The organism is Calothrix sp. NIES-2098, assembly GCF_963875125.1.
GTDB lineage: Bacteria > Cyanobacteriota > Cyanobacteriia > Cyanobacteriales > Nostocaceae > Aulosira.
Genome location: NZ_CAWNKJ010000001.1, coordinates 435,001 through 492,671, shown reverse-complemented (window position 1 = coordinate 492,671; position 57,671 = coordinate 435,001). Strand labels below are relative to the sequence as shown.

48 protein-coding genes (2 of these 48 only partly in view) are annotated in these 57,671 nt (G+C 38.3%); 11 read left to right on the top strand and 37 right to left on the bottom strand.

Annotated features, from left to right (window positions below; genetic code table 11):
* The 29 genes from AACU33_RS01890 to AACU33_RS01755 all read right to left on the bottom strand — a co-directional run.
* On the bottom strand, nucleotides 1-392 hold the 5' portion of the coding sequence (locus AACU33_RS01890; protein WP_096586782.1) for a WcaF family extracellular polysaccharide biosynthesis acetyltransferase. It extends 235 nt beyond the left edge of the window; only the first 392 of its 627 coding nucleotides appear in the window; the start codon lies at nucleotides 390-392; the stop codon falls past the left edge of the window.
* 9 nt (nucleotides 393-401) lie between these two features.
* Nucleotides 402-977, bottom strand: a complete 576-nt coding sequence (locus tag AACU33_RS01885; protein WP_096586781.1) for an ElyC/SanA/YdcF family protein — start codon at nucleotides 975-977, stop codon at nucleotides 402-404.
* 122 nt (nucleotides 978-1,099) lie between these two features.
* On the bottom strand, nucleotides 1,100-1,867 hold the full coding sequence (locus tag AACU33_RS01880) for a glycosyltransferase family 2 protein (RefSeq protein ID WP_339376487.1): 768 nt from the start codon (nucleotides 1,865-1,867) through the stop codon (nucleotides 1,100-1,102).
* Nucleotides 1,868-1,887: 20 nt separating this feature from the next.
* Nucleotides 1,888-2,544: a class I SAM-dependent methyltransferase gene (locus AACU33_RS01875; RefSeq protein WP_096586780.1), complete on the bottom strand. Its 657-nt coding sequence runs from the start codon at nucleotides 2,542-2,544 to the stop codon at nucleotides 1,888-1,890.
* A 35-nt stretch (nucleotides 2,545-2,579) separates the two neighbouring features.
* Nucleotides 2,580-3,761: a glycosyltransferase gene (locus tag AACU33_RS01870; protein ID WP_096586779.1), complete on the bottom strand. Its 1,182-nt coding sequence runs from the start codon at nucleotides 3,759-3,761 to the stop codon at nucleotides 2,580-2,582.
* Nucleotides 3,762-3,820: 59 nt separating this feature from the next.
* Nucleotides 3,821-4,951 carry a glycosyltransferase family 4 protein gene (locus AACU33_RS01865; protein WP_096586778.1) on the bottom strand — a complete coding sequence of 377 codons (1,131 nt, stop codon included), beginning with the start codon at nucleotides 4,949-4,951 and terminating at the stop codon, nucleotides 3,821-3,823.
* Nucleotides 4,952-5,249: 298 nt separating this feature from the next.
* Nucleotides 5,250-6,638 (bottom strand): hypothetical protein, encoded by a 1,389-nt coding sequence (locus AACU33_RS01860; protein WP_096586777.1) that lies wholly within the window; start codon nucleotides 6,636-6,638, stop codon nucleotides 5,250-5,252.
* 73 nt (nucleotides 6,639-6,711) lie between these two features.
* The gene (locus tag AACU33_RS01855; RefSeq protein ID WP_096586776.1) at nucleotides 6,712-7,857 is read right to left on the bottom strand and encodes an acyltransferase family protein; all 1,146 of its coding nucleotides are present in this window, start codon (nucleotides 7,855-7,857) and stop codon (nucleotides 6,712-6,714) included.
* Nucleotides 7,858-7,904: 47 nt separating this feature from the next.
* Nucleotides 7,905-9,134, bottom strand: coding sequence for a glycosyltransferase family 4 protein (locus tag AACU33_RS01850; RefSeq protein WP_096586775.1), 1,230 nt, complete (start codon nucleotides 9,132-9,134; stop codon nucleotides 7,905-7,907).
* A 76-nt stretch (nucleotides 9,135-9,210) separates the two neighbouring features.
* Nucleotides 9,211-10,308, bottom strand: coding sequence for an acyltransferase family protein (locus AACU33_RS01845; protein WP_096586774.1), 1,098 nt, complete (start codon nucleotides 10,306-10,308; stop codon nucleotides 9,211-9,213).
* A 255-nt stretch (nucleotides 10,309-10,563) separates the two neighbouring features.
* Nucleotides 10,564-12,186, bottom strand: coding sequence for a calcium-binding protein (locus AACU33_RS01840; protein ID WP_096586773.1), 1,623 nt, complete (start codon nucleotides 12,184-12,186; stop codon nucleotides 10,564-10,566).
* 227 nt (nucleotides 12,187-12,413) lie between these two features.
* Entirely contained in the window at nucleotides 12,414-13,322 is a 909-nt protein-coding gene (locus AACU33_RS01835; RefSeq protein WP_096586772.1) for a glycosyltransferase family 2 protein, read from the bottom strand.
* A gap of 9 nt (nucleotides 13,323-13,331) precedes the next feature.
* Nucleotides 13,332-13,634, bottom strand: coding sequence for an acyltransferase (locus tag AACU33_RS37525; RefSeq protein ID WP_096586771.1), 303 nt, complete (start codon nucleotides 13,632-13,634; stop codon nucleotides 13,332-13,334).
* Between the two features lie 86 nt (nucleotides 13,635-13,720).
* Nucleotides 13,721-14,653, bottom strand: coding sequence for a glycosyltransferase family 2 protein (locus tag AACU33_RS01830; RefSeq protein ID WP_096586770.1), 933 nt, complete (start codon nucleotides 14,651-14,653; stop codon nucleotides 13,721-13,723).
* A 17-nt stretch (nucleotides 14,654-14,670) separates the two neighbouring features.
* Nucleotides 14,671-15,531 (bottom strand): polysaccharide pyruvyl transferase family protein, encoded by an 861-nt coding sequence (locus AACU33_RS01825; RefSeq protein ID WP_096586769.1) that lies wholly within the window; start codon nucleotides 15,529-15,531, stop codon nucleotides 14,671-14,673.
* A gap of 28 nt (nucleotides 15,532-15,559) precedes the next feature.
* A complete protein-coding gene (locus AACU33_RS01820; protein ID WP_096586768.1) occupies nucleotides 15,560-16,378 on the bottom strand; it encodes a glycosyltransferase family 2 protein in 819 nt (272 codons plus the stop codon).
* Between the two features lie 93 nt (nucleotides 16,379-16,471).
* Nucleotides 16,472-17,197, bottom strand: coding sequence for a class I SAM-dependent methyltransferase (locus AACU33_RS01815; RefSeq protein ID WP_096586767.1), 726 nt, complete (start codon nucleotides 17,195-17,197; stop codon nucleotides 16,472-16,474).
* Between the two features lie 128 nt (nucleotides 17,198-17,325).
* Nucleotides 17,326-18,273, bottom strand: coding sequence for a glycosyltransferase family 2 protein (locus AACU33_RS01810; RefSeq protein WP_096586766.1), 948 nt, complete (start codon nucleotides 18,271-18,273; stop codon nucleotides 17,326-17,328).
* 46 nt (nucleotides 18,274-18,319) lie between these two features.
* Nucleotides 18,320-19,408 carry a glycosyltransferase gene (locus AACU33_RS01805; RefSeq protein ID WP_096586765.1) on the bottom strand — a complete coding sequence of 363 codons (1,089 nt, stop codon included), beginning with the start codon at nucleotides 19,406-19,408 and terminating at the stop codon, nucleotides 18,320-18,322.
* On the bottom strand, nucleotides 19,405-20,307 hold the full coding sequence (locus AACU33_RS01800; RefSeq protein ID WP_096586764.1) for a hypothetical protein: 903 nt from the start codon (nucleotides 20,305-20,307) through the stop codon (nucleotides 19,405-19,407). Before AACU33_RS01800 ends, AACU33_RS01805 begins: the two co-directional genes overlap by 4 nt.
* Nucleotides 20,308-20,314: 7 nt before the next feature.
* Entirely contained in the window at nucleotides 20,315-21,307 is a 993-nt protein-coding gene (locus AACU33_RS01795) for a polysaccharide pyruvyl transferase family protein (RefSeq protein WP_096586763.1), read from the bottom strand.
* A gap of 17 nt (nucleotides 21,308-21,324) precedes the next feature.
* Complete coding sequence (locus AACU33_RS01790; protein ID WP_096586762.1) at nucleotides 21,325-22,314, bottom strand: glycosyltransferase family 10 domain-containing protein; 990 nt, start codon at nucleotides 22,312-22,314, stop codon at nucleotides 21,325-21,327.
* Between the two features lie 88 nt (nucleotides 22,315-22,402).
* On the bottom strand, nucleotides 22,403-23,056 hold the full coding sequence (locus AACU33_RS01785; RefSeq protein WP_096586761.1) for a class I SAM-dependent methyltransferase: 654 nt from the start codon (nucleotides 23,054-23,056) through the stop codon (nucleotides 22,403-22,405).
* 93 nt (nucleotides 23,057-23,149) lie between these two features.
* Nucleotides 23,150-24,163 (bottom strand): glycosyltransferase family 2 protein, encoded by a 1,014-nt coding sequence (locus AACU33_RS01780; RefSeq protein WP_096586760.1) that lies wholly within the window; start codon nucleotides 24,161-24,163, stop codon nucleotides 23,150-23,152.
* Nucleotides 24,154-24,672, bottom strand: a complete 519-nt coding sequence (locus AACU33_RS01775; protein ID WP_096586759.1) for an acyltransferase — start codon at nucleotides 24,670-24,672, stop codon at nucleotides 24,154-24,156. The genes AACU33_RS01780 and AACU33_RS01775 overlap by 10 nt, the downstream gene beginning before the upstream one ends.
* The gene (locus AACU33_RS01770; RefSeq protein WP_096586758.1) at nucleotides 24,662-25,918 is read right to left on the bottom strand and encodes an ABC transporter ATP-binding protein; all 1,257 of its coding nucleotides are present in this window, start codon (nucleotides 25,916-25,918) and stop codon (nucleotides 24,662-24,664) included. The genes AACU33_RS01775 and AACU33_RS01770 overlap by 11 nt, the downstream gene beginning before the upstream one ends.
* A 74-nt stretch (nucleotides 25,919-25,992) precedes the next feature.
* Entirely contained in the window at nucleotides 25,993-26,829 is an 837-nt protein-coding gene (locus tag AACU33_RS01765) for an ABC transporter permease (RefSeq protein ID WP_096586757.1), read from the bottom strand.
* A gap of 412 nt (nucleotides 26,830-27,241) precedes the next feature.
* Entirely contained in the window at nucleotides 27,242-27,667 is a 426-nt protein-coding gene (locus AACU33_RS01760) for a hypothetical protein (protein ID WP_096586756.1), read from the bottom strand.
* Between the two features lie 366 nt (nucleotides 27,668-28,033).
* Nucleotides 28,034-29,473 (bottom strand): glycosyltransferase family 4 protein, encoded by a 1,440-nt coding sequence (locus tag AACU33_RS01755; protein WP_339375704.1) that lies wholly within the window; start codon nucleotides 29,471-29,473, stop codon nucleotides 28,034-28,036.
* Between the two features lie 2,040 nt (nucleotides 29,474-31,513).
* On the opposite strand from AACU33_RS01755, the gene AACU33_RS01750 reads away from it, so the two are divergent.
* Together AACU33_RS01750 and AACU33_RS01745 are read left to right on the top strand one after the other, a co-directional pair.
* Nucleotides 31,514-33,715, top strand: coding sequence for a GumC family protein (locus AACU33_RS01750; RefSeq protein ID WP_339375703.1), 2,202 nt, complete (start codon nucleotides 31,514-31,516; stop codon nucleotides 33,713-33,715).
* Nucleotides 33,716-33,853: 138 nt separating this feature from the next.
* Nucleotides 33,854-34,429, top strand: a complete 576-nt coding sequence (locus tag AACU33_RS01745; RefSeq protein WP_096595087.1) for a DUF2808 domain-containing protein — start codon at nucleotides 33,854-33,856, stop codon at nucleotides 34,427-34,429.
* A 67-nt stretch (nucleotides 34,430-34,496) separates the two neighbouring features.
* Here AACU33_RS01745 and AACU33_RS01740 read toward each other — a convergent pair whose 3' ends face one another.
* Complete coding sequence (locus AACU33_RS01740; RefSeq protein ID WP_096586755.1) at nucleotides 34,497-37,082, bottom strand: adenylate/guanylate cyclase domain-containing protein; 2,586 nt, start codon at nucleotides 37,080-37,082, stop codon at nucleotides 34,497-34,499.
* A gap of 928 nt (nucleotides 37,083-38,010) precedes the next feature.
* On the opposite strand from AACU33_RS01740, the gene AACU33_RS01735 reads away from it, so the two are divergent.
* The 3 genes from AACU33_RS01735 to AACU33_RS01725 all read left to right on the top strand — a co-directional run bounded on the left by AACU33_RS01735 (nucleotide 38,011) and on the right by AACU33_RS01725 (nucleotide 41,544).
* Nucleotides 38,011-38,196, top strand: a complete 186-nt coding sequence (locus AACU33_RS01735; RefSeq protein ID WP_096586754.1) for a hypothetical protein — start codon at nucleotides 38,011-38,013, stop codon at nucleotides 38,194-38,196.
* Nucleotides 38,197-38,384: 188 nt separating this feature from the next.
* Nucleotides 38,385-40,835: a two-partner secretion domain-containing protein gene (locus AACU33_RS01730; RefSeq protein WP_096586753.1), complete on the top strand. Its 2,451-nt coding sequence runs from the start codon at nucleotides 38,385-38,387 to the stop codon at nucleotides 40,833-40,835.
* A gap of 355 nt (nucleotides 40,836-41,190) precedes the next feature.
* Entirely contained in the window at nucleotides 41,191-41,544 is a 354-nt protein-coding gene (locus AACU33_RS01725; RefSeq protein WP_096586752.1) for a Rieske (2Fe-2S) protein, read from the top strand.
* 113 nt (nucleotides 41,545-41,657) lie between these two features.
* Here AACU33_RS01725 and AACU33_RS01720 read toward each other — a convergent pair whose 3' ends face one another.
* Complete coding sequence (locus AACU33_RS01720) at nucleotides 41,658-43,946, bottom strand: hybrid sensor histidine kinase/response regulator (RefSeq protein WP_096586751.1); 2,289 nt, start codon at nucleotides 43,944-43,946, stop codon at nucleotides 41,658-41,660.
* Between the two features lie 855 nt (nucleotides 43,947-44,801).
* On the opposite strand from AACU33_RS01720, the gene AACU33_RS01715 reads away from it, so the two are divergent.
* Nucleotides 44,802-46,112: a family 10 glycosylhydrolase gene (locus AACU33_RS01715; RefSeq protein WP_096586750.1), complete on the top strand. Its 1,311-nt coding sequence runs from the start codon at nucleotides 44,802-44,804 to the stop codon at nucleotides 46,110-46,112.
* 86 nt (nucleotides 46,113-46,198) lie between these two features.
* On the opposite strand, the gene AACU33_RS01710 is transcribed toward AACU33_RS01715, so the two are convergent.
* Together AACU33_RS01710 and AACU33_RS01705 are read right to left on the bottom strand one after the other, a co-directional pair.
* Entirely contained in the window at nucleotides 46,199-47,233 is a 1,035-nt protein-coding gene (locus AACU33_RS01710) for a hypothetical protein (protein ID WP_096586749.1), read from the bottom strand.
* A 10-nt stretch (nucleotides 47,234-47,243) separates the two neighbouring features.
* Nucleotides 47,244-47,489, bottom strand: a complete 246-nt coding sequence (locus AACU33_RS01705) for a hypothetical protein (RefSeq protein ID WP_096586748.1) — start codon at nucleotides 47,487-47,489, stop codon at nucleotides 47,244-47,246.
* A 705-nt stretch (nucleotides 47,490-48,194) separates the two neighbouring features.
* Between AACU33_RS01705 and AACU33_RS01700 the strand changes: the two genes are divergently transcribed.
* Together AACU33_RS01700 and AACU33_RS01695 are read left to right on the top strand one after the other, a co-directional pair.
* Nucleotides 48,195-48,446: a hypothetical protein gene (locus AACU33_RS01700; RefSeq protein WP_339375702.1), complete on the top strand. Its 252-nt coding sequence runs from the start codon at nucleotides 48,195-48,197 to the stop codon at nucleotides 48,444-48,446.
* A 74-nt stretch (nucleotides 48,447-48,520) separates the two neighbouring features.
* Nucleotides 48,521-52,279 carry a PAS domain S-box protein gene (locus tag AACU33_RS01695; protein ID WP_096586746.1) on the top strand — a complete coding sequence of 1,253 codons (3,759 nt, stop codon included), beginning with the start codon at nucleotides 48,521-48,523 and terminating at the stop codon, nucleotides 52,277-52,279.
* A gap of 6 nt (nucleotides 52,280-52,285) precedes the next feature.
* Here AACU33_RS01695 and trpB read toward each other — a convergent pair whose 3' ends face one another.
* Nucleotides 52,286-53,527 carry a tryptophan synthase subunit beta gene (gene trpB / locus AACU33_RS01690; protein ID WP_096586745.1) on the bottom strand — a complete coding sequence of 414 codons (1,242 nt, stop codon included), beginning with the start codon at nucleotides 53,525-53,527 and terminating at the stop codon, nucleotides 52,286-52,288.
* Nucleotides 53,528-53,685: 158 nt separating this feature from the next.
* Between trpB and AACU33_RS01685 the strand changes: the two genes are divergently transcribed.
* The 3 genes from AACU33_RS01685 to AACU33_RS01675 all read left to right on the top strand — a co-directional run bounded on the left by AACU33_RS01685 (nucleotide 53,686) and on the right by AACU33_RS01675 (nucleotide 54,528).
* Nucleotides 53,686-54,027: a translation initiation factor gene (locus tag AACU33_RS01685; protein ID WP_096586744.1), complete on the top strand. Its 342-nt coding sequence runs from the start codon at nucleotides 53,686-53,688 to the stop codon at nucleotides 54,025-54,027.
* Nucleotides 54,028-54,107: 80 nt separating this feature from the next.
* Entirely contained in the window at nucleotides 54,108-54,269 is a 162-nt protein-coding gene (locus AACU33_RS01680) for a YqaE/Pmp3 family membrane protein (RefSeq protein ID WP_096586743.1), read from the top strand.
* Between the two features lie 124 nt (nucleotides 54,270-54,393).
* The gene (locus tag AACU33_RS01675; RefSeq protein WP_339375701.1) at nucleotides 54,394-54,528 is read left to right on the top strand and encodes a hypothetical protein; all 135 of its coding nucleotides are present in this window, start codon (nucleotides 54,394-54,396) and stop codon (nucleotides 54,526-54,528) included.
* 210 nt (nucleotides 54,529-54,738) lie between these two features.
* Here the strand turns inward: AACU33_RS01675 and AACU33_RS01670 are convergent, their stop codons facing one another.
* From AACU33_RS01670 to AACU33_RS01660, 3 genes are all read right to left on the bottom strand, one after another.
* On the bottom strand, nucleotides 54,739-55,524 hold the full coding sequence (locus AACU33_RS01670) for an SAM hydrolase/SAM-dependent halogenase family protein (RefSeq protein ID WP_096586742.1): 786 nt from the start codon (nucleotides 55,522-55,524) through the stop codon (nucleotides 54,739-54,741).
* 13 nt (nucleotides 55,525-55,537) lie between these two features.
* Nucleotides 55,538-56,659: a carboxylate-amine ligase gene (locus AACU33_RS01665; protein ID WP_096586741.1), complete on the bottom strand. Its 1,122-nt coding sequence runs from the start codon at nucleotides 56,657-56,659 to the stop codon at nucleotides 55,538-55,540.
* A gap of 68 nt (nucleotides 56,660-56,727) precedes the next feature.
* Nucleotides 56,728-57,671, bottom strand: partial view of a glycosyltransferase gene (locus AACU33_RS01660; protein ID WP_096586740.1) — the 3' portion only. It continues 586 nt past the right edge of the window; only the last 944 of its 1,530 coding nucleotides appear in the window; its start codon lies beyond the right edge, outside the window; its stop codon occupies nucleotides 56,728-56,730.

Below are 57,671 nucleotides of genomic sequence, written 5' to 3'. Positions count from 1 at the left end.
CAACTACTCTCGTGAATGTGAATTGGTGCAGGAATCAGTTTAAAATCAGGATGATACCAGTCATGATTACCAGTGCAGAGATAAACTCCTTGCGATAAACATACATGACTTTCAATTACCACAGGCGCAAGGTTATCAATCCAAGCATTTTCCCCAATCCAAACACAATCGCCTACAGTTAAACGCCACGGAAACTTTACCCGCACTCCTGGTTTCATACGAACTTTGTGGCCAATGCTAGCGCCAAATCTGCGAAGTACCCAAACCTTTAAAGTTGAAATGGGTAGCCAATAACTCTCAACTATAGGCGATCCGAGGAAATACCACAAAAGCTGTTTCCAGTAGGGTGCGCCGGGAGTATAACCGTCAAGAGAGTAGTTATTTAGATGCATACTAATGATTTACTTAAGATTAGGGTTAAGGCTAGCTCCACTACGCCCTGAAATAATCCAGAAAAGCGATCGCCCAATATCCCGCAGAATGTGAGCCATCGATTCTCTAGGCCTATTAGAGGGGATAGAGACAGAAGTAAAGATAATACCTTGACTGCCCAGAACGAGGATTGCTATGAATTTTGCTCTAGGCAGGTGAAAATCTGAGGTAACTAAGTAGACATGCTGAATATGGCTTTGCTTAAAGTCGGCAACGAGGCTAGTGAAGTTGGTAACTGTGTCAACAGCACGGTAATCAAGATGAAGACGGCTGTTGGGGATGCCTGCATTGTGGAAAATAGTACGGGCTGTATCTGGAGGTGAGCCACTGGAAACCCAGATATCTAGAGTGGGATGTATTTGAGCAAATTGAGCAGTGAATTCTTCTCGATCTGGACCACCACCAAGGGTAAAGATAGCTTGAGGATAGGGAGCTTGGTAAGAAGCGATCGCTATGCGGATCGGAATAACACTTAGCCACATAAGGATAATACTTGCCAAGGTAAATATCCCATATTTTTTGATTTTTCGATGCCATCGATTCATGAGGCAGAATTATTACTGATTCATTGCGATTGACCTTGTAGGTATGTCAGTGTCAATTTTATCTATTATATAAACTCCAATTTGTAAATATTGTGACTTAGCGATCGCATTTACAAGAATAATCAAGTTTTTAATTTTTCTGCTTCAATTAGATGAATTGCCAAGAGAATTTCTGCCAAGACTCGCTGAAATGCATAATAAAAACCACGCCATCCATCAAGAATACCTCCTTTGATAATCAGGCAATAAATGAAGATGATTATGGGCGCAAAGATTTTTTGTTTGCGGATGCGATCGCCTAAGCTGAGTTCACTTGTTGCAGTTTCTAGCAACTTCTTTGCTTCAATCATCATGTAGCGATCCTGTGCCCATAACCAACGACTTAGGGATTTGCGATCGTCATGATAAATATAACCAGATAGTAATTTAGATTTTCCTTTTACGCTAACACGGTGAGCATGACCATCATCTTGATAAATTGCTTTTTCTTTTTTGTAGAGTACAGTACGCGGTGGAAGTAAGGTACCACGTAAAGGTTTACCAAAGACACAGTACTTGAATCTAACTTTATAACTCTCTACTTCAGGCTCTAATGGTAGTTTTTTAATTTCGGCAATTAGCCGATCGGTTAAGACATAATCAGCATCTAAAGATAATATCCACTCAGAGGTAATTTTTTCTATTCCATAGTTACATTGTTCGGCAAAAGAATCAAACTTTCTTTGAAAAATTTCTACTTGAGGATAGGAAGACAAAATATTTAAAGTTTCATCTGTACTATAACTATCAATAACCACAATCTTCTTTGCCCAACTAAGGTTTTGAAGAGTACGATGAATGTTAATTGATTCGTTATAAGTGAGGATAAGAGGAGTAATCTTATCTAAAATCGCAGAGCTATTCACTGGGATTATTTTGAAGTATTTGGCATACTGGAACACAACATTGATTTCCATATCCAGGGAAATCTACCTGCAAAATCAAATTTGATATTAGTATAGTTTTCTGCTTCCAATAAAGCAGTCATTGTTGCTTGAGAAAAAAACTTGATATGACCGCAATCCCAGAGAGGATTGAAGTGTTTATCTGTCTTACCTGAAACAGCCAACACTAGATTTTTAAAATAGCCATGATATGGAGTAGTTAAAATTAAATGACCTTTTGGTTTGAGACATTTTTGAGCATTTCTTAATAATTCTCGTGGAGAAAACAAATGCTCAATTACCTCAGCAGCAATAACAATATCAAACTTCTCTCCTAATTCTGCATATGGAAGATCATAGATGCTACCTAAAATAAAACGGCAATTAGGAAAACTCCGACTCGCAAACTCAAACCCAGACTCAGATTCTTCGATACCAACTACTTCATAACCATTTTGTGCAATGAAGTTACTTAAACTACCATTACCACAACCAATATCTAATATCCGCAGCTTTTGTTGATTTTTAATCATTCCTGCTGAGGTGGAAATCATTTCCATTAGAGGTTCGATCAGATAGGCATGATGATGATTAGGCTGACTATTTCGGTAGGAGTACTCATATTTGTGAGATGAAGAAATCATAGGTTGAATTTTTAAATATTTTTGATTTGTATTAACTAAATAGCAGGTATAGTTTGCCCTTCGATGATGGCTGTATAAACTGTAATCATTTTTGCAGCAATACGCTCCCATATGTATTGTTCAAAAATTAGTTGACGAGCGCGATCGCCCATAATTTTCGCTTGTTCTGGATAAGTTAAGCAATGAATTAAAGAATTTGCGATCGCATCACAGTTAATATCAACTACATGAGCAGCTTTAGCAGCAGCAGCTTCTGGAAAATTACAGCCATTTGTAATTACACAGGGCAATCCCATTGCCATACCTTCTAGGACAGACATACTGAAACCTTCAGAATAAGAAGGAGCAACATAGATGCTAGCAGCTGCAAGTGCTGCATATTTCAGTGAACCTGTCAGCATTCCAGTGAAAGTAACAGCATTGATGCAGCCTGCTTCAATAAAATAGCTTTTAGCTGTAGGTAAGAAACTGATATTATCTTGTCCCGCAACAATTAAATGAGTTTCAGGAAATTGTTTGTATACTTTAGCAAAAGTTTTAGCTAATAAATCCAATCCTTTTTTCGGGTCAATTCGTCCTAAAAATATAATTATTTTTTTATTTTTAATATCAGGAAATTCTTGATAAAAGAGATCTGGAGGAAATAAAGATTTAAAATCCTTACCATGTATGCCATTGGGAACTATAACTAATGGTACGCGAAGATGAAGCGCTTTAATACGTTCAGCTTCAGTTGAAGCTAGCATTTGAATAGCACTAGCATTTCTTAAAGCAGGCTTTTCAACAAAAGCAAAGTACAAATTCTTCTTCCAGGATTTATAAGCCAATGCCCAAGGTTCCAACATACCTCTAGGGGTAACAATATAAGGAATTCTGTGAAGTTGACAAGCCCAGTATGTAGGTAGAACAGGATAGGAAAATACAGCATTAGTATGAACTAGGTCATAATCAGCTACATATTTAAACAACCATTGAGTCAATGACCAGCTAAATTTGTAATCTAATAAATTAGAATAATGAAAATATTGAATACGGTAATACTTTTCTTCAATCCATGTGTGTAAAGGAACATCTAGACTTTGAAAGCCATTAGCATTAGTAGTTACTATATCAACCTTAACTCCCAAACTACCAATTGCTTCAGCTAACTCAATAACACTTTTTGATGGGCCTCCGTATACGTTGCCAATAGCAGGAACAACAATTAAAATATTCATGTTTAAGTATCTGTTTTAGATTAAGTTATTTTCTAAAAACTAAATATATTATTTGAATTTTATTTACTTGCTACAGCATATTCAACTGCTTGAATTAAACCTTGCGCAAAGTAATCAGGAGAGAACTTTTGAATATGTTCTAAAGCTGCTTGACCCATTGTTTTTATGTCAATTTCTTTTGAACTAATTTTTATCATTAAATCAGTGAGTTGTTGAGAGTTTTCAGGGTCAAAACCAAAACCATTTACCCCATCAATTATTAAATCTTCAAAACAGCCACAGCGATTAGATACAAGTACTGGTAAGCCTGCTGCCATAGCTTCATTAACAACTAATCCCCACTGCTCATGGGTGCTACTATGAACAAAACAATTGGCATGAGCAAAGTAAGGTAATAGTTCATTTTGTTGAAGAAAACCAGGAAGGTAAACTGTATTTTCTAAGTCTAGTTCTGCAACTTGGTGTTCAATTTTTGAACGCAATCTACCATTACCGCATAAAACTAAGTTCCAAGCACCATCACCCTTAATTTGACGATATTTTGCATAAGATGATATCAGAAACTCTAGATTTTTTTTAGGTATAAATCTATTAATTGCTAAGAAATAAGGGTGTTTTAGAGGGTTTTGCAAACTTTTAATTTTCTCTGTATGAAAAGTTTCATTCCCTACTACATCATAGCCTAAAAATATTGATTCATTAAGTAAACCTAACTTTAATAAATAACGTTTTTGAGGTTGTCCTCCTACTAAAGCAGATTTATATTTTCTTACAATCCAGCTTTTCACTATTTCTCGCCACCAAGATCGATGGCTATCATTTTCAGTGGTTTCTGATAAAAGTATGGCTGGTTTACGATGCCACATACTCCACAATAATGTTGCCAGCATTCCGAAATTAAAATAACCTGCGATCGCAAAAACGTCAACTTTAACTTCAGCTAATATAGAATAGAGCTTGGCAATAAAATGATGAAATTTAACTTGCTCTAATGGAGACTCTTCAATAATAGAAATTAATTTAAAAGGTAGTTCTTGAACATTAACTTTCCATGTATAAGTAGTCTCATGCCTTGCTAACTCAATTCCAATGACCTCCCAACCTATTTCACTACACTTCTTATGCAAAGCACTGACACGGGAGATATGGTAAGGCCCGTAGTTAGTAAAAATAACAGCAATCTTAACCACTAGCTTGTTTCCAAATTTTTAATATTTACTTGCTTATTTATTGACTATTTTTCATACTTCAGTAAGTGTTATGCTGGAATTTTAATTAAAACTCGAAATTTTTATTTAAAATCAAGTTTTACAGACGATTACAGACTCAATTTCAGCGCCAAGATCCACAGGTAAGAATAACGCCTGTTATTACTGCCCAATAAAAGTTTCAATCTGATTTGCAGAAGTTTTGATTGTAACATATTTGGAATGTTCATATTTCTATAAAATTTTATTTACTTACATAGTTAATATTGATGTATACTCATCATTTAAAAGAATCAAATTTAGAGTTTGTCTGATATAAAGTATAGAATTTACGCATTTTCTTGCGCTCAATACGTTCAAGATAAAGTATTAGGAAATAACCAAAAATTATTGGCCACAAGACTAATATGGTAAAATCTCGTCCTAAATTAGGCGTGATGCCTAGTGCTACTAGAAATAAAGCAAATCTTAAAATAGAATAGCGTTGGCTCCAAAGACGGGCTATAATACCAGACCAAACTGCCATCAAAAATGCTGGAGCAATTGGCCCAAAGATTGTGCCAAAATTCATCACTCCTCCACCAATTAACCCACGAGAAACTGTGGCTGATATTGCAAGCCCCCCTTTGCCTGGAGATCTCAGTTGTGCATAATCAAGACCGATAAAAGGTTTGTCTGGCCATAAAAAGCGTGGAACCCAATTCAGCAATTCAACAAGGTAATCATAACCATAATGAAGTGAGAGCGAACCTTGCTGAAGAAAACTATTAATATAAAAAAGTTCTAGAGCCATATTTAGCCCTTGATGTTTAGTTTCTGGTACTGCTATCTCACCTGTTTGCCAGATTTGGGAAAGATAACCTTCAAAGCCAACATTCCGAAAGGTAATTATTACAGTAAGTATATAATTAACAACTAAAAAACTTACTAAACTACCTAATAATTTAACCCACCATTTTTGTTTTGACACAATTAAATAGGCTAAAAAAGCTGGTACTACCATAGCTAAGAAAATGTTTCTTGTGCCTGAGAACATGAACATTGGCCAGGAAATAACAATCAAGGAAAAATTAAAAATTTTCGCTGTCCATCGTTTTTGAAATAGTAGTAAAACTCCAAAAAATGAACAAATTAAATTGTATATGTAAGCTAAAGATGAAATTATAAAACCAGTTGAACCCCCCAGTGCCGATCGCGTAAAAAGGAAAGTACTATGTGAACGCCCACCAAGAGGTAGTAAAGCTCCCATAATATTCCAATTAGCTTGGCTTAATCCCCAAAGTAGAATTAATAACCAGATTGATGCCAATATAGATAATAAATGCTCAGGGCTTAGTGTAATTAAGCGGAACTCAGGCAAAGTATTGAATGTCTTTGGAGTTAAGACTTTTGTAAAGTAAGGAACTAACAACCGAAAAGCGACAAGAAAAATAATAACTTGAGAGAAACTAATTTCTACAATATCTGTTGGAAAAGACAGATACTTTTCAGGTGTATAAATAATTTCAATAAAGTACCAAATACCTATCGTGCCATAAACTAGTATTCCGGGAATAACCCAGCTTTTACTCCATTTTAAGCCTGCTTCTATAACAAGGCATACTAGTAAAATTATTGCTAAAATATAATTAATTGGTAAGTTTTGGTTAAGAAGATTTTCGTAATCCATATGAAATTAGAATAATAATTTAGCGATAATTACTATCGAATTCGTTTGTAATGATAGTAAAATAAATCAATAATTAAGCAAAGAAATTAAAAGACAAGCCGTACAGAAGCTTTTTTAATCGAACAGTGTTTTTTTCTGTAATGCTTGCAAAGCAAAAGGCAAAGCTGTACGCAATACTAAGAATCATAAATAAAACCAAAAATGTTGATGGAACTGGCTGCATTTGTAAGCTGATAATGCCAAAATTTGATAAGACTGCTATGAGAAAAATAGATAGAGGCAGATGAGTTAAGTATAAAGAATAAGAAAATGATGCCATTATTTTGTTAACTTTTTGTATATTAGGACTCCATATATTAGAACCATTAATAGATTTAATTGTTAACCCAAATAAAATGGCTAAAATTAAATCTTCCTGAAAATAGGTTAATATGGAAATATTTTGAATTCTTGTAATTATTAAATATAAAATAATAAAAACATTATTGATATAAAAATTAAGTGTAGTTTTTGTATTAATTAACCATAATACAGTTCCTATCATCCAGATAGAAAAATAAACTAGCATATTACAATACTGACTTGTGTTATACATAACGATCGACAAACTAAAAACGCCAATTAAGCATAAGACTTTTTTATAAATATTTTTATATACAAATATTAGAATAATTAAAGGAAAGTAAAAATAGTACCACCACTCGTTTGCTAGGCTCCATAGAGGCCCATTACTACCCAAAGGTGGACTAGTTATACTTTGAAGCATCAAAAGATTAGATATAAGAACGGAGATTCCTAGCCTTTCCGAAATATTGAAACCTACTGTAGTAATATTCAACTGGTTAGTGTACAAGCCAGTTCCATTAAAGTATGAACAACCAAGCCAGTCAAATAATAATCCAATGAGGAGACTGATTGGAAAAACTATATAAATTCTTGAAAATCTCTCAATAAAATATCTACGTAATGAAAAATTTTTGGCTTGAAGATGGCTGAAAATGCTACCTCCAATTAAAAAACCACTCAGAACAAAAAATATAATTACTGCCTGATGTCCGAATCCAGTTAAAAAGTAGAAAGCCTGGATTAGAATATTTTTACTTTTAATAACCTCATAATCAGCAAATAGCAGACTTCTTAAATGACTAATGACAACTAAAAAAGCTGCAAACCATCTTGAGAAATCCAAATAGTTAGAAAGTTCTAAATTAATGTTCATTAAAAATTAAAGTTTAAGGAATTTACTCTTTATTCGATATTGTTGCGTTAAGTAACAGAGATACTCTGCAATTGGTTAGCAAGTTGGGACAGATCGAAACTGCGGACAGTACTTGAGTGTTGGGAAAACCCTCGCAAGTCCTCTGGATGCTGAAGACAAAATATCAAAGATTCAGCGATCGCCTCACCATTCACCTCAGATAGCACCAATCCATTGCATCCATCGATCGCAACATCACCGCAGTAGCGAGAAGCAATAATCGGTAATCGCCAAGCTTGGGCTTCGAGTTGAGTTAGCCCAAAACCATCAGATAAAGTTGGAAACAAGAAGACATCAGCATTTTGATAGTAGTTAACTGTTTGACTGCGGGAGATTTGACCGAACCAGCGGATTTGAGGATGAGTTTGCAAGGCTGGGGAAATCTTGATCTGCGGCAAACCGACTATCCAAAACTCAATTGGATAACCTTTGAGATATTCAACAGCTTCTAATAAAGCCGCCATTCCTTTGCGCAAAATTACCTGTCCCAAAAATAAAACCCTAAGAGGTCGCTCTTGAGAGAAAGATTGAGGATAAGTTCTGACCCAGTGTTTGGCTGCATCTGACGGGGTGTAGATTAGAGGTATAATCTCAATCTTGTGTCCAGAAATTCCTGCTTCTTGAAGTAACCGACTTGACCATTGTGAGTTAACTACAATGCGATCGGCTAATGAGCATTCTTCCTGCCAATTATTCCAGTAACTTAATGGTGCTTGAATTGATTTAGAGGCATAGTTTGGATATTTAGTATGTTCTTCTAAAACTAACTTTTCCTCCAAGATACCTGGATCGATTTGTCCTAGAACCGTGTACCAACCTTTTGTTTTCGCGTAACGAAACAGTTCTAAAGCAGCATAACTATAGGCAAAAAGAGTTGGGCGATCTCTAAATTTATGACTGATTCGCTCTAAAAATCGCACTGACTCTTTTTGGAACCAATAATTACGTGCAATGATTAATTCCCACCCAGTTTTTCTTTGAATACGTTGTGTCAATTCAAAACTAATTAAAGAACTAGTAAAAGTATAAACAGATGCTTGAGCTAAATCTGGATGGTATCTTTCTCGTAACTTAGTCAGTAAATTTTTAGGTAAAAGATTTAGTGATGACCGAGGCAATACCCAAGCATCTGTAATCAAATGAGCAAGTTGTCCCTGCTGGTGTAAGGCTCTAGAGATAGCATAATGCTCACGTGCTCCAATTTGACAAGAGATCCAATTAGAATATGTTGTAAGCATTTAAGTATATTTCAATAATTTGAATTATTATGTTTTGCCTTAAATATCAAAACGTGCAATTTAAATATGGCACATTTTAGTATTCATTAGTTGGTTTGTGGGAAAACAGTGATTTTCCTAATTGAATGAATGGTTTTTCAACTTGAGTATAGAGAAAATTAGACAATATAATTGTTATAGTTATTGTTAATATTGTTAAAGATAAAAGAAATATATATTGATTTAAAGAAGGTAAATATTTATATAGTAAATATGCAATACTATATAAAACTATTATGTGTGACAAATATATAGAATAAGAAATTTTTCCAATAAATAAAATATAAGGATGATTCAATATTTTACATATAAATTTTGGAATTAAAACATCTTTCGACAACACACAACAAAATATTAATGACCATAAAGTAATTGCAGGATTCTTTAGTAGTAAAATGGTAAACACAACAGTAACAGGCATTAAAATCAAAGCTTGAAATCGAGAAATATAAGTAGGGTTATAATATTTATAAATATAAAAAGACATTATTCCTATAAAAAATAGGATTATTGAACTTTTTGACAGAATGAAAGATTTTTGGAAGCTAAACAAATGGCTAATTGTAAATAAAAATATTATGAATAAAGTAAATAATTTGGCTCTTTTGAACTTGATTAAATAGAAAACAAAAGGAGCGATTAAATAGAACTGCCATTCCAAAGAAATACTCCAAGCCTGACCAATAAATGCATATGCACTACTAGGCAGTATTGCCTGAGGGAGAATTCCGTGTAGTAGGGTTAAATGGGCAATAATATGTGGTACAAAAAAACGTAAGCTATCTCCGATAACATTTATTCTGGAGATACTTGGATAGGGAAGCTGTTCAAGAGTTTTTAAATAAAAAGGAGTCAGTATTATCGAAACAATTAGGCAAACCAAATATACAGGATATATTCTAAGAAACCGTCTTGTGATAAAAGTAGTTATTTTTTCCTCTGCATTATCTAATAAATAGAAAATTACAAACCCGCTAATTATGATAAAAACATCAACTGCATAAAATCCTTGAGCAATTAACTTAAACGGGCCTAATAAATTTTCTTGAATTCCGGCAGTGGGTAGAATATGAGTTATGACAACCCACAATGCGAGAATTCCACGTAGTCCTTCTAGTTCTGATACCCGTCTCATAAAAATATTATTGGAATATAGTGAAATTTATAATTAGTAAAATATAGCCATAAAAAAATACCCTTGCAGAGGTACAGATTGTTGTATCTCTCCAGTGGTACTTCCTCATTTATATTACTTAAGCAGGTAAAAAACTATTACTTCTCACCTGCTTTAAATAATTATCAACTTTTACTTTTCAGAACTTTGTTAATAAGTAAAATTTACTGCCTAACTTGGCTCTGCCTACTCTATGAATTTAACTCTGAATATTTATTAGGCAACGACTATAAAGTCAGTCGCTGCTAAAGATGGAAGTGATGTGAAAGTTGCAAAAACACCTGAATGTCCAAAAGCTGTCAAGTTTTGGTTATAATACAAGTTTCCATTGGAGCTATTATAAACAAAATAGGCATCTTTGGTATCAAGACCCGTACTAGTAGCAGTTGAGGTAAAACCTTTTGTGACTGCTCCTAAATTTGAACCTATAGAGCCTGCTAAAACTGTAAATGTACTAGCACTCAGATAAATTTTATCTCCTTGAGAAGTGTTGAAGTCGGTAACTACATCATTTCTAATCGAATTATTGTCAGATCCTGTTGCCGTTAAAGTTACACCATTAACTGTGCCGCCAAACTCAAATATATCAGCGCCACCTCCACCTGTTAGTGTATCAACACCTGCTCTTCCTCTGAGGATATTATTACCTGCTCCACCTATGATTGTATTATTACCACGATTTCCAGTAACAACGGTATTAATAGTGTTATTTACCGTGACATTTACATTAGTAGTTCCAGTTGCAGAGATGTTAATGTATTCAACATCTGCCGAGGTAATAAAAGTAGTACCGCTGACATCGTTTAGATTAACGGTATCGGTACCTTGATTCAAACCATCTACTATAGTATCGCTAGCATCAACATTGTAAGTATCGTCACCAATACCACCATTTAAAGTGTCAACGCCAAGTCCACCATTTAATGAGTCATTTCCATCTTGACCAAATAATTGGTCGTTACCGTCACCGCCATCAATTGTATCGTCCCCAATCGATCCGTAAATAGAATCGTTACCACTCATTCCACTTAAAATATTATTTTGACGGTTGCCAGAAATAACATTGTTAAGACTATTTCCTGTACCACTAATGGGTCCTGCTACTTGACCAAGATTAGCTCCAGGCGCAGCAAGAATTAAGTTTTCAATTTGACCTTTAAACGTGACACCAGATTGACTAGTCAGAGAAAAGTCTAGTGTCGTAAAAATAGTATCTGTGCCACTGCCACCAAAGTTTAGTTCGTCTATGACGAAGGGTATAGCTGAGGTTCCAACTTGATAAACATTGTAGCGATCGTCACCAGCACCACCTATCAAACTACCTTTACCAAAATTAGCAATTTCTAAAGTGTCATTACCCGTTCCCCCTCGGAGTATTGAACCGCTTGCTCCTTTTAAAATATCGTTTCCAGCACCACCGTCTAAGGTTGTATTAGAGGCATAGCTCAACATCAAATCGTTTCCGGAAGAGCCAGTTCCAGTGATTCCGCTAGCGCGCAGAGCAAGAGTGAGGTTTGTTGCTCCTCCAGAAACACTAGCAAGACTAAAGTTAACATAAGCGTTGATTCTTGCTTGATCTGAATCAATAACAATATCACCTAGGTTATCAACGACATAGGAATCATTCCCAGCACCGCCATCCATAGTGTCTGCGCCAGCATCACCATCAAGCTGATCGTCACCAGCATAGCCATACAGTAGATCATTACCGTTACCACCAAACAGACGCTCGTTACCAGTGGAACCATAGAGAGTGTCATTTCCATCTAAACCCCGTAACTCATCACCGGGATTCACAGCATTCAACACGTCATTTGATGCAGTCCCTCTGATTGTCATACTTATCAGCCTCTCTTGTTAGTTTTCCTAAAAATCTAAAATTAACTTTTTTTACGTAAATATACTAGGTGTGATATTACGTACGTTATAAATTTTACCCTATTTTTTGGGTTGTGGGTTGAGTAGAATTTACAGTCACAAAAATATATTTTTGGTAAAAAGTCACACTTTTAAATAGCTGACAGACCACATATTTACTAAGTGTAATTAGCTCAAAAGTATAATAGCTAAGGAAAATTGCTTAATGAAGTCAAAATTATATTCAATGAGTTGTTTACCGTATTTCTACGTAGATAGAGGTATGATAATAATGAATGAGCAGAAATCGCCTGACGTTGTTGATGATGTTGTCTAATCAGAGCAGGAATGGCAAATAGACCTTGTAAGATTCCAGATGTCCTGCCATGCCGAATTAACCAGAATATGCGGCTGATACATTGTCCAATCCCTAACCACCAAAAGAGGAGAGGATACCTTAAATAAGCTAGTAAAACCTGATTAGCAACACTTGCTGCAATGATGGGAGGATTACTATGATGTTTTAATTCAGTGTTGTGAAATACTCTCAACCATGAGCTTTCTACAACACCCCATCCCAGATGATGGAGGCGTAGGGATAAATCAACCTCTTCCATTCCATAAGCGAGTGGTAACTGAACGTATCCGCTGGTTTTTTGGAAGACCTCTTTGCGATAAGCACAACCACAACCAATAAAGTCAGAAACCCATTTGGCTGTTAATTGATCGGCGGTAATGGTTTCGTTGATGTGATAAATTCTTGCACCAATAACTGCTGCGTTGGGGAAATATTCAAACAGCAGTTCTAACCGATAAAAGTAATCTGTATCTATAGGATAAGAATCATCATCAAGACTGGCTACAATTGAATTAGTGGCTTGAGCGATCGCTAAATTTCTCCCACCACCAGGACCTACTTGCTTAGTATTACTAATAATTTTTATATTTTGAAATTTACTGCTTCTGAGTACTGGCTCAGTTGTAGTATCATTTCCATCTATATGGATGATAATTTCATCTGGTCTGGGATTGCAGTCAATAATTTTTCCTAATGTGTTTAATAATTGCTCGGAACGGTTATAAGTAGGTATTACTACAGTAATTTTACAAGTATTCATTAATTAACTTTAAGCTGCTTTTATTTTTAAGTTTTTACTCAACTCTATACTGGGCTTTTCAATTAAAAGATAAGTGAGATGTGCCATGCTAATACTGATTACAAATGCTAAAGCAAACCAGACAAGAGCAGCTATGGGTGAGTCACCACTAAGACGATATCCCAAATTAATAACCCGCGTGCCAAAAACTATATGCACGAGATAAAAGCTATAAGAAATTTTGCCTAGATATTGTATCCATTTAGTATCTAACCATTTGTGCATTTGCCCTAACTTACAGCTAAAATAGATACTTAAAATAGTTGCTAGCACTATGACTGCTTTGATATCAGATTGGATAACGAACTTTGCTGCGATCGCATTCTTGAATAATTTCTTTTAGATATGGAAGTAGGAGTTTAGTATTGACCCCTATAAATTTTCTTACTCAGCTTGCTTTGCATCGCTAATATTGTCATAAATAGAAATCCTAGTAGATAACGCAAGCGTCCTAACCAGAGATGCCATTTGAAAGTTTTTTGATATAGTTTCCAAGCTTGTTGAATGTCACCATGACGCAGACATGCTAAACTTACTGGTCTAATATGTCGCGTTAGGATATTAATTCTCTCGCGTTGTCGTATCTTGTCACCAGGATACTGTCCTGTATTTTCTTGTTGTATTAAATAATAAGTACCTTGATATGTTTTGGTTATATTAGAAACAGCACTATCAGTTTGCTGGCGATAGCCTAAGACCGTTGGAGAGTTAATATAAATAAATCCCTTTGCTGTTCCTAACCTCAGCCAGAGATCGTTATCTTCAGAATTAATCCATTTGTCTGTAAAACCACCTGCTTTTTTCAAAACATCTAGACGAGCTACAACGGAACTTGTAACAATAGAACTAGTCTTGTCACTAGACGCATAAAAATCTTGATAATAGCTATAATGCAATTCTGAAGTTTTAACAATATTCAAGTCATTTGCATGATGAAAGAAAAAATATTCTCCTGCTAATAATGCCGGAAAGTTTGTCTGCTGGATAACTTCTGCGTAGACTTCCAAAGTCCAGGGAAACCAAATATCGTCACTGTCTAAGAATGCTACATACTTCCCTTGAGCCTTTTGAATACCTAAATTTCGGGCTTGTCCGGGGCCTTGGTTTTTTTGTTGTAGAATTTGGATTCTGTTTTCATAGTTTGATAAAACATTGAGAGTATTATCAGTTGAACCATCATCAACCACAATAACTTCCCAATCTTCAAACTTTTGCTGAAAAATAGAATTAAGTGTCTCACTAATCAAATTAGCTCTATTAAAAACTGGAACAACTATAGAGAAGAATGCCATAGAGAGTTTAAATAAAGTTAAAATTCAAATTTTCCAGCTTGTAAATCTTGCTTAAATAGATATATCTTTTCTTCTAACTTATCTAACTTATCATTGAGGATATTGTCTTTACTTAACTGAAATTTGGCTTGACAAACAATTTGGCGAACATAAGACACCATTCTTTTAATTTCAATTGACCTCAAAAATGGCAACTTCTGGCTGATACTATTAAATCGGTAAAATCGATTACTTGTGAATTCTAGATTTAATGATTGGCAGAAATCAGTCCATTTGAAATCAGGAATACCAGCATTAGATTTTAGCGATATCCAAGGGACTCGCAGTGCATCGGCAACAATTGCACCATGCATTGCGGCACTGATAACAAGTTCGGAACGGCTAATTTCCTGAAGAACTTTTTCTACTTCCCAACGCGGATCTATGCAAACGTAGCCTAATTGTTGACAAACTTCTAAAAATACTTCTGGGCTACTTTCCATTTCCCATGCATAAGGAATAAAAGCAACTTTATACTTCTTACTTGTATCATTTGGGCGATAAACTCTGTTCACTAAAATAGCAGGATCGGCAATTCCTAACTCTATTGGCAAATTCAATGCTGCGGTAGTGAGAGGGCCTCTCACACAATAAATTGTCCATGTATTATCTATTTGTGGAGGATTGCCAAATCCATGACCAGTGCCAAAAATAATAGTTTGTTTAAATTTGGGCAACTTTTCATTGAGTAATGTTCCAAATCCTACAAATGCAATATCTGAAGCATCGTCATTAAAAACTCCAGGTAAAAGTTGTGGATAAAGCCAACCATTTAGATCGTCACCAAAGTTACCAAAAGGAACATAACTTCTGGTTTTGTTTGCATAGTATAGTTTCATTGTTCGTCAGAAAAATTTACAACTCTGGTTAAGCCCATATACCAGTACTATGCATAAATCTTTTTACTAATCTTTGGTAAAAAGACTCAAGATGGTTAGGGAGCGTTACTCGATCAATCTCATATTTTCCGTCTTGAGAATCATAATGTAGTGTAGTAGGATCGGTAACTTTTTGTTGCCAATTCTGTTCTACAGCGTGTTCCCATCCAGGAAAACCTCTTTCTCTATTAATCCTGCGGGTATCCAATCTTTTTTGAATCTGCTCAGGAGTTCTGTATTTATAATGTTTATAAAGAATACGCTCTTGATTAACTACACCCATGTGTTTGGGCCAAGAACCATTATCCCAGATTAAACCATCACGATGTCGGAAAAATCTTGGTTCGGAATTTTCTATTTTATAAAATTTAAGTGCTGATAAAAGCTCAGACATTGGTTGTCTGAAGTCTAGTAAATTAATATCCTTTGAGGTGAGATAATATTCAATAGCAATTCCCCAAACAACCTGATTAAATGGACTAACTTTAGCAAGAAATTCACGAGGAGACCGAACATAAAATTCATCGGAATCAAGATGACACCACCAATCACCTGGTTTGGCAAGGTGTTTAAACTCGTTGAATACTTCACCTCTTAAGGATTCTTGAAAAACTTTACCATCTTGTTTCCAAGGAATAATTTGCTCGCTTTGCATGGAGAGAACTTTTTCCCAAGTGCCATCAGTACTAGCACCATCATAGATATAGATACGATCGGACCATTTTGAAGCTTGCTCTAGGCAATATCCAATAATATCTACTTCATTTTTGACTACACAAATTGAATGAATTTTAAAATTGTTACTCACCTAGCTTTCTCCCATTAATATGCATATTCCAAATATGGTACTTACACCGGACATTTTTGATGCCTGAAAAGCTACAATATTTATATTTAAAAATCAAAATTCATTTAATTTTGCATTCCAAGGACGAACTGTTTTTCCTGTTTTTTGATAAACCGTTAATTGAGTTTTTTGGATTTTAACTCCAAAATTATACTTAAATTTGTTCCAGCCTGTATATAGATAAGATAAATCGAGCTTTTTATAGCTAAAAGCAAAATTACTATCAATAAACTTGAGTACTTTGCGGATATGTGGATCGCTACTATCGTCAAACATAATTACTCCTTTTTCAGAGAGTAGTTTGTTGGAATAGAAAAAATCAATAAATACATCTTCAAATAAATGAGAACCATCAATATAAATTAAATCAAACATTAAACCCTCAGTTATTAGTTGAGGTAATACTGAGTAAGAAAAGTCTTCACGCATATCTACATAATTATGTAAATTTGCTTTTTCTATAATCAATTTACCAGTATCATCCCAAATAGTGGATTGGAATGGATCAATTGCAACATGCTGTCGATTTGGTACATGTTCTAAATCACGATGAGTTGCAGCTAGAGCTAAACAAGACGTACCATAAGCTAATCCAATTTCCAAAGTATTTTTTGGATTTAGCTCTAAAGAAAGTGAACGTAATGCCCAAAGATTATTTTCAGTAGATGCTGCTCCTAGCCGATTGAAGACTTTTCCTGTCTTTCCTATGACTTGCCGATTTTCTAAAATTTCTGTAAGTTGTGGACAAAACTGAAATCGATCAATTGTCTGCATATTCATTACAATTTATCCTGGAACTATTTACTTTTGAATTATTCTCAAAGCTGAAGTATTTCTTTAATGGCTTTCAAATTATCTTCTAGAAGTTGCATTGATTGTTGGGCAAGTAGAGAGGAACAGCAGCATGATTATCTCGTAGCCAATAACCTTTTGAATTCTGCAACTTGTTCAGCAGCAGAAAATCCTAATAACCGATAAGTTAGGTAGTATAGCCAAGGTGCTGCATTCCCTGAAGGTAGAAAGTGTTTATCTGTAATGCGTATTTGTGAAATAATCTTGTCAGCCCACTTTCTATCTGATAGCCAGATCATTCTGGCTTTCTCAAACCGAGTTTGATTGATGGCATTTTGTCTTGCTTGGATAAGCTGATCGGTGTCTTTTAGGTATTTTTCAAGTTTATCTAAAATAATCAACAATTGACGATGGGTTTGTGACTTGTCTTTTTTACAAACTGTTGACTCACTCCACTGTCTGTAAACTGAACCAGATTCAGCAAAGTATTCAAATTTTTTTTCTGCTATCAAAAGACGCAGATATAATTCATGTTCTTGGCAACATGGTTGATCAAACTTCCAGCTTCCCACATCAATAATTGCTTGCTTACGCCAAAGTGGACTGTTAGTTTGAGGAAGATACCATCGGGCTAGTAAAATCCAAGGATCGTGAGGTTCAGGAATTGGTACAAGTTTTTGCCAAGATTTATAAGGTTGATAATATTCAAGAATATTGGGGCTATAAAGTATGTCAGTTTGAGGAACCTGAGCTAAGTATTTAACTTGCTTTTCTAGCTTATCTGGTAATAAATAATCGTCTGCATCTAAATATTGTAACCATTCTCCTGTACTGAGTTCTAGTAATCTGTTTCTGGCTATATTACCTCCACAATTTGGCCCGGTTTCCCAACGGATAGAATTACCAAAACTTTTAATAATTTTTAGGCTTCTGTCTGTAGAGCCATCATCAACAATAATTACTTCTTTATTGGCATAAGTTTGATTTAGGGAACTTTTGATTGCTTGGGCAATCCAATACTCTGCATTGTAACAGGGAATTAAAATACTAACTTTTGGTAGCATAGTTGCTATAAGAATATTAAATAATTTATTTTTTAATGTTCGTTAACTAAGAAATAAGCATTGCTTGATAAACTTTTTGAGTTTGTTTGCCTATGTTTACCCAATCGATGCGATCGCACGCTTTGTTAACCAACTGGCTTAAGATATTTAAATCAGTTTGAGTACTTTGTTTTAAAGCAGATAATAAACCTTGATTATCTTCTGGATCGTATAATAACCAATCAGCTGTACATAAAGTTTCCGAAATACCGCTAGTCCGAGGCGCAATAATTGGTTTCCCATAAGACATTGCTAAAATTAGACTTCCTGAAGTTAAAATTCGCTCGAAAGGAAGTACTACCAAGTCTGCGGCACTAAAAAAAAGATGTATTTGGCTATCTTCTACAAAATCTGCATGGAGAAAAACTCTCTCTAAATTTGAAGTTTGCTCGCTAAGTTTTTGGCTGTAAGCTTGACTCAATGGTTTCCCAGCAATCAGGAGGGTATTTTCTTGCAAAAGTTCCTTGTTTTCTCCCCAAACTTGCAGTAAACGTTCAATTCCTTTGTATGGCCTCAACATACCCAAGTTTAAGTAAACACGCCCAGATAGGGGCAGACCAAGTGCTTTTCTTGCTGTTATTGGATCGATTAAACTATTGTAAACTTCGCGATAGTGACCGTGAGGAATAATCTCGGCGTTGATATTATTAATTTTGTAAGTTTGAGCAATGTCTGCTAAAGCTGATGAATGATGAACAATAATTTGGTCTACTAATTTTAGTAAGATGCGATGAGTCCACAATTCTATAAACGGAAACTGAGAATCATGAGAAATTCGATTGTGGATTGTCCAAACTACTCTGACATCAGCCGATTTAGTCAGGAGAATATCGATTAACAACTTGATGCTATAAACAAGTTTAGTTAGGCTATTTTTTCCTTTGAGATAAGGAGTTAGCCAGTGAAGATGCAAGACATCTATTTTATCTGAATTGGTTTTGACAGCTCTAAAAATAGGCAATAATCGACGATAACCTGTAGGAAACAATACTTCTACTCCTTGACTTTGCAAGGACTTCGCCAAGAGTGCTTGATAGGGGTTATCAACTCGGTAGTCTGGCGTCATCAAAACTCGCAAGGTTGGATGAGAACTCATTGCTGCAACTCCTTGAGGAATCGCTGCTGTACTAAATGCTGAATACCTTCGCTGTACATTAAGTGTCGGATTTTACCTACATAATGACGGCTGGGAGAACCGTTAATGCTTCCTTCTAAGTGAACGTCGTAAGCTGGAGGTAACAGTTCTACTCCAAAGCGGGAACTGCACAAAGCATATATGGTTTGCTCAATTCGCCAGAAATGCCCAATAATATTAGGAAGAGTCAGAAATTCTTCTATCCAGTCAAAAGACAGCGATCGCTTGTGTATTAATCCTAAGCCAGAATTGACTCTTGCAGCTAAATCAAACCCCAGATGGCTTTTGACTACTTCTGGTTCAACAGTATAAGCACTTTCTACATCAGCATTGACTGTATTGAGATGATAATCTGGGTTTTCGATGCGCTTAAGTAGCTCTGTGGGAGATTGAAAAAATAAGACATCGCTATCTAAGAGTAACAGGCGATCGCATTGCAAATATGTAGCAAAGTCAAATACTTTGGGTGAAAGGTGATTTGTTTTGCGAAACTCCAAACAGCGAGGGTAAGATCGTAGTAATGTCAGAACGTTCTTATCAGCCTTTTGTCTATCAATAATCCGGGCACTTGGGAAGTGATACTGCAAAGTTTGGCGATGTTCGTGACTTAGAGAACCATCGTCATGAATACATAAAGCGTAACGACGCTGAGAAAAGTGATAAAAAGTCTTTAACGCCCAGACTAAATTTAGCCAATCATTTGCAGATGTCAGGACATGAATCTCGCAGGTTAAATCAATGGTATTGGCAATTGGCTGAGTATCTAAAATCTGGTTTCTAACTGCATCGCGATAGTAAGCAGTATACAAACCATGCTCATACTTTTTTTGTAGTTTATAAATTATGGAACCAATAGACATGGTTGCTTTAACTCCTAATAAGGAATTTCTTGGCAGTTGCTTTGAAATTTAAAAATGGATTATATGTATTTGTGTCTGACTCGGTTAAAAAATGATTTTGGATAGATTGCCTTAAGTATGTTGCCTTTTCTGCTTGCAAAGCAACAAATGAAGATATCTTTTGTTCAATTTGTGCTTGATTTGCAAGAATAAAATATATTTTTTCACGTACTAAGGCATATTCTGTAGTTTCCAAACAGCATTCTGAAAGATTACTCTCTGTAAGTAATCGTTCTACTTTTTCATCATAGTTAATAGCAATAAATGGTTTGCCTAGCTGCATAGCAAAGATAATCGCATGAAATCTACAAGCAACTAATATTTGACTTTCAATTAATGGTTGTAAAGTAAATTCTTGAGGAGTTACATCGCCAAAATATTTTTTTAATAAATCGAAATCTCTATTAATATTAAAGTTTAAAGGAAAAGGACTAAGTTGAAATTCAGATAGTGCCTTTAGCCACATTTCTGGCTCAAAATCTTTCCAATGACATGGCGCTAAATTTATAGCGATTTGATTGCTGCTAGAGGTGATCTTCTCGGATGAGAATGGAAAGCACCAGGTTAAGTCTGGATGTACTTCTACTTTAGGATGATTATTGAGTAATGCTTTACTCTTTTGATCTCTGACATAGAAAAAACTAGCATAGTCAATAAGATGCAATATTTCTAAAAGTAATTCTGGAGATACTCTATTTACTCCTAAACCAAAAATACCAATTTTAGCTTTACATTTTTTCGTCCATTGTTTGATATCTACCCATATTCCTACTGATTCAAATACTAGCCCACCTCCACCAATTAATATCCAATCAAAAGTTTGCAGATATTCTTGTGGTGGAGGTAGATAATGAGGTAGAAAAACTACATTGTGACCTTGAAGTAATCTGGTGATACTGTATTGAATACGGTCATCTCCAGCATTGAGTGCGTTATAGTAACCAAATACTGCTATTTTCATTTAAATTAATTTTTCTGCTACTTACTAACTGTTACCTGTTCTCTATTTCCTTTTTTAAATGACTTCACTAGTCGCTGAATTGTTTTACCAGCCTGAACTGAGAAGGATGCTTTAAATTCAAAATCAGGACGAAGGGTAACTTTCTTTCTTTTAGCTACAGGTAGTTGACTACACAGTTGGGCTAACATAGGAAATAAGTTGTAGCGGTACAATACCTGATTGCGAGCTTCAATTATTGCCGGTAGAGATTTTTCGTATTGATTTGTGGCGATTGCTTGTTCAATTGTATAAATTGTCCTATCAATATCTTCAGGCCTAATCCGCACAAAAGAATCAGGAGAAAAATAATCGGTTAAATTGGGACATCCATAGTAAAGAGGTAAAGAGTATCCCAAATATGCATCGGTAAGTTTCTCTGTCCAATAATGTGGGGTGCTACCGTTTTCTAAAACAAGGTGATATTTATAAGGGGCAATTCCATCCCATTTATCATCAATTGGATTAATTGGCTTACCGAAAAATTCTAGGTCTTTGAAATGTTTTTTGAGTGCATCAAGTAGCTGTAGCCTCTGACGATGGCCTTCAGTAAAAGTTTTATTAGAACAAATAACAGATAATAATTTGGTTTTCTCAATTGGTTGCATGGAAACCAATTGATCGAAGGAATGGTTAGCAAGATGCCAAGTTTGACCATGCTGGGAAAGAATTAGATTGCGATGTTTGATGTGAGGGTGGCAAGTAATTACTAAATTAAACTGTTTAATATAGTTTGCAGGCCATGACATCATATCTGGTGGTTCGCGAGTTAAAAGAATTACGTTTTCTGGAGGGCAGAAAGTCGTTTCTTGCTTGAGTAAACCCTTGGAACTTTGTAAAACTACCCAAGCATCGCATTCTAGACAATCTTCATTAATTAAAAATTCGCAATCTTCCCAAATACCTTTTGAACTTGGTGTTTGTCGTATTCCTAACCAACTTGGATAGCCGACTGTGATTTTTATCCGCATATATTAATTTCTATTTAAATATCTAGGATATTTGGTAAATTGATTGCCAAGCATATATTTATTGTGGCAGATAAGACTCACAATATAACTATGATTTAATGGCTTCAAGATTTAAACTTACAGAGTATTTGCCTCCTAGAAGACGTCCTGACCAGTCATCAAAAGTCGTCATTTCTGTTGAGCCAGGTTGCCAAGTCTTGACTTCCTGAAAGCCTACATTTAAGAGTAACTTTTTCAAACTTGCTTCATTAAAAGCGGCTTTGTGGAAATTGAATTGATAATCTTGTCCACCCATTAGCAAGCCCATAATAGCATCAAGATTTTGATTGCAATCTTGATAAATTTTTATTAATTTATCGAAATCTGGTACTGATATACGGAGAGTCCCATTAATTTTTAAAGCTCTATGCCACTCTTTTAAAATTAGTGGAACTTGATTATAGGAGAAGTGTTCTAAGCAGTGGCAGGCGTAAATTAAGTTAACACTGTTATTTTTAAAGGGAGAAAGATCGTCAATTGCTCTAACATAGTGAATGTGCGAAGCTGGACGCGCATCAATGTTAATAAATTTTGGATGGTTAACCTTTCCACAACCAAGATGTAAATTAATCTGCTCGTTATGAATGCTGGGAAGCTGCGGTCTAATAAATTGTCTTTTAAATTTTTCTCCTATGATATTTAAGTTAAACCCTGATTGATTTAATTTTAAATACCAAGCTCCTAGGCTTAATTTATGATGCATAAATGTGATTTAATTCTAATATCAGTAAATAGACGATAAATTTATGTATTTTAGGAGAGTGGAGATGGCTAAATGTAGACTAATAGATGTTAATTAATTTAAGAAATTAATCAATCTCTGCTGAAAATTGGATACAAATAGGATTTGGGGATGGGTTAAAATTAGAATTAAAATTTTGAGCGATCGCAGAGATTTTTTATCTCCAGATATTAACGATTTTTTCACTTCTTCATTTAAATTAATATGATACAACCATTTACCTTGAAGAATAATCCGACTCTTTAGGTTTAGTTTATGCTGATTACTCCAAATGAGAGGAGCAACGACTTTTAATAGTTCTTCGGCAACTTTTATTTTATGATTTGATTTTTGCTCGTTAGTAAATCTGAAACAAGAGAGTTCGCTATCAATTCGTCCTATATTTCCTTGAGTAAGTAAAATTCTGCACCAATATTCATAGTCCATAACATAGTTGAGTTCTTCTTTAAATAAACCAACTTTGTCTGTGATACGTCTTGTCCAAAAAACTTCAGGTTGTACAAATTGGCGTTTTTTCCACCATACATCCCACAAATCTAAAATTTCTTCTGGCGTTTGAATATTGCCAAATTGCTCACCAATTTTTTCACCTTGCTGATTTACATAACGACACATTCCATGCAGCAAATCAGTTTGAGGAAACTTACAAAAGTGTTCGGCAACTTTAAACAGAGTACCCGGTAGATAATAGTCGTCACTATTCAGATAAGCTAATATTTCGCCAGTTGCTTGGGCGATACCTTTATTAATAGCATGAGCTTGACCGCGATCGCTCTCGCTAACCCAATAAGAAATCCACGGTTCATATCGCTTGATAATCTCTACTGTATTATCTGTACTACCACCATCAATAATGATGTATTCTAATTTAGGATAGCCTTGTAGCAGTACCGAACGAATAGTTTCTTCAATAAATTGTCCTTGATTGTAACTAGGAGTAATTATAGTAATTCGTGGTAAGGCAGAAATATTTGATATTTTGGTGGAAGGATAATATTGCTGTTCAGTCCAAGGCCAAACTCCTTGATTAAATGAAGGTGCAGGCAAATTATTTAAATTCAGTTGCATTCTTTTAGGTCTCGAAATTTATAATGTTTGGCTGGGCTACCAAAAACTATTGAATATGGTTCTACATCTTTAGTAACAACTGAATTAGCACCGATTACAGCCCCTTTACCAATAGTAATTCCAGGTAAAATGACTGAATGTGTACCTATCCAAACATCGTCTTCGATAACTACTTTTTTTGTCACACCTGTTCGGCGCATATTCTCTTGTTCGTAGTCGTGGGTAACTGAGGTAATCGCTGTATGAGAACCAATCATGACGCGATCGCCAATTTTAATTCCCCCGTGACACCACATATGTACATAGGTTCCAACTGTCACCTGATTCCCAATTTCTAGATTTCCAGCATCGTTAATACAAAATGGCACGTAAAAGTGGCAGCCTTCTCCATAGCTCTTAAATTGTGCCATTAGAGTATGTTTTTGACTTTCAAGTAGATATTGATTAATTTTTTTAAAAAATTTAATTCGGATAGGAATAATTAATTCTCTGAGTTTTTTACCCAGCATACCAATTACCCTGAATACTAATTTTACCTAAGCGTTGATCGTATTTTTTTCCATTAATAAAGGCTGGTTCTACATAAAAAGATTCAGCAAATTCTACCCAATCAACAAACTGTCTATTTTTATCAAAAATTCCTGAAGATATCAGATATTTTCCAGGCATTAGTTGATTCGTAAATTCTACATTTACTCTACCGAATTCTTTATTAGATTGAACATTAGTACCAAAATCTCTTTGAAAAAGGCTGGCTTGAACCTCTCCATCTTCTAAATTATAAATAAGAACAAAAAATTCTAATTCTTCAATTTCTTTATTTACTTTATAGTCAATCGAAATTTTTAATTTATCAAAAATAGAAACAACAATATCAGAATCTTGAAGATTATTTAATGTGATTTTTTCAATTTCTGCTCTTGCATCACCTTTTATATGTCTGTATTTTTTTGTTGATTCATCAGTGCTTTTATCAATTGCTTTTTGCATATAAAGAGATATAACTTCGGCAGGATTTCCCCCATAAATTAATTTTCCTTGAGATAATAAAAATGCACTAGTACAAAGTTGTTTAACAGTAGACATATTGTGGCTCACAAACAAAACAGTTCTACCTTGTTTACCCACTTCTTCCATCTTTCCTAAACATTTCTGCTGGAAAGCGGAATCTCCTACTGCTAGTACTTCATCTACGATTAAAATCTCAGGTTCTAAATGAGCAGCGACAGCAAAAGCTAATCTGACATACATACCTGAAGAATATCTCTTTACAGGTGTATCTAAAAATTTCTCTACTTCTGCAAAAGCAACAATTTCATCAAACTTACGCTGGATTTCAACTTTACTCATGCCTAGAATTGCACCATTGAGAAAGATATTCTCTCTTCCAGTTAACTCACCATGGAAACCTGTTCCTACTTCTAATAAGCTAGCAACTCTCCCTTGAATTTTAATTGTACCTGTGCTTGGTTCTGTAATCCGGCTTAAAATTTTTAATAATGTTGATTTTCCTGCTCCATTTCGCCCAATAATCCCAACTCTATCTCCTTGCTGAATTTCAAATGAGATATTGTTTATTGCCCAAAACTCTTCACGATCAATTGGAATTTTGGATTTTTTACTTTGAAATGGACTAAGCAAAGTTTTAGCCTGATTGCTAATGATATCTCGGAGTGTACTGTAGCGTTCCTGCTTTTGATGTCCAATAATATATTTTTTACTTAAATTTTCAACTCTAATTACAGTTTCAGGCATGAGTTATCTACTGGATCGCAATAATAAACTGAATTGGTAAAATCTCGAAATTACGGTGATTTTAAACTTAACTTTTAAATCACATCAGCAAATGTTTTTTCCATCTTGCGAAAATACCATATTCCAGTAACGAACAGTAAAGATACTAACCCTAAAGATAGGATAAATCCAGGTACATATAACTTAGACTCACCTCCTAAAATTGCCCAACGGAAACCGTCAATTACACCGACCATTGGATTTAAAGAGTAGAGAAAACGCCACTTTTCGGGAACTATATTACTACTAAATCCTACTGGAGAAATATAAAGACCAAACTGTACAATAAAGGGTACAATAAACCGAAAATCTCGATACTTAACATTCAAAGAAGCTAACCATAACCCTGCTCCCATGGAAGCAGCAAAGGCAATAGTAATAAACAAGGGTAATGTTAAAATTCGCCAACTGGGTACAAAGTTATACCATGCCATTAACCCCAATAAAATCATCCCAGAAATCAAAAAGTCTACAAAGCTAACTACGATGGCACTACTGGGAACTATTAAGCGAGGAAAATAAACTTTAGAAATTAAATTGGCATTGCTAATCAAACTATTACTGCACTCTGAAAGCGAATTTGCAAAGAATTGCCAAGGTAACATCGCAGAAAACACTAAAATTGGATAAGGTGCGCCTTGAGAAGGTAACTTTGCTAATTGTCCAAATACGACTGTAAACACTACCATTGTTAAAAATGGACGAATTAGCGCCCAAGCAATACCAATTGCTGTTTGCTTGTACCGTACTAAAATATCTCGCCATGCTAGGAAGTAAAATAACTCACGATAGCGCCATAAATCTTTCCAATATTGTCGTTCTGTGCGTCCCGCCTCAATGACTAAATGTGACTGAGAAATAGTATCTTTCATGTTTATAATTTAGTTGACCAAGCTGAAAGGGCACAGCAATGCTGTGCCCCTACAAGTATTTAGGTATTTTTTTAGTAGGAAATTCAGGCTTCACCTGTAGCTTCTGTAGGCGCTGATTTACTTACTTTGCAGAGACTCTGCTGGCGATCGCTTCAAGTAGTTGTGATTTTTTCAATCAAACGTGTGTAAACATTTATGTTGATAAAAAATGTTTCTACTAAACCCTGACAAACAATACAAGGAAACTCGTAAATTCACTCATATTTTTAATTACTAGTTTGGAATTATAATGTGTCATTTTGTCCGAAACGAATTAATTATTAGCTTCTTTGCTTCGCTCAAAATTACAAATTGTAGAAATAGCTTTAACTTGGTATGACGCGATCGCCATCTACGAAACTGACATTTTGCATTAGTTGATGAACCGAAAATCTTGAATACTTCTGTGACTCATCATTCGGGAATGTCTGCTAGTGAACTCGCCGACGGAAGGGTTTCTATTTGGATGCATTACCCCCGTTGCTTGTTGCCAAAGTTCTGGCGGTGCTACTGACAACTCATAAACAGAGTCACGTTTGCAAATGTGATACCACTTGGTTTCTTGGCATTCTTCACACCAAAAGGCTTCTAACCATTCACCTTCCAAAGGAACCGCCGTCTTGGCTGCTACTAGCATCAAGGCTTCGCGTCGCTTGACTCCCCGTTGTTGTAACTGTCCGGCTTGTTCGGCAAATAACCCATATTTTTGACTCATACTATCTATGTAGCACCTATGTACCGGACAATATATCGCTCGTCGTTTAGAACGTTTCCGATTTCGATCGCATCTTCTCTGCACTTTGGCCCTCCGTATCAGTAGACATCAAACAGATCGCAAGAAGGTTGCATTGAAGGGACTGAGATCGTAAAGACCATCAAAGCCCACTCCCAAATAAATAGAGTTATTAAATTGAAGAAAAATCTGTGAACCAGTGCCAGTTCAGAGGAACAAGTTTCACTATCTTTTCTTGGAAAGCAGAATTACGGATATCTGCTTAAGGAGAGTCTGCATTCGCAGGATTGCAAAGCTTAACTCTCAAGAATAGCGTTCCTAAAGGGTAGACGCACTTTGTTTATATAGCCGCAAAATACAATTGTCAAGCCAGCAAAGAAAATAAATTAATACGGTTTTGGTAATTTTTATGCGTAATAACACCCAACGCTCTTAGGAAATAGCCTGTTGCAATACTCTTAAATATTGTTTAGCTATGATTTCTGGCGTAAAATGCGACTGCAAATACTTACGGGAGGCAATGCCCATGCGTTCTGCTAGTTGTTGGTTGGTACTTAAAAGACGAATGAATTCAGCTAGTCCATAGCTGTCACCATTCTCAAAACTAGCGCCACATTGGGCATCGAGAATCAATTGTCGTAAGTAAGAATACTCTGAACAAATAACCGCCACTGGACGTCCTGTTGCCAAAGCTGGGTAAAGCTTACTCGGTGCAACTAGACTTTCCATCCCAGCTTTGACACTTACTAGAGACAGATCGCAAGCTGTTAAAGAATAGGGTAGTACTTGTTTGTCTTGATAAGGGAGAAAAAGGAAATTATTTAGTCCTAACTGATGGACTTCTTCAATAAAACTTTCATGTTTCGGCCCGCCACCAATACAAACGAACTGAATTGGCTCGTTTTGTAGTTGTTTGGCAGCTTCTAAAATGGTGTCCATATCATGACACCGACCCATGTTACCGGAATAAAGTACGGTGAATTTATTAACTAAGTTATATTGCTTGGCAAACCAGTTATCTTTTTTGACAATCGGCACAATTAGGTCAGGATCTCCCCAACTGTGAATTACAGAAACTTTATCCGCTACATCTGGACAAGTTGCGAGTACCCGCTGCTTCATAGCAGGACTTAGAACTACTATGCCGCGTGCTTTTCGCCAAATCTTTCTGTTGAGTGCTTGCCAAAATCTTGCCAGCCAGTGATGTTTGGGGATTACCCCAAGAGCGATCGCAATATCTGGGTAGATGTCATAAATTAAACACACGTAAGAAAGACCAAAACACAGATGAGCCAGATAACCGATAATTGGTAAAAATGGTGGTGCTGAGGTCAGTAAAAATACATCATGGCGACGGCAACATCTGGCTAGATGCAGCACAGCACGCAAGGTAAACAAGATCCCATTGATAGCTTTACCACGAACCCGCCGCGACCAAAGTTGAGCAGTGCGCGATCGTTGAATTCTGATTCTACCTACTTGTTCTACAGCAGGAGCAGTAGAAGTACCAAAAGCATACCCTGGTTGACCTGTAAATACCTCAACGTTTACACCTTGTTTACTTAACTGTCTCACCAGTTCTTCAATTAACTGTCCTGTGGCAGCATAGTCTGGGGGAAAAAACTCAGTGATCACAGACAAGTTCAGCGATTGACCGTACCAAGTTTCATTCACTCCTAGAGACTGATGCGAAACTATGGAAGGAAATACAAATGTGGCAAAATTCTTCCCATTATGTTGTCTTCCATCCTCGAAGTTAACTTTCTCACTTGACAAAAAATCTTTATCAGATTTTATGAATTGCTGATTTTGAGAAATTTTGTTAGTAGATTTTGTTAGCAACGATTTTTTCAGCCACTCACTGAATGTCATTGGCTATATCGTCCTTCAAATGTTTTTAGACTTAGAGATAAAATTGACAGCAATTTGAGCTATAAGCTGCTTTTATTGCCCAATAATTGCTGTTCAGTTCCTTTATAATCGATGTTTAAGTAAATTAGTGAAAATATAACTTTTTTTTGTAAAAACAATATTATTTTTTATTAAGCTCTGTAAAATTTACTAATTATATATCTATTTTTCAGATTAAAAACTGCTTCCAACCTAAGCAATTAAAGTTATAGATTATTACTTTGATCAAAGAAAAAACCAAACATTTGCATGAGTAAAATATTCAAAAATTTACCACGCTCTAGGGAAAATTTTTGAATTATTGCAAGAGCATTTGTTGTCAAGGATTTTTATTTAAAGTATTGAATCATACTTTGTTTTTAGCTTGTTTTTAGAAGCATCATCTCTATGCGATCGCGTTCTCAACTCCTTAAAGACTGTAAAATAAGTATTTTGTCTTACCCAAAGGACTGCTCTGCTGGCTCCCAACTACGTATACAAGTAAGCAATATATCATACCACAGATATTGCTGTAGTCAATAATTAAATCAAAATTACCTTGATTTTTTTTAGAATTTCATATTGGCTAAAGTGTCTGAGGCGTCAAAAAATAGCTCTTGGATATATCAAAGCCTCTGCAACTACCAAGCCTAAGTATATAAGTCTATAATCAAGTTCAACTTTCGTACCATATAAGCAAGACAATTGAGAGGTAATATTTGAGATGTCAGCTATATTCCTATTTATAAGGATAAGGTAAACTTGCCGCCAGAATAGTCAAATTATAGAAGACAGCCAAAAATTAGCTAATTACTTACCTGAATCACAGCTAATATAAATTTTTTGAGTCATGGGTTAAGATAACCTAGCGTTCTTTGAAGATGCTACTTTGTCATAACCTAGAGGTAAACTGCTTCTAGATCGGTGTTCTTGATAGGCAAATATCGGCTAATAAAAATTAATATTTATCTCATATCATTATTAGCAAAAATGCAGTAGGCTATGTACCAACCTAGCGAACATTAACATAGCAATGGAATATTTCTCGAACTTATGAATCTCAATCTAAGTAGGTAAGCATGAATAAATCTAACTATGTAACATAATGTAAATCTCACAAAGCCCTTGCGATTGCTACTATACTCTACGGGAACGACTACTCTGCGAGAACGCCTCTGGCGAACGTCGAACGAGAAGCCACTGCGTGTCTACACTCTGTTCGCAATGACGTAGTTATAAATTTTCGCACCCACCTACTTAAATCAAAATTTTTTAGGAATAAATCAATAGAAGGCAGAACTGGTAAGCATTCTCTCATTTACTTCTTCCCTAACCCTAATATCGTTTGGTAAAGACATCTCTTAGTTGAGACAGCACGCAGAGAGATTTGAGAAAATTCCTCCTCTACTGCTGCTGTACACCTCGTTTGTTTTCACGAACATATTCCCAGTCCGAAGTGCAGGGTGAAATATCGGTAAGTACTTTGCGTTTAATAAAGCCTCATAATTGATACTGTTACATATTTTATACTTTTGTTTCCCAATCATACTCAGGCTTACTGAAAGAAGCCAGAATATACTTGCGCAAGTATACTTTTGTTGGGGTTAATACAATGGTCATTGCTAAACTACGTAAAAATAACACTGCACCAGCCAATTTATTTGGCTAAGGTTGTAGCAACATCCGTATTCAGAGGGACGCGATCGCTGCTAAATAACAGTTAATTGAAGTTGACATAAGCCAAAGTATAAATACTCGTTATTCTCTGCATCTCCAAAAATATTGACTAGTTGTTGCTAAAAGTTTAAAACAGCTATATAAATTCTCAATTGCTTGAAAATCCTTAAGGGAAAGCCAATCTCAGTAAATATATTTATATTCAAATCACCAAAATTTAGATTTACCTAAACTGAGTCTTGACTTTTTCAATTCAACCACTTAATTAGAATTACGATAGTGTGCCTTGGCTTGCTAAAAGCTGTAATGAAAACCCTTAACTATCTGATTACACAATAAGAAGTAATGATGGAGAATCATTTTACTAAAACCTCAAGTTACGAACGAAATGGAAGTTCTGCCTATCCAGTACTTTCATCTCAACTTCCTTCATGGTTTGAAAAGGAAAGTAATGATTGGGATTTACGGCAATTTCTAGGCCTTTTACAGCGGCGAGCCTTAATTATTGCGGGAGTAGCTACTGTAGTGATGAGTGGTGTCTCCTACTCAACACTCAACCAGAAACCAGTCTATGAAAGCAATTTTCGACTTTTAGTAGAACCTGTAAATGAAGAAAAATCTTTAGTACAACTGACAATCGATCCTAGCGGCTCAGATAAGTCAGGAAATTTAGACTACGAAAGTCAAATTCAAGTTCTCAAAAGTCCTGAGCTAATGGCAGGTATCGTCAAGCAGATTCAATATTACTATCCTGAAATCAGCTATGAATCTCTACTTAAGTCTTTAACTATCCGTCGCTTGGGCACAACTAAAATTATAGAAGTTAGTTATCGCAGTAACGATGTTAACAAAATAAAAGTAGTACTAGATGTAATTGCTAAGTCTTACTTAAACTACAGTCTGGAAAAGCGGCAAACGAAGCTAAGACAAGGAGTGCAATTCGTTGATAAGCAGTTACCAGGTATAAAAAACCGCGTAGACCAACTGCAAAAAGAATTGCAACTTTTCCGCCAAAGATATGACTTTATTAGCCCAGATGCCCAAGCATCACAAGTTGCATCTCAAGTCAATATATTAAGCGGACAAAGATTAGCAATCGATCAAAAATTGGCAGAATACCGAGCTAATTTTAACAGTTTGAAAGGCAATGAAGGAGAATTAGCAGCGCTAAATAATGCAAATGTATATCAGCAATTAGTTGTGCAGTTGCGTCAATTAGAAGCGCAAATTTCTGGTGAGTTAGCTCGCTTTCAAGAAGATAGCCCCCCACTACAAGTTTTAAGACAAAAGAGAGCAAATTTATTACCATTACTCCAGCAAGAAGCACAGCGGTTTGTTGGAGTAAAGTTTGCTGAGTTAGCAACTCAAATTCAGAGCTTAGAAGTTCAAAGTCAAGAACTAAAAAAAGCTGAGATTAAACTTGATAGTGAAGTTAAACTTTTACCAGTTTTATCAAGGAAATATACTGAACTTCAGCGAGATTTACAAATTGCAACAGAAAGTTTAAATCGCTTTGTAGTTACTCGGGAAACTCTACAAATTCAGGTTGCTCAAACAGAACTACCTTGGGAATTAATTCAAGAGGCACTTCAACCCGAAGAGCCAATATCACCTAATATACCCCGTAGTTTAACTATAGGAGTGATAGCTAGTTTACTTTTAGGTTTTGGCATCAGCTTACTCATAGAGAAAGTAGACAATACTTACCATAATGTTGGAGATTTAAAGGAAAATATTAAACTACCTTTGTTAGGAATTTTACCTTTTGAGAAGAAAGTTCAAAATAGTCTTTACCACAACCTAGAACGCAGCAATTCTTCAGAAAAAAGCCTCTTCAATTTTTCTCGAAAATTTTCCAAGGTGTCTAATATTTTACATCGTGCTCCTGCAAGCGATCGCTACTACGGCCAAGGTAAGTTCTGGGAATCTTTACAAGTCTTGTATTCAAATATTCAACTGCTCAATTCCGATCAACCGATTCACTCCTTAATTATTAGTTCAGCACTCCCAGGTGATGGTAAGTCTACTGTTTCGTTCCAGCTAGCGCAAATAGCAGCTGCAATGGGTAAACGAGTATTGCTTGTAGATGCTGATTTACGCAGGCCTCAAGTTCACCATCTATGCGATTTAAATAATTTGTGGGGATTGAGTAGTTTAATTTCAACAAATATCCCAGCAGGGCAGGTCATCCGGCAAATGCCTGAGATGAACAACTTGTCTGTTGTCACTTCTGGCCCTATACCACCCGATCCTGCAAGGCTGCTTTCGTCAGAAAAGATGAAGCAACTGATGGGATATTTCCATAGAACTTTTGACTTAGTAATATATGATGTTCCACCAATAGTTGGGTTAGTTGATGCCAGAATGCTAGCACCCTACACGGATGGTGTTGTTTTGGTGGTAAGGTTAGATAAAACAGATAAATCAGGGCTAATGCAAGCTCAAGATAGCCTAAAAATTTCTCCAGTCAACGTCTTAGGTATTGTTGCTAATGGAGATAAGACTAAGTACAAAGGCTACAAACATTACTATAAAACTCATAAGTAAATACAAAAGGACTTATACCAGTTGCAAATTCAAAATTCACAGCAGTTCTAGCCCTTTATTTCTAGTAGTTTAGTCCTGACTACGAAGTTATCTTAGATGCGTTATCGTGAATAAAGGGTGCGTGATTTGGGTAGAGCAATGCGCGTTGCAGTGATATTGAGCATAGCGATCGCAACCGTAACTGGACTTGTAGGATATACTTTAAAACCAAGTCCCGCAATTCAGTTGCAAGATGGGACGGTGTATTTTGCTGAACCGCCGCGCTTGGTTAGTGCAACTACTACCTATAATGAAGTCTACGTATGGGGTGCAACCTATTACTTTACTCTCAACTTGCCAGAAAATGCTGGGGAACCACTGCAAAAAGTCACAATCAACCAGCGTGAGGGGCTAGATTACGTTCGCTTCGACCTAAAAAACACTGTTGCCTTTGCAGAGACTAGCTCCCATACAAAACAGAAGCTAGGATTAAAAGATGCAACTAGCGATCGCAAAACTCGAACCACATCACTAATATTCGATCCGCCAGTAGATCCAGGAAAAACGATTACAATTGCCCTCCAACCCAGACAAAATCCTAGTGTTTCAGGTGTTTATTTGTTTGGCGTCACAGCTTTTCCCGCAGGTAAAAAATCCCACGGGCAATTTCTCGGCTATGGGCGACTAACTTTTTATAGCCACGGTCACTCTATATTTTCACCTTTTGGATGGTAAGCAATAGTCAATAGTCAAAAAAATTCTGATGTTGGACTTTGGACTATGAACTCTTGACTCTTATCTTTTATTTTTCTTTAAAAGTCCAAACACCTTCATCCCAATCTGCATCTGATGGGGGTGATTCTATCCAGTGTTGACAACGACGCATATGCAACATAGCAGCTTTGTCGTTACTATCAGCAGCTAAAACTTTGACAAACTCAGCTTGAGCCAAGCTAAACTCGCGATTAATATAATACTCTCGCCCTTTATGATAGTGCTCAATTACTTCTAATTTTTGGCTACTAATAGGATCGGAACGTAAACTTAAGAGTTCATAAATAGCTACTGGTTCATTTCTACCTTTGACGCGAATATAATCTAATTCCCTCGCCCAAATTTTGTCGCGGCAAGGTTTATAAGTGTTATCGCTAATAATGATGTCACAACCGTACTGTTTGCTGACGCTTTCTAGTCGAGAACCGAGGTTAACACCATCGCCAATGGCTGTAAATTCCATTCTTTTACTGGAGCCAATATTACCGCTAATAACAGTATCAGAATTAATGCCAATACCAATGTTGATTCTCGGCTTATTAGCTAAGTAGCGACGTTGATTAAAATCTTGCAACCGCTGGCGCATTTCTAAAGATGTTTGGACGGCCATCCAAGCGTGTTCTTCTAATGGTAAAGGAGAGCCAAACACAGCCATAATCGCATCACCAATATACTTATCAAGGGTGCCTTTATGTTTAAAAACTGCCTCTACCATTGATTCAAAATATTCATTGAGCATACTCACAACTTCTTCGGCTTCTAGATTTTCAGTTAAAGTTGTGTAGCCACGAATATCAGAAAATAAAATCGAAACTTCTTTGCGATCGCCTCCTAATTTAGCATCATCTAACTTCAGTAATTCTTCCGCTAACTCTTGAGTCATGTAGCGGTACATGGTACTTTTGAGGCGCTTTTCATCGCTGATGTCTTCCATCACAACTAATGCACCACTGACTTGTTGGCGATCGCTAGCATCAGCGATAGTATTAATCGATAAATTGATACTATGCTGTTCTGTACCAGCAGTTATCAAAGTGCGATCGGGATAATATTGCTGTCGGTGTTTTAAGTCGGCTGCATTTAAAGCTTTCTCACACCATTTACTAAAATTACCTTCTTTAATAGTAATGACATCTTGAATAGATAGACCTTCCAATCGGTCTTGTTCTTTTAAATCTAACAAGCGTTTCGCACTTTCATTTGCAGCAATAATTAACCCAGCTTTATCAGTGGAAATTACACCATTAGAAAGACTGCGCAAAATATCGCGCTGCATTTGTTCTTGTTGTTTAACCGTGGCAAATAACTGAGCATTTTGTAGCGCTACTCCTGCTTGAATATTAAAAGCTTCCATGAACTCTTCATCGTTATGATCGAAACTCGCTTGGAAGCATTCGGGAGCCTTGGGCCAAAGACTATGATCGTAAGGTGGAAAATCTCCTGATTTTCGTTTATTTACTAACTGAGTAACGCCGATTAATTGCCGATCTGCGTTAAACACTGGCATACAAAGTAAGCTACAGGTACGAAAGCTTGTTTGTTGGTCAATTTTTTTGGCTGTCTCTGAGTCTGGATGGTCATACAAGTCAAAGGGAATATTGAGTTTTTTTCCGGATGCAGCTACTATGCCAGCAAAGCCTTTACCGATGGGAACTCGTAATTCTTTTGTTGTACCATCATCTTGAGTAATCTTTGTCCATAAATCTTGGCGATCGCGATCGATTAACCATAATGTACTGCGATCGGCATTCATTAATTCCTTAGCTTCATCCATTACCCTTTTTAGGGTATCTTCTAAATCCAGACTGCTTTGAGAAAGCGACTTAATCGCTTTCATTAATGCTGCGGCTGCTCTTTGTTTTTGGGTTGCTACATAAAAAGAGCGCGATGATTCTAAAATTAATCGAATTGATGGCGCAAATTCTTGAAATAATTCTTCGTCTGCGTGAGTAAAGCCTCTGGTATCAATCCGGTCTGCAATTGGAGCATCTGGATTATGTACGGGTTTTAATTTATTTAGTAATTGTACTACCGCTACTAATTGTCCGTGTTCGTTCAACAATGGCAAAGCCAGCATTGTATATGTACGATAGCCAGTAATTTTTTCTTGCTCCCGCGCAAATACCGAACGGGGATCTTGATAAAAATCATAGGGAATATTGATAACTTTTTTGAAAGTTGCAACTTCTCCAGCAATACCTTTATCTGCGGGAATGCGAATTTCTAAAGAGCGATCGCCTTCTGCCTCAGCTAAAATTGACCATAGTTGTTGCTTTTCTTCATCTAATAAAAAGATTGTGGTGCGGTCTGCGCCTAGTAATTCTCCTGTTTTTAAAGTAATTGAATGCAACATTTCTTCGAGAATTGTCTCAAACCCATGAGAATCTAGCCTCGACAAAGTTTGATGAACAATCTGTAATTTCTGTTCGACTTCTTTAACAACCTGTTTAAAAGTTTCTTGCGTTAGGGGAGCCAGAAAAGAAGAAATAGTGCCTTGTCTTTTTGCCAGCGCACCTACAGGAGCAACGTTCTCTTGTGGATAGCCATTTTCTGAATTGCGAACCCCAATAATTAAATCGGCAGTCTCATCAATACTAGGTTGATGCGATGACATAATGAGCTTTATATATAATGGTTATATTTTAGGAATGTTATTTAACTGTTGCTATGTGCAACAATCTCTAGACATTATCCACAGTTTAATCTGTTGTTGAACTAGCGTCATCCTGTGGAAAACTAGGTAAAATTAATAATCCAAGATTACAACTGTGCTGCTGTAAAGTTATTTCCACGGTTCTCAGCCTCTTCCGATCTGCTAAAGGGTTGGCGATCGACAAAATTTTAGTCAGTTTTGTCGATCATTTTCGTTCTGTGAAATTAAACGACAATCAAGGAATACCCTAATTCAGGCTAGCTGTAAAGAGATTATCCTCATATATCTGGCAAATAACACCTGATAAAGACTAACTATAGAGTAAAAAATACATATTTGTTGATTCACAGGATTTACGCGAGGACTACGATTTTACGTCATTACGAGCATAGCGAAGTTATCGCAAAGGCTGAGTTTTTCGTCACGAGTGCGTAAGTCCTAATTCAAAAAAATTAATTATGTTATTCAATAAAGCTGAAGTATTTTTTAAGACATATATCTGTAAAACTCGATGATTGATATTTAGCTTATTCCTAACATTAGTTCAGTATCACTAGTGAGAATAAAATCAGAGAGTGATACAACAAGCATTAGTAATTACTATGAAGCTAAGTATAAATATAGATATAAAGATTATCAGCATCAATAGATAAAGTGCAATTTCCCCCTACAAGTCGTAAGGTATACACAACCTTCGCAGATATTACTTCTAATATTGCTCGTGCTACTTGTAGAGGTCTTGTATTGATAATTCCCACATAGCTTAGTCAATTAACATTATATTTAAAGTTTTGTAACAAATTTAGCCTACTGCATAAAACCTAGAAAGCAAATCGATATATATGCGGAGATATTATAGTTTCATCTTTTCCCAGAGGTAAATTTGCAAATGGTTTACACATTAGAGCGCCCACGCACCTTAGTCGAAAGTACTTATACTCCGCCCAACCCCAAGCCTTTATTACCCGACCTAGAGCCATCATCGAAACCCGTCCAAACAGAAGAAGTGTCTGAACCTAGTGAAACTGAACCATCTCAGCCTAGCGAGACTGAAGAAACTTCTGAGTCAGAATGAAGAGTCCTGAGTACCAAGGCTGAATACTGAGTAAAACAGCGAGATCGATACTTAGTAGTGAGTAAGGGAAATATTTATTTAACTAAAATCAGGATCGACTACCAGGTACAATAGATTGCTACAGCCTTACCAGACGCTATTAATAGCGTTTTTTTTTGGTCGTTCTTGAGCAGAGGCAAATTTTGAAGATGGCTCAAACTAGCAAAGGTTGTGCTTGGCAACTGGGCTTAACAAATATTGGCGGGTTGACCTGTGGCATTGGGTTATTGATGACAAATGCTGCATTTGCCCAGAGTGCCATTACTCCTGATGATAGCCTCGGCAATGAAAGAACTCAAGTTATCCAAAATTACCTAGGTGGAGCTACAGAAGCGATCGCAGGCGGAGCAACTCGCGATCGCAATCTGTTCCACAGTTTATTAGAATTTAACGTCAGTGAAGGACGTTCGGCAGTTTTCTTAAGTCCTAACAGCAATATTCAAAATATTCTGGTGCGGGTTACTGGTAATAACCGTTCTGAGATTCTGGGCAAACTTGCTACTCTTGGTTCTAATGCCAACTTATTTTTAATTAACCCCAACGGTGTGTTTTTTGGTGCAAATGCCACACTCAACATGGGCGGTTCATTTGTAGCTAGTACAGCAAGCAGTATCAAATTTGCTGATGATACAATTTTTAGCGCTACTACGCCGCAAAACCCACCTTTACTCACCGTCAGTACACCAGTTGGTTTGCAATTCGATCGAGCTGGAGGAGAAATTAATCATTACGGATCTTTAGAAGTACCAACAGGTAAGACTTTAGCCTTGGTAGGCGGGAAAATTAACCTGAATGGGAATGGTAAGTTAGAAGAGAATCGTCGCACTCTCAAAGCCGTAAGCGGACAAATAGCTGTTGCTGGAATATCAGGAGTAGGAACAGTAGGAATCAACCTTGATAGTAAAAACCAGCCTTTAAATATTCCTAGTAACCTTATACCAGCAGACATATCACTGAAAAATCTAGTCGTCATCTTAGCCGATGGATCTGGTGGTGGTTCTATTCAACTACAAGGTAGACAAATTAAACTTACCGATGGTTCTATAGTCCAAGCAGACACCCTAGGTAGTGAAAATGGTAGAGATATTTTTGTCCAAGCAGAGCAGTTAACTCTTCAAGATGGCTCGCAAATCAAAGCTGGTACTGTTCCCAATTCCACAGGTTCTGGAGGAAGTCTAACGGTAAAAGCCACTGACTTTGTGCAAGTGAGTGGAACCATACCCCAAGGTAAGCGCTTTGCTGGTTTTCCCAGTGGGTTGTTCGCTCAAACCTTTGGCGAAGGCTCTGCTGGTACGTTGACTATAGAAACAGGAAAATTAATTATTGAAGGTGGAGCCAACGTCGCAACTACTGCTTGGCAAGGTAGGGGTAATGGAGGAAGATTAAAAGTAACTGCCTCAGATTTTATTCAAGTCAGTGGAGCTTCTTTTCTTGATTACCCTAGCGGCTTGTTTACTCAGACTCTAGATTTAGGAAACGCAGGTTCTTTGGAAGTTGACACCAAACAGTTGATTGTCCGGGATGGAGGAGTGGTGACAGCTGGTACAGGTACGGGTAGTCAAGGCAAAGGTGGGAACTTGACAGTACGTGCTTCTGACCTTATAGAATTAAGCGGCAGATCGCCAATCGATAAAGACCCTAGTGGCTTATTTGCGCGCAGTCGAGGTACTGGAGAGGCAGGTTCCTTGTTTGTGACTACAGACCAGTTAATTTTACGTGATGGAGCGCGAATCACTGTAGAAGCCCTAGGTTCAGGGAATGCAGGGACATTGGAAGTTAATGCTCGTGAAATCCGTTTGGATAGACAAGGCGAACTAGTTGCAAAAACAGTATCCGGTAATGGTGGCGATATCAGACTGCAACCACAGAACTTACTACTATTACGCAACAATAGTCAAATCTCTACTACAGCAGGTACTGCTGGCGGTGGCGGTAATGGTGGAAATATCACAGTTAACACCCCTAATGGCTTTATCGTAGCCGTACCTGAGGAAAATAGCGATATTACTGCTAACGCTTTCACAGGCTCCGGTGGTAGAGTGGACATCAATGCCTTTGGGATTTTTGGCCTAGAACAGCGCAGTCGAGAAGATTTGGTGAGACTTTTAGACAGCAACGACCCAACTAAACTAGACCCGCAATTGTTACCTAGTAACGACATTACAGCAATTTCTCAGACAAACCCCAATTTAAGCGGCGTAGTCACTATTAATACACCTGATGTTGACCCAAATAACGGTTTGGTCAACTTACCAACTCCAAAAGTAGAACTGAAAGTAGCTCAAACTTGTAGAGCGATCGCAACTAACAACAACAGCAGTTTTACTGTAACCGGACGAGGTGGCATACCTTCCAGCCCGACAGAAACTCTTAACAATGAAGCTGTTCTAGCAGATTGGATTTCTCTGGATAGAGTCCGTCAAACCGCCTCTCAACCAACTAAAAACCAAAATTCCACTAAGCCTAATTCTGCAAAGATTATAGAAGCTACAGGATGGGCGCTCAATCCCAAAGGAGAAGTAGTTCTGACCGCTAATCAACCCACCTTGGTAGCGCAAAGTTCTGGGAACCAGCCAACTGATTGTAGTCATTATCAATAATTGTCATTAGTCATTAGTCATTTCTTCCCTTCGGGTGACGCTCCTTCGTCGCTAACGCTGCGCTAACGCCAGTCGCCTGCGGAGGAGGACAGTTGCGTGGGCGGGTTTCCCGACTTGAGCAAACTGTCCGTAGGAAACCCTCCCGCAGCGATGGTCTCACCTTGTCTCCCCACACTCCCCACACTCCCTTATCCCCTCTTCCCCTGCTTTTCCGCTGACACGAGCAACACTGCTGCAAACTTATGGAATGATGTACATAATTAGCTTGTTGATGGCGAAAAAAACATTAAATTTCAAGTTCTGCCATCAAGCAGCTGCCCAGTAGATGACTTTAAAGTGAGGTATCGAGGTATTTATGAACTGGATTAAAGTTCTTGCTGAAAATGAGCTACCACCTAATGAGCGCAAAGTGGTGAAAGTAGAAAAACGCGCTATCTTACTAGTTCACCATAACAACCAAATTTACGCTTTAGAGAATTCCTGCCCGCACATGAAGCTACCCTTGCAGAAAGGTAAAATTACAGATGATGGAGCCATAGTCTGTCCATTCCATCGTAGTGCTTTTGACCTTTCTAGCGGTAATCCTACTGAATGGATTACCTTTCCCCCTGGTATTGGCAAGGTGATGGGTATGATTTCTAAGGAAAAAGCAATACCTGTTTTCCCCACTCGTGTGGAAGAAGGCAATATTTGGGTAGGGTTGCAATAAATTACTGAAGCAAGGCAGAGGGCAGAGGGAAAGACAGGTAATTTTTGAATTTTTATTTTGCAGGTGTCTTCTGTTCTCTGCTAAATGGTTTATTTATGCCAGTAATAAGTAAGTCAACTAGCTGGTTTTAACACACTTTGAATCGTCTCTAGTAATTTGTTAATAGTATAGGGTTTTAGTAAAAAGGCTTGCACACCAATACTATTAACTTCTAAAAGTTTGCTGTTGGCTGAGAATCCGCTGATAGCAATAATTTTGACGGATGGATTAATTTGTTGTATGACCCTAATCGCCATTAAACCATCTATGGACGGCATCTGTATATCCATCAATACTAAGCTGATTTCATCTCTATACTTAGTGTAAACAGAGATAGCTTCTACACCATTACTAGCGCTGATGGTTTTGTAATTGTAGTCTTCTAGTAAGGTTTTAGTAACCTCTTGAATTGAGTCTTCATCATCCACAACCAAAACTAATTCATCATTACCTCTAGGTAGATCGCAATCATCAATTTCTTGTGTTGCCAATTGCTCAATTGCAGGTAAGTAAACATTAAATTGACTTCCCTTACCAACTTCGCTATCTACTGTCACAAAACCACGGTGGTTTTTGACGATCCCGATCGCAGTGGAAAGCCCTAATCCAGTGCCTTTACTAAGTTCTTTAGTGGTGAAAAATGGTTCAAAAATGCGTTCTAAAAGATTTTTTGGTATGCCAGATCCTGTATCTGATACAGCAATCAGGACATAGGAACCTACTTTCGCCTCCAAATTCATCCTGGCATAAGCTTCATCAACAAAAAAGTTTTCAGCGGAAATGCTGAGGATACCACCATCAGGCATGGCATCATAAGCATTGACACACAGATTCATTAACACTTGATGTATTTGAGTTGGATCTGCCCAGACTGTTAACAGATTTTGTGTTGGAATATCAGTGCAAATTTCAATTGATTTGGAAAATGTACTGCTGATAATCTGCTCAATTTCCTTAAGCAAGTGCCTAATTTGTAAAGGAACTTGTTTACCTTGCGAACCTCGTGCAAAAGATGTGATTTGCTTAACTAATTCAGCACCGCGTTTAGAGTTATGTTCTAAAATTTTTAGTAACTGGCGATTTTTTTCATCCAGGCTGGGAAGTTTACATAGTAGCAGTTGGGCAACTGTCAAAATAGGCGAAAGTATATTATTTAAATCGTGGGCAATACCACTTGCTAAAATGCCAAGACTCTCTAAGCGTTGTGCGCGATAAAACTGTTGCTCAAGTCGTTTTTTCTCTGTGATATCTGTATCAACGGTAAGAATAGATTCTGGTTGTCCGTCTTCGGAGTACATCAGAGTCCAACGGCTAGAAACGGTTAATTCTTGCCCAGATTTAGTCATTTTATTGAGATCGCCGCACCATTCCCCTTGTTCAACCACAGTTCTAAAAGCTTCTTTGATTTGAGGCGATGTTTGCTTATATAAAAATTCGTGAGATTCTTTACCAAGAATTTCGGCAGATGTCCAGCCATACAAGCGTTCAGCACCTTTACTCCAAAACAAGATTTGGTAATCTAAATTGCGGACAAAAATTGCATCTGGCGAAATATCAATTAAGGCAGCTTGTTCGTGTATTTTCTGTTCTGCTTGTTTGCGCTTAGTGACATCTCTACCAACTGCTTGTAGTTCGATGACTTGCCCTTCCTGATTGCGGATAGCAGCAACTTCCCATTGAAACCAGCGGATACCATTAACTGTGAATCCCCGTTGCTCTTTTGTCGTTAAGCGATAAGGTGGCGATGTCAAGGATTGAATATTTGCCATGACATCAGGTAAATCTTCTGGATGGACAAACTCCAGTAGGCACTGACCGAAAAATTCATCCGCTTTAAACCCAAATATTTCCCCCGCAACTGCATTAGCAAAGGTTAACCGACCATTCATATCCATGCGTACAATGAGATCGGTTTGACTCTCAACTAGGCTGCGATAGAGTTTTTCGCTTTTTTCAAGCTGTTCAATCAAGCGTGTTTTCTCTAATACTTTTTGGATTGCAAGGCGAAAACTTACTGCTGTGATATTTTTTTTGATCAAATATTCAGCAGCACCATTTTTCATCGCCTGTAATGCTATCTGTTCATTTCCTTGATCTGTCAGCATGATGACTGGTAGATTTGACAAATCTAATCGAATCTTGAGATCGCTCAGAAACTCCAGCCCATCCATATCTGGCAGTAAGTAATCTATAACAATTACATCAGGAAATTGCTGCTGACATAATAAAAGTGCTTGTTTACCAGTTTCTGCCTCTAAAATTTGATAAGTATGTAGCTGATCTCGTAACAGATAGCGTCGGTAGATTTCTCGCTCTTGTAAAGACTCGTCAACTAGTAAAATTACTTGCAAAATTTCAGTCATTACTCCCTCCAGGAATTTACCTGAAAATTAAAGCGATGAGAACTGTCTGGGGAATAGCAAAACAGCTACATGGTTCATATCGCATTTAATAAAAACTAATCGTTAAGAAAGACTGACGCATAAACGATGAGATGCCCAGATGCAGCGAAATCTTATTGATATGAACTTTTAGTCCAGAAGCGATCGCTTGAATGTGTTCGTTGCAGAAGCAGTTCGCAGACACTATTGAATCGGACTCACTTAACTTACTCGTAATATCGAGCGACTGACTCTGTATTGAAATTATGGTTAAGGAGTAGGGATTAATGTAACAAATACCTCTTGTAGCTGAATTTAATTTTCAATCTAGGCAAAAATTTTGAGTATCTTGTGAAGATGAAGATTCTTTAAAGTTTTTTGGCTGAGATGTCACATTAATTATGCATATATCATCAATCTTTAAGGAGGAATTTCAGGATAGCTAGGCTGCATCCTTGAAAGGAATAGGCTTCTCCACCGTCTTTTTGAGAACGAAGATATATGACTACAGATGCGATCGCACAATCACCCTAACAGGATAAGCAAAAATTTTCTCATGTCTAAGTGTCCCTGTTTTGTGAGATCATGTCCCTATCACTGCAAAAGTTTACCCAATTTTTTGGCTTAAGTACCAAAAAAGTAGTTTTTTTACAAAAAAATTAAGTTGTTACTCTGAGAACAAAAGATACATCGGGCACTAATGAAGATTAGCTACGTCAACTATTTTAAATTGCTGAGTCTGCTTCAGTTTGTCTGATGTCAGGATTTCGATGCACAGGGGAATGCATAACTACCAGTTAACCAATTCTCTAGTAAGCATAAATGCTTGTAGACTATATGACTAGTAGACTCCATAAAAAAAGCATCCAATGGCGCGTGTGGTTAGCTAACGCATCATTCAAACCTATGAAACTAATTTTGAAATCATTTTTTCCTTTTCAAAGTTGGCGACTTAGACACGCGGCAACTTTTAGTCAGACATTGCGCAAGCGATTTTTCCCGATCCTAGCCTTGATATCGTGTATTACGGTATTACTGGTAGGCAATCTTACCCCTGCGATCGCTCAGGTTCCCCAACTACCTCGTGAGGAAATTCGCGGGGTGTGGATGACTAATAACGATATTGACATCCTCAAAGAAAGATCCAAAGTACAGGAGGCCGTCACTCAACTGCGACGGCTCAACTTTAACACGATCTATCCTGTAATCTGGAATTCTGGCTATGTCATGTATCCTAGCGCTGTGGCCAAGCGTACAAATATCCAACCCTTTGTTTTGCGAGGAGCGGACGGACACGATATTCTTGCAGACTTGATTAACCAAGCCCATCGTCAAGGGCTACTCGTCATTCCTTGGTTTGAGTTTGGTTTTATGGCTCCCCCAACATCAGAATTGGTAATGGAGCATCCAAATTGGTTTACGCAAAAGCGGGATGGTAGTAAAACTTCGATTAGTGCTGCTGGCGAGGTAATGTGGCTCAATCCTTTCCATCCAGAAGTACAGCAGTTTATCACTAGTCTCGTCCTGGAAAACATCAGCCAATACGATGTTGATGGCATTCAGTTTGACGATCACATGAGTTTGCCCTATGAATTTGGCTACGATCCATACACAGTTGCGTTGTATGCTCAAGAAACCAAGAATAAACCTCCAGCTAATCCTCAAGATCAAGCATGGATGCGCTGGCGAGCAGAAAAAATCACAGCGTTCATGGTCAAACTCAACCAAGCTGTGAAGGCTCAAAAACCTCGGTTGATTTTCTCCGTTTCTCCCAATTACTACGACTTTGCTTACAAGTTTCAACTGCAAGACTGGCTCAACTGGATACGGCTTAATATTGTAGATGAGCTAATTGTGCAAATTTATCGTCCCGATCTCCAAGCTTTTATTAACAATATTTCCCGTGCAGAAATCCGAGAATCGCAGAAATCGATTCCTACTGGCGTGGGAGTGATGGCAGGGTTGCGAAACAATCCCGTACCCATCAAACAAATTCAAGCCCAAGTGCGAGCTGCTCAAGAACGAGGTTTAGGCGTAGCTTTCTTTTACTATGAAAGCCTTTGGGAATCTGCCCCAGAATCAGTTGCAGAAAGACAAGCTGGATTTCAAACTCTCTTTCGTTCGCCTGCACTCCGCGCCAGAATTTGATCGTTATTCTCAAGTAGGGTGAGCATTTCCACCAAAACCTAGATATGGTGGGTAGCGTCCACCCTACATTGAGAGGGATTGTGAGTTTAACGGGAGCTTTTGCCTAGTATGGATTTTGCATCCCAAGTATACAATCCGACTTTATCAGGAACTCTAGAGAATCTTCCCGTGCGATAACCTCGCGATAACTCATTCAGTACCTTGCTTTTGACCTCTCGGAGTTCATCTGCATCTAGTTCTCCATAAAGTCCGGCAATCACTTCCGCAACAGAGAAGATTTTGCCGGAATTTTGTTTTAACAGAGAGGTAATAGCATCAATCAAAAATTGACCCTCGAATGCTGTCAGCATCGGTACTACTTTGGTCTTGGGAAGAATTAGCGATTTCTTCTTTTTCTGTTGGAGATTCTTGGCAGAACCATTGCTATTACTTGAAGAGAGCAACTTTAAATCCAAGGTATAACAACCAGGTTCGTCAGGAATTGCAAACCAACTATTACCTCTACCCTGTGTCAGTGAGGATTGAACTCTACCTTTAACGACTTTAAAGATATGTGGTTCTAGATCGCCATATAAAGCTCGCACAATAAAATCTATATGACACACAGTACCACTATGTTCTTGTAAGACTTTTTTGATAGCTTCTATCCGATTGATACAGTGTTGAAACTCAGGTAACATCGGATAATCCTGCCCCTTGATTGATTGCTCTTTTGTCTCAGGGGAAGCCTCGTTAACTGAATTTATACTTACACCTTGGTCATTGTTGCTATTTATAGAGTCAGTTGATGTATCCTCTGAGTCTGAAAATTCAGAGTCTGGAGATTTCACTTGAGTTGACTCTATTAAGTCAGAATTGCGATCGGGAATAGTAGCTGGCGATAATATCTTCTCTTTATTAAGAGTGGATGTTTCATCGGTAACATCAAGTGTGGCAATCTGATTGTTACTATCTGATGTTGACCAGTTAGATAACAAAGCTTCTACATGATTGAGATGCGATCGCGCTTGTGTATATAAGCGTTCGTACTCTTCTACAATGCGAGCATAGTAGTCTCTTAATTCCAAAAGTGGAGAGAGGAAAGCATCAGGAGGAGGTTCTAATTGTCCCTTTACAGTCATAAGGCGTTAATCAATCTAAATCAGATTTACTTTTATAAGTCATCGGTCTAGGTTTGGCTTTAGCCGCTGGTTGCTGCGGTTTTTTTGGCGCTTGGGGAGGGCGACATTGCTCGCAATATAACGGTCGAGGCCCGTAAGTCTCGCGTTTTGTACTCTCATTGCACTGCTTGCAGATAAAGTGAAAAACGCGAGTGTGAATTTCTCTTTTATGCGCTCTAACCGTATACTCTCTAACGTCTATTAACTTACTAGCCATAATAACGAGTTGTGAATTTCCGTCCTATCAATATAGCTATTCAAGCAAATGAAATAGCATCAGTGTGTATCAACTTGCCAATTTTCGGCAAATTTCCTGCTTAAGCTATAGACTCTGTTGTAAGTCAGAATTATTTAGCATCTTCAGAGGTTGTGTTAAAAGTCTTTGTTGATACACCAAGTTATTGGAGATTCCTCTAAATCCCCCTCCAAAAAGGGAGACTTTAAGGCTGTACTTCCTCCCATTCAAAGTTGGCTGGGGAGCCAGAACAAAATATCTAATATTTCAAGATACATCCTCTTTGCAGGATTTTGTTTCTACACTGATTCATACTCTAATGAGCTTTGTTGACGCGAGAGTGATTTTTTCATAGCAACCCCTGATAACCTTTATTAAATGAGCAGCCTACTATGAATTACAAGCTATACACAACAAATGTTTGAGCTTAGTTTACAAAAAGTCTAATTTCTAGCTCATCTTATGAGGCAGGTTTGCGAACTTCAAGCAATTAGGAGAAAATCAATACTCTATACTTGCTTTACTAAGCTAGCCTCACTGTAGACATTTTAAATTTGGTGTCATAGAATTCTGACTCACCAAAACAGTGCTGATTGGCGAGTACTGAGTAGCGAGCGATCGACTAATGTTCTTTCTTCGCACTCAATACTTACCACTAGAAACTCCTGAATTTGATGCGTTCCAGCTATGACTTGCGATAGATGTAAGCACAGTTATAGCATCTGCTATAGTCCAGTATCTAGGAAAAAATTAACAGTAAAGTTGCCTTATGCCTGCGATCGCAAAGCTAGAGGTGGCAAAGTTGACAATCGAGACTCAGCAGCGCCTCAAACTTTTACAGGTGAGATTAGCAAAGAGGCTAAGAGTGTCTTTCTACAGTATCCACCAATGGGAAAACGGACGAGCGCAACCTTCATCACTGGCTATGCAACAGATTGAAGATCTGTTACACCAGAGGAGAGAACTTGGTGAGGAATTGTGGCCAAGTACTTTCAACAAAAGGAGCAGAAACTGTGACTGCTGAAGTTAAGGCAATTATCCCCCAAGAAATTGAACAAGTCTTAACTCGGATGGGCGGCGCTTTTGTTATGTTGGATCGTGAATGGCGCTATACCTATGTTAATGACAAGGCAGCTGAACTAGTTGGGATTAATCGAGAAAATTTTTTGGGTAGAAGTATTTGGGAGTTATTTCCGGAAATAGTTAATAGCCAACTGCAAGCAGAACTACATCGCGCTATCACCGAACAGGTGACAGTTGATTTTGAGTATTTTTCTCCAATAGCGCATCGCTGGTGGGAAAACCATATTTATCCCTCCGAAAAAGGCGTATCAATCTTTATTAGGGATATTACTCAACGTAAAATTATCCAACAGTATCAAGCTGCACAGTATGCAATAACTAACATTTTGGCAGAGGCGACAACTGTTGTTGAAGTTTTACCCAAGGTGCTGCAATCTCTGTGCGAACATTTAGGATGGCAAGCTGGTATTTTTTGGAGTGTAGACCCAAAAATAAATGAACTGCGTTGCATTAACACTTGGCAGTCATCCTCGTTAAAAATAGAGGATAGTCGAGAATTTTACCAATGCATAAATTCTCTTGATAGTCAATGTCTAGCAAATCGGGTTTTGGTAAGCGATCGCGTGGTTTGGGAGCAAGAGGACAGGAAAGATAGCGAATTGCAAGCGGCTATAGGATTTCCTATTCGGTTGGGTAGTGAAATTTTGGGTATAATTGAGTGTTGGAGTCAAGAAATTCTTGAACCTGATGCGGAATTGCTGAAAGCGATCGCTAGTCAAATTGCTCAGTTCATCAAGTGCAAACGCACAGAATCTCTACTCAGTCATAGCGAAGCGCGTTACCGTTCCCTAGCAGAGGCTAGTGCCTCGATAATTTGGATTGCAGCACCTTGGGGTAATGTTGTTGAAGAGATTCCTACTTGGCAGGCTTTTACAGGACAAACTCCGGCAAAATACAAAGGATGGGGTTGGTTTGACGCCATCCACCCAGAAGATCGGCAATCAATAGCGGCTATTTGGAAAGAAGCATTTTCTACACGTCAGGTTGCAGTTGCAGAGTATCGCGTGCGCCGACATGATGGCGAATATCGTCACATGAGTATACGTGGTGTACCCATACTTGATGAAACTTGTGAAATTCAAGAATGGGTAGGGATGTGCGTTGATATTACCGAACGCAAGCAAGCCGAAGCAGAACGCGAACAACTCTTGGTACAACTGGCTACAGAACAGACTCGCTTAGTTGAGAGCAATACCTTACTCGATACTCTCTTCAATAACGCGCCTATCGGTATTGGCATCTGGGACGAAAATTTGAGATATGTGCGCTTGAATCAGGCTTTAGCGGAAATTAATGGTCTACCCCAAGCAGCTCATCTCGGTAAGACCGTTGCAGAACTACTACCTGAGATAGATGCAAGAGTTACGGCAGCTTTTCGTCATGTAGTAGAGACAGGAGAATCTATTATTGCCCAAGAGGCCAGTGGTGAAACCCCTGCCGTACCCGGCCAGCTAAGGTACTGGTCGGTGAATTACTACCCGATCGCATTACCGAATAACATCACTTGGGTGGGTGCAACTTGCGAAGAAATTACTGCCCGCAAGCAAGCAGAAGTGGCACTCCAAGAAAGTGAAACTCGTTTTCGGCTACTAGCGAAAAATTCCACTGATATGATTTCACGTCATACAGTCGATGGCATGATGCTGTACATTTCTCCAGCCTGCCGCACAATTTTAGGCTATGAACCAGAGGAAATGGTCGGTCGTTTTAACTATGAGTTTGTGCATCCAGAAGATTTGGCTGAGATTGCTGAGAATTATCCAATCAACGCAGATTTACCAGATATTTATACCGTAACCCATCGAGCTATTCACAAAGATGGACATTATGTTTGGTTGGAAGCCAAGGTTCGCGCTATTCACGATCCGCAAACTAGAGAAATTATCGAAATCCAAGCATCTTCTCGCGATATTACACAGCGCAAACAAGAGGAAGACAGACAGCGCTTTTTGGCTGAAGCTAGCGGTATTTTAGCTTCATCACTAGACTATGAAATTACTTTAACTAGTTTGGCACAGCTAATAGTGCCCGATCTTGCTGATTGGTGCATAGTTGATATTGTTGATGAAAATCAATCAGTGCGTCGGGTAGCAACAGCCCATGCCGATCCAGCAAAACAGCAATTGGTAGAACAGTTAAAAAATTATCCTCCTGATTTAAGACAAACTGAAGGTGTTGCAGAGGTCATTCGTTCTGGTAAGTCACAAATTACTGATTTTATCTCTGACCAAAAAATGCCAGCAGTTAGCCAAAACGATCGCCATTTCCAACTTTTACAGCAGCTAAAGCCGCAATCTAGTATATGCGTACCGCTGATCGTTGGGGGACGGGTATTGGGAGCAATAACTTTAGTATCTTGTGGAGATCGCCATGACAACAAGCAAAACCTGATATTAACTGAGGAATTAGCTCGGCGTGCGGCTACAGCCGTGGATAATGCACAACTCTACAGACAAGCACAACAATCCCGACAAGCAGCGGAAGATGCTGCCATCCGTACTGCTCGTCTTTATGAGGCCGAACAAACTGCACGGGAAGCCGCAGAAACAGCTAACCGAATTAAGGATGAATTTTTGGCTGTTCTCTCCCATGAATTGCGATCGCCTCTGAATCCGATTTTAGGGTGGTCAAATATACTTCAAACTCAAAAACTCGACGAAAAAACCAGCGCTTATGCACTGAAAACCATTGAGCGTAATGCTAGGTTACAGTCTGAACTGATAGAAGATTTGCTAGATATCTCCCGGATTCTGCAAGGTAAACTGAGCTTGAATATTCACCCAGTCGATTTGGCATCTGTAATTACTGCTGCAATGGAGACAGTCAGACTATCAGCAGAAGCCAAGTCAATTTCCATACATACAATGCGAGAACCGGAAGTTGGGCAAGTTTTAGGCGATGCTAGCCGTTTACAGCAAATTATCTGGAATTTACTTTCCAATGCCGTTAAGTTTACACCCGCAGGCGGGCGAATAGATATTCGATTAGAACAGATGGGTACTCAAGCGCAAATTACAGTTAGCGACACAGGTAAAGGTATCAGTGCCGATTTCCTACCCTATGTGTTTGAATATTTCCGCCAAGAGAACAGTACCACCACCAGAAAGTTTGGCGGTTTGGGCTTAGGGTTGGCAATCGTCCGTCATTTAGTCGAACTGCATGGGGGGACAGTCCAAGCCCAAAGTCCAGGTGAAGGACAGGGGGCAACTTTTATTGTCAGACTCCCAATCATGCAACAGCGATCGCAGCCAGACAATGACAATAAAGAATCTCAGACAGCTTTAGATTTAAATGGCGTACAGATTTTATTGGTAGATGACGATACAGATACCAGGGATTTTCTCAGCTTTCTGTTAGCAGATTATGGGGCTAATGTCACGGCTACAGCATCAGCTAGGGAAGCAATAGCAGCTTTAACTCAGTCCCAGCCAGATATCCTGTTAAGCGACATTGGGATGCCAGAAGTTGATGGCTGGATGTTAATTAACCAGGTGAGAATGTTGTCGCCAGAACAAGGGGGTCAAATTCCGGCGATCGCAATTACTGCCTATGCTGGACAAATCAACGCCCAGCAAGCGCTAAAAGCCGGATTTAACAAGCATCTTGCCAAACCAGTTGAGCCAACTGAGTTAGTAGAGGTGATTGCTCAGTTGCTCAACAAGCCAAACGAAATTGAAAATGGCAAATAAAGCACCCTAGGCAGGATTTAAAAACTTCGCCACAGTTTGGACATCCTTATCGCCGCGCCCGGAGCAGTTAATTACAATCCGGGGACTACCAGTAAGTTGAGGACACAGGGTTTCTAAATAGGCGATCGCATGGGATGTTTCCAATGCTGGGATAATACCTTCTAACCGTGACAATTTTTGAAATGCTGCCAAAGCCTCTTCATCGGTGACGCTGTAATATTCAGCACGAGCAGTATCTTTTAAATAGCTGTGTTCCGGGCCGACGCCAGGATAATCTAACCCCGCACTAATTGAATGTGCCTCAATTACTTGCCCATCTTGGTCTTGCAGCAGATAGCTCATGGCTCCGTGCAATACACCAACTTGCCCTTTTGTCAAGGTGGCAGCGTGTTTATTAGTATTAACTCCTTCTCCCGCCGCCTCAATTCCAATTAACCGCACGGACGGCTCATTAACAAACTCATAGAATAGCCCCATTGCATTGGAACCACCACCCACACAAGCCAGGAGAATATCCGGCAAACCGCCCCATTTTTCTTGGGCTTGAGCGCGAGTTTCTTGTCCAATCACTGCATGGAAATCACGTACCATCATCGGGTAAGGATGGGGCCCTGCTACTGAACCCAAGATATAGTGAGTTGTTTCCACATTTGTAACCCAATCTCGGATAGCTTCAGACGTCGCATCCTTGAGAGTTCCCGTTCCCGCAGCTACAGGACGCACTTCTGCTCCCATTAATTTCATCCGGAACACATTCAAAGCTTGGCGTTCCATATCGTGGACGCCCATATAAATGATGCATTCCAGCCCAAAACGAGCGCATACTGTAGCTGTAGCTACTCCATGTTGTCCAGCGCCAGTTTCGGCAATAATTCGCTGCTTGCCCATGCGCTTTGCCAACAACACTTGACCTAGGGCATTATTAATTTTGTGAGCGCCAGTGTGATTTAAGTCTTCACGTTTTAAATAAATTTGCGGCCCAGTACCATCTGGGCGAGCATAGTGAGCAGTCAGACGTTCCGCAAAATACAATGGCGTCGCACGTCCTACATAGTCTCGCAGGAGTTGTTGCAGTTCTGTTAGAAAATCAGGGTCATGGCGATATTGCTGATAAGCTGTTTCTAGTTCAGCAAGCGCAGGCATCAATGTTTCCGGGACGTACTTACCGCCAAAGCGTCCAAAGCGTCCTTGTGTATCGGGAACCTGAGCAGTAGATGGGGAACTTGGAGAGATGGGTGTGGTAGTCACGGATTGATTTCGATGACGGGACGAACTTAATTATAGAAAAGTCTGAGCCGTATAGGATACGATATGCGATCGCAAAACTTAGGTGTTAACTCTAGAATCCCCATCTCAGTTGACATTTTCCCTTTTAACCCTTGACCTTTGACTCTTAATTAAAGTTTATGTCTTCTTCTAATTCTTCCGACAAACGCTTCGTCTATCGCGAATTTGGCAATGATAACTCACCTGCTTTAGAAAGACCGATTTCTGAATTACCACCGCAACAGCAAAATCTCAAAGTCCAAGCTACCCGCAAAGGGCGAAAAGGTAAAACCGTCACCGTAGTTAGTGGTTTTCAGTCCAAACCAGAAACCTTGACCGATTTGGTAAAACAATTAAAAACTCAATGTGGTACAGGTGGCACAGTTAAAGAAAATGAAATTGAAATTCAAGGCGATCATAAACAAAAAATTGTCGAGATTTTGACCAAGCTTGGTTATAAAGCCAAAATCAGTGGAGGTTAGGAACTAGCTAGATTAGGCTAATGTTATCTTTGAGATGTGAAATACGAGTTTGCTCGCTATAAAATTAGCAGGAGGGTTTCATGGATTTAATTCGGATTCTGGCTGCAATTTTTTTGCCACCTCTGGGAGTATTTTTACAAGTAGGTCTAGGTAAAGATTTTTGGATTAATTTACTTTTGACAATTTTTGGTTTCTATATCCTAGGGGTTGTTCATGCAGTATGGATAATCGCTAAGAAATAATTATTTACAAAGTTCAATTGGAGTGCATCCCAGTTTTTATTTTTCAATGAGATAATAACTGTCATTGCGAGGAGAAACGACTAAGCAATCGCATTGACTCGCTCTTAGTTGGAGGATTTTGCGATTGCCTCGCTTTGCTCGTAATGACATTCAAAAAAGTGGGATACTCCCGTTAAATTGGTTATGCGATCGGTATTTATCTGTATTAATTGCCGATCGCCAAAAATTAACTAAAAGCATCACCCATACACATGATTAGTCGCTTAGTATGAGTAGAAATCGAAGTTGAATGTTAAATAAATATTCTACACAAAGCTTGAACAATCGGAATAAGGTAACAATTATTGGAAATTTCCTAAATCCTAAAATTAAGTATTTACTAAAATTAGGTATTTATATATTGCGCTCGATGCTCAAGTAAAGTCATAGAATTTATTACAAAATATTCAGCACTATTATTTAAACACCCTCAACCGATATTTATATTTGTGCCGATTGGTGGGCGATTAAATAATTCCCAAGCATTACCACCTCTAAGAAAAACTTCCATCCATTGCGTCTGTTCGCCATGTAAATTATTCCAACCACTACTACCAGGTGCAATAGCTAACTGTCCAGATTCGACGGCAAAGCTATCATCGCTCCTTATGGCTTTTTGTTCTATTTCACCAATTTGCAAAAGCGCAGTATCACTTTGGTTTGTCTGGCTAGGCTCATGCTTGATAGTGGTTTTCAAATTACCGTAGCCATCAATATAAGCTATACAGTTAGACGGCACATCAGGTATATCAGAACCAGGAATCTCTTCAGCTAAAGCATCAGGTTGACCCAAGGCGATCGCTCCTGCTGCTTCTGGAAACAAATCGCGAGACCGAAACTGGGAACCTTCCGCTGGTACAGCAGCCCAACGCAACTCTACCGCTAAATCGCGCACAAATGAAAAGGCATAACCTGCATTCACACCAATAACACGCACACCAGTTGGTAAGGGTGCGAAAGCGAGACGCTCACCTGCATTTCCAGTACGCGAACGTTCGTCATCTTCACGGGGCGCAACATTGTGATAAATTATTGTCCCAGCTGGAGCTTGATTCAAACCCAACTGCGCGATACAGAATCCTGCTGCTAGTGTGGTAAAAGCTGGTACGGGTGTAAGTATCGGTTCTGCATCTGGTAGATGAAGCTTGATACGCTGCACCACTTCTGCGAAAGCAAGGTCGCCAAACCCGTAATCAGCAATAATGTGAACTAGCATAAAGTCCTGTCTCCTATACTGACGCTATCCCTTTTGCTGTGTCTCGGACAATGAGATCGACAACATCCTCCAAGCTTCCTGTCTGCTTGTAAACTTCACGCTGCCGTGTTGCGCCGTTACCTTGCTGCAAGGTTTCCTGTACCAGAGACGAGACTTCATCCCATTCACCATACTCCTCAAGCGAGGGACGCAGGAAGGTAAGAAAGCTCTCAATTAGATCGCGCGCTGGGACAGCTTTCATAGCAGTAAAGTCGATTAAATCCTCATCTAAGCCGTAGCGTGCGGCACGCCAGTGAGCAACACGTATCAGTTCGTGGCGCACTTGCGGAAAGGGTTCATCGCGCATGGCTTGTTCGTAACAAGTCCGCGCTAATGCCCGTACAAGCCCTGCTATCATTACAGCTTCGTCTATTGTCTGGCAGACATCTGTGATGCGAAACTCTATTGTTGGAAAGCGCTCTGACAAACGTATATCCCAGTAAATCTTTGTCCCATCTTCTACACTCTTCGTATCCACCAGAGCTTGTACAAGTTTTTCGTACTCAGACAATGACTCGAAAATCAGTGGTGCTCCAGATATGGGCCATTGGCTCCAAATCTCCGTGCGATAGCTAGCATAGCCCGTATCTGTACCTAACCAGAAGGGTGAAGATGCTGCCAGTGCTAACAGTGGAGCTAGCCAAACACGGGCACGATTAATTACGCGGATAGCATAAGAGCGATCGCTTATTCCCACATGCACGTGACAGCCAAAGATAACAAGTTCGCGGGTAAGTTGTTGATAATCACGCATCAGCCCTTGATAACGTTCTTTAGGCGTCAGCTTTTGTTCTTCCCAGTGCGAGAATGGGTGTGTTCCAGCGGCGGCAATTTGCTTACCGTCCTTGGCTGCTGCTGCAATTACTTCCCGCCGCAGACGTACAAGCTCAGAGCGTACCTCGGAGAGTGTGCGACAGATAGGTGTACCAATTTCTATCTGCGATCGTTGGGCTTCTGGCTGCACCTCATCGCCAAGGACTTTCTGAGCTTGTGGTAGAATGCGTTCTACACGCGAACTCAACTCTCGTGTTTCAGGATTGATAATTTGATATTCCTCTTCGACACCAATAGTAAATTCTTCATTCTCGAATGACATACCTGGTGTCTCCTTTGCTTGTTGAAAAACTTGAAAATTAATTTATAACTTTTAATTCCCGAAATATTCTAAGGACTGCCTGTATTTAGTGCTATTTGATCGGAGTCAAAATAAAGCTTACTCAATTCTTCCAAAGAAACATCCGTCTGTGGTTGTGGATTACAAAAATAAGGATGGATTGGCAGGAGTTTCGTTGAACGGTGAGCCTTAGATGAGGACAAAATCTGTACGATCGCACTCAGGTATTTTTGGGCAGTAGTTTCCCAAGTATAAGTATTCACCACTCGTTGTTCGCCAGCCTGCGCAAAATGCTCCCACTCATGGTTATTACATAGCAATCTCTCCAAACCCTGCGCAATATCAGCAGGATCTTCTGGATCGACAAGTACGGCGTATTCCCGATCTCCCTCTCGCAGGCTCTCACTGGGGCCACCATTCTTAGTTGCTACCACAGGCAATCCCGCAGCTGCTGCTTCTAAGGGAGCCAAGCCAAAGGGTTCATACAGCGCAGTCAAAGCAAACACCGAGCGCCGTTTTGCCATAAATCGATAGCCCGCAGCTAGTGACTCTTGTCCTGGTAAGCCAAAGGCACTGACTTTTCCCCACAAGTCTTTCTCTTCAACCACCTTTCGGATCGGAGCTAATACTTCTTTCTCTACGATCTCATCGCCACTCTCCTCTCGCAGTGGATCGTCTAGCCCTCCTGTAAACAACACCAAGTTGGCTTGTTCCTGAAGCGTTTGGCTCATTGCGAAGGCTTGTACCAGCCCTAACACATTTTTTTTAGGCTCTAATCGACTAGATGCCACAATAGCAGGCAAATTTCGACGTGACTCAGCAATGTCCCGTACTAATCGCTCCTGAATTATCTGATAAGTAGGTTCTTCATTTTGGGAACGAACTTCTTTACCAAATATGGAAAAATTTACTCCCGGTGGAATCACTGCAAAGCGGCGATCGTTATCTACGTCCACAGCATCACGATAGACTCGATGAGAGTACTGTTCAAAGC

What these genes read in the sequence shown, in the direction of transcription:
- AACU33_RS01885 (WP_096586781.1), bottom strand. Translation starts at nt 977, where the DNA reads ATGAATCGATGGCATCGAAAAATCAAAAAATATGGGATATTTACCTTG.
- AACU33_RS01875 (WP_096586780.1), bottom strand. Translation starts at nt 2,544, where the DNA reads ATGATTTCTTCATCTCACAAATATGAGTACTCCTACCGAAATAGTCAG.
- AACU33_RS01870 (WP_096586779.1), bottom strand. Translation starts at nt 3,761, where the DNA reads ATGAATATTTTAATTGTTGTTCCTGCTATTGGCAACGTATACGGAGGC.
- AACU33_RS01860 (WP_096586777.1), bottom strand. Translation starts at nt 6,638, where the DNA reads ATGGATTACGAAAATCTTCTTAACCAAAACTTACCAATTAATTATATT.
- AACU33_RS01855 (WP_096586776.1), bottom strand. Translation starts at nt 7,857, where the DNA reads ATGAACATTAATTTAGAACTTTCTAACTATTTGGATTTCTCAAGATGG.
- AACU33_RS01850 (WP_096586775.1), bottom strand. Translation starts at nt 9,134, where the DNA reads ATGCTTACAACATATTCTAATTGGATCTCTTGTCAAATTGGAGCACGT.
- AACU33_RS01845 (WP_096586774.1), bottom strand. Translation starts at nt 10,308, where the DNA reads ATGAGACGGGTATCAGAACTAGAAGGACTACGTGGAATTCTCGCATTG.
- AACU33_RS01840 (WP_096586773.1), bottom strand. Translation starts at nt 12,186, where the DNA reads ATGACAATCAGAGGGACTGCATCAAATGACGTGTTGAATGCTGTGAAT.
- AACU33_RS01835 (WP_096586772.1), bottom strand. Translation starts at nt 13,322, where the DNA reads ATGAATACTTGTAAAATTACTGTAGTAATACCTACTTATAACCGTTCC.
- AACU33_RS01830 (WP_096586770.1), bottom strand. Translation starts at nt 14,653, where the DNA reads ATGGCATTCTTCTCTATAGTTGTTCCAGTTTTTAATAGAGCTAATTTG.
- AACU33_RS01825 (WP_096586769.1), bottom strand. Translation starts at nt 15,531, where the DNA reads ATGAAACTATACTATGCAAACAAAACCAGAAGTTATGTTCCTTTTGGT.
- AACU33_RS01815 (WP_096586767.1), bottom strand. Translation starts at nt 17,197, where the DNA reads ATGAATATGCAGACAATTGATCGATTTCAGTTTTGTCCACAACTTACA.
- AACU33_RS01810 (WP_096586766.1), bottom strand. Translation starts at nt 18,273, where the DNA reads ATGCTACCAAAAGTTAGTATTTTAATTCCCTGTTACAATGCAGAGTAT.
- AACU33_RS01805 (WP_096586765.1), bottom strand. Translation starts at nt 19,408, where the DNA reads ATGAGTTCTCATCCAACCTTGCGAGTTTTGATGACGCCAGACTACCGA.
- AACU33_RS01800 (WP_096586764.1), bottom strand. Translation starts at nt 20,307, where the DNA reads ATGTCTATTGGTTCCATAATTTATAAACTACAAAAAAAGTATGAGCAT.
- AACU33_RS01795 (WP_096586763.1), bottom strand. Translation starts at nt 21,307, where the DNA reads ATGAAAATAGCAGTATTTGGTTACTATAACGCACTCAATGCTGGAGAT.
- AACU33_RS01790 (WP_096586762.1), bottom strand. Translation starts at nt 22,314, where the DNA reads ATGCGGATAAAAATCACAGTCGGCTATCCAAGTTGGTTAGGAATACGA.
- AACU33_RS01785 (WP_096586761.1), bottom strand. Translation starts at nt 23,056, where the DNA reads ATGCATCATAAATTAAGCCTAGGAGCTTGGTATTTAAAATTAAATCAA.
- AACU33_RS01780 (WP_096586760.1), bottom strand. Translation starts at nt 24,163, where the DNA reads ATGCAACTGAATTTAAATAATTTGCCTGCACCTTCATTTAATCAAGGA.
- AACU33_RS01775 (WP_096586759.1), bottom strand. Translation starts at nt 24,672, where the DNA reads ATGCTGGGTAAAAAACTCAGAGAATTAATTATTCCTATCCGAATTAAA.
- AACU33_RS01770 (WP_096586758.1), bottom strand. Translation starts at nt 25,918, where the DNA reads ATGCCTGAAACTGTAATTAGAGTTGAAAATTTAAGTAAAAAATATATT.
- AACU33_RS01765 (WP_096586757.1), bottom strand. Translation starts at nt 26,829, where the DNA reads ATGAAAGATACTATTTCTCAGTCACATTTAGTCATTGAGGCGGGACGC.
- AACU33_RS01755 (WP_339375704.1), bottom strand. Translation starts at nt 29,473, where the DNA reads ATGACATTCAGTGAGTGGCTGAAAAAATCGTTGCTAACAAAATCTACT.
- AACU33_RS01750 (WP_339375703.1), top strand. Translation starts at nt 31,514, where the DNA reads ATGATGGAGAATCATTTTACTAAAACCTCAAGTTACGAACGAAATGGA.
- AACU33_RS01745 (WP_096595087.1), top strand. Translation starts at nt 33,854, where the DNA reads ATGCGCGTTGCAGTGATATTGAGCATAGCGATCGCAACCGTAACTGGA.
- AACU33_RS01740 (WP_096586755.1), bottom strand. Translation starts at nt 37,082, where the DNA reads ATGTCATCGCATCAACCTAGTATTGATGAGACTGCCGATTTAATTATT.
- AACU33_RS01735 (WP_096586754.1), top strand. Translation starts at nt 38,011, where the DNA reads ATGGTTTACACATTAGAGCGCCCACGCACCTTAGTCGAAAGTACTTAT.
- AACU33_RS01730 (WP_096586753.1), top strand. Translation starts at nt 38,385, where the DNA reads ATGGCTCAAACTAGCAAAGGTTGTGCTTGGCAACTGGGCTTAACAAAT.
- AACU33_RS01725 (WP_096586752.1), top strand. Translation starts at nt 41,191, where the DNA reads ATGAACTGGATTAAAGTTCTTGCTGAAAATGAGCTACCACCTAATGAG.
- AACU33_RS01720 (WP_096586751.1), bottom strand. Translation starts at nt 43,946, where the DNA reads ATGACTGAAATTTTGCAAGTAATTTTACTAGTTGACGAGTCTTTACAA.
- AACU33_RS01715 (WP_096586750.1), top strand. Translation starts at nt 44,802, where the DNA reads ATGACTAGTAGACTCCATAAAAAAAGCATCCAATGGCGCGTGTGGTTA.
- AACU33_RS01710 (WP_096586749.1), bottom strand. Translation starts at nt 47,233, where the DNA reads ATGACTGTAAAGGGACAATTAGAACCTCCTCCTGATGCTTTCCTCTCT.
- AACU33_RS01705 (WP_096586748.1), bottom strand. Translation starts at nt 47,489, where the DNA reads ATGGCTAGTAAGTTAATAGACGTTAGAGAGTATACGGTTAGAGCGCAT.
- AACU33_RS01700 (WP_339375702.1), top strand. Translation starts at nt 48,195, where the DNA reads ATGACTTGCGATAGATGTAAGCACAGTTATAGCATCTGCTATAGTCCA.
- AACU33_RS01685 (WP_096586744.1), top strand. Translation starts at nt 53,686, where the DNA reads ATGTCTTCTTCTAATTCTTCCGACAAACGCTTCGTCTATCGCGAATTT.
- AACU33_RS01680 (WP_096586743.1), top strand. Translation starts at nt 54,108, where the DNA reads ATGGATTTAATTCGGATTCTGGCTGCAATTTTTTTGCCACCTCTGGGA.
- AACU33_RS01670 (WP_096586742.1), bottom strand. Translation starts at nt 55,524, where the DNA reads ATGCTAGTTCACATTATTGCTGATTACGGGTTTGGCGACCTTGCTTTC.
- AACU33_RS01665 (WP_096586741.1), bottom strand. Translation starts at nt 56,659, where the DNA reads ATGTCATTCGAGAATGAAGAATTTACTATTGGTGTCGAAGAGGAATAT.